This is a genomic window from Sphingomonas sp. BL-S-29 (assembly GCF_055521495.1).
Window position 1 is genome coordinate 169377 of the sequence record NZ_CM145482.1, and the last position, 56608, is coordinate 225984.

Consider the following 56608-nt stretch of genomic DNA (forward strand, 5'->3'; position numbering starts at 1 on the left):
CTATCGGCCTTATTGCAGGTTCACGAACGCGCCGCCGTCGACCAGCAAGGCCGCCCCGGTCACATAGTTCGCGAGATCGGAAGCGAGGAAGACGATCGGTCCGGCAAGGTCGTCGGGCTGGCCGAGCCGGCCCAGCGGGATTCGCCCTTCCATATAGGCCCGCTTGGCCGGATCGGCGAGATCGTCCTTGTTGATGTCAGTGAGGATCGTGCCGGGCAGTACCGAATTGCAGCGGATGCCGTGGCGGCCGAGCGCGATGGCGGCGGACTGCATCAGCGAATGCACGCCAGCCTTGGTCGGCGTGTAATGCGTCTGATACTCGCCGCCGACCAGTGCCGAGATCGACGAGACCGCGACGATCGACCCGCCCGTCCCTTGCGCGACCATCTGGTTCGCCGCTGCCTGGACCATGAAATAGGCGCCGTGGAGATTGACCTTCATGGTCCGTTCGAACGTCTCGACCGGCATGTCGAGAAAGGCGTGGAACGGGCAGATGCCGGCATTGTTGACGAAGATGTCGACCTTGCCCAGCGCGGCCACCGCACCGTCGACAAAGGCGCTGGCCGTCTCCGGATCGGCGACGTCGCCGTGCAGCGCGAAGGCGCGGCGGCCCAGCGCCTCGATCTCGGCGACGCAGCTCGCCGCACCCTCATCGTCGTGCAGATAGTTGATCGCCACATCGGCACCGTGCCGCGCGGCGCCGATCGCCGCGGCGCGGCCGATCCCCGCCGACCCGCCGGTGACGAGCATTGTCTTGCCCTGAAGCAGCACGAAACTCTCCTGTTCGATCTATCGACGCGAGCGCGGCGGGGTGCGGCGGACGGCGCCCTCGGACCAACCGAGATCGCGGCTGACCGCCATCGCCGTGGCGCGGACATCGTCCGACAAGGCCTGCATGCGATCGTCCGCCATATATTGCGCGGCGCTCGACACGCTGATCGCAGCGACGATCTGCCCGCTGACGCCGCGGATCGGCGCCGCCACGCAGCGGATCAGATCCTCATTCTCTTCCAGATCGAAGGCGCGGCCGACGGCGACATAGTCGCGCATCCGCTCTTCCCAGACCGCATAATCGGCGGGCGGGGAGCCGGCGGCCTGATCCTCCTCGAACAGCGTGCGCCAGTGCCGGTCATTGTCGTCGAGCAGCAGCGCCTTGCCGAGGCCGGTCGAGGTGAGCGGCTGGCGATCGCCCACACGGCTGCTGATCTCGACGCGGCGGCGGCCGGGAATCTTGTCGAGATAGAGCGCGCGTTCGCTGTCGAGCACGCCGAGATGCACTGTATCCTCGGTCGCGGCGGCGAGATCCTCCAGATGCGGCCGGGCGACCTGGACGAGATCGGTCTGCTGCTGGGCATGGAAACCGAGTTCGAGCAGCTTCGGCCCGAAATGATAGCCGAGCCGCGGCACGAACGTCAGATAGCGCCGGTCGATCAGCGCGGTCGCGAGCCGGTGCGTGGTCGAGCGGGTGAGGCCAAGCCTGGCGGCGAGATCGGCGAGCGTGATCGGGCCGTCGATGACCGCGTCGATCACGTCCAGGCCGCGCAGCAAGGTCTGGCTGCCCGGCTGGGATTTGGCGTCGCCGGTCGCATCCGATGCCTTTTCGGCCAAATCAGCATTTGACGGAGCGTTTCTCATCTAATAATATTCTTTCCCATATTCTGGAATTTATCAAGCGGTAAAACGCGAGAGAGGAGGCAGGCGTGCAATCTGATCCGCTTCAGGCGGCGTGTTTGCGTACCAAATGCTGGTACGCCGTGCCTATAGCTATCCTCGACACCGGGCGCGCCTGTTTGTCGATGGAGCCCGCATGACGCTGCCCCGTATCAAGCATGTCCGTGCCTTTGTGCTGCGCGGCGGCGGCGCCGATTATCACGACCAGGGCGACGGCCACTGGATCGACGATCACATCGCCACGCCGATGAGCCGCTATCCCGAATATCGCCAGTCGCGGCGCAGCTTCGGCATCAACGTGCTCGGCACGTTGGTGGTCGAGATCGAAGCCGAAGACGGCACGATCGGTTTCGCGGTGACGACCGGCGGCGAGCCCGCGGCCTTCATCGTCGAGAAGCATCTTGCCCGCTTCCTCGAAGGCCGCAGCCCGACCGACTATGAGAAGATCTGGGACCAGATGTACTTCTCGACTCAATATTATGGCCGCAAGGGACTGGTGGTGAACGCCATCTCCGGCGTCGACCTCGCGCTGTGGGACCTGCTCGGCAAGCTGCGGCAGGAGCCCGTCTATCATCTGCTCGGCGGCGCGGTGCGTGACGAGCTGCAATTCTACGCGACCGGCGCGCGGCCCGATCTCGCCAGGGAAATGGGGTTCATCGGCGGCAAGCTGCCGCTCCACCACGGCCCGGCCGAGGGCGAGGAAGGGCTCGACAAGAACATCGCCGCGCTCGCCGACATGCGCGCGAAATGCGGGCCGGATTTCTGGCTGATGCTCGATTGCTGGATGGCGCTCGACGTGAATTACGCGACCCGCCTCGCGATCCGCGCGCACGAGCATGGCCTCAAATGGATCGAGGAAGCGATCAGCCCCGACGATTATTGGGGCTATGCCGAGCTGAAGCGCAACGTGCCCAGGGGCATGCTGGTCACCACCGGCGAGCATGAGGCGACGCGCTGGGGCTTCCGCATGCTGCTCGAGATGGACTGCTGCGACATCATCCAGCCCGATGTCGGCTGGTGCGGCGGCGTGACCGAGCTGCTCAAGATTTCGGCGCTGGCCGATGCGGCGGGCAAGATGGTCGTGCCGCACGGATCCTCGGTCTATTCCTATCACTTCGTCATCACGCGGCATAACAGCCCGTTCGCCGAGTTCCTGATGATGCACCCCGGCCCGACCGAGGTGGTGCCGATGTTCGCCCCGCAGCTGCTCGGCGAACCAATTCCGGAAAAAGGCCGCATGCGCGCCTCGGCGCTCGACAAACCCGGCTTTGGTGTGGAGCTCAACCGCGATATCCCGCTCCACCGCCCTTATACTCACTGAGGAATCCTCCCCATGAAATTGCTGCGTTACGGCCCTATCGGCCAGGAAAAACCCGGTCTGATCGATAGCGACGGACATATCCGCGACCTTTCCGCGCATGTGACCGACATTGCTGCCGCCGAGATCTCGCCCGCCGGCCTGGCCAAGCTCGCAGCGATCGACCCGGCCTCGCTGCCGCTGGTCGAAGGATCGCCGCGTTACGGCGTGCCGGTTGCCGGCACGCGCAAATTCATCGCGATCGGCCTGAACTTCGCCGAGCATGCCGCCGAATCCAACCTGCCCGAGCCGGCCGAGCCCATCTTCTTCACCAAGGCGATCTCCTGCTTGCAGGGCCCGAACGACCCGGTGATGATCCCGCGCGGATCCGAAAAGACCGACTGGGAAGTCGAGCTGGGCGTCGTGATCGGCACCCGCGCTTCCTATGTCACCGAGGACAAGGCGCTTGACCATGTCGCCGGCTATTGCACGATCAACGACGTGTCGGAGCGTGCCTATCAGCTCGAGCGCGGCGGCACCTGGGACAAGGGCAAGGGGTGCGACACCTTCGGTCCGGTCGGCCCCTGGCTGGTGACGAAGGACGAGGTCGGTGACGTGCAGTCGCTCGGCATGTGGCTCGAGGTCAACGGCAAGCGCGTCCAGGATGGCAGCAGCAGCACGATGATTTTCGGCGTCGCGAAGCTCGTCTCCTATGTCAGCGAGTTCATGACCCTGGAGCCCGGCGACATCATCACCACCGGCACGCCCAAGGGCGTCGGCATGGGGCAGAAGCCAACCCCCTGGTTCCTCAAGGCGGGCGACGTGATCGAGCTTGGCATCGAGAAGCTCGGCCAGCAGCGCCAGGACGTGGTTGCATGGAACCCGAACGGAGCCGCCGCGTGACATCGTACCGGGGCCGATTCGACGGAAGGACCGCGATCGTCACCGGCGGCGCGTCGGGGCTCGGCCGTGAGGTCGCGCGCCGCATCGTCGCCGAGGGCGGGCGCGTCGTGCTATGGGATATGCAGGCGGACTGGGCGAACGAAGCGAAGGAGGATGTCGGCGCGGTCGCCGCCATCGCCTTCAGTGTCGCCGACAATGCAGCGGTGGAGCGCGCGGCCGAGGAGAGCATGAGCCTGCTCGGGCGGATCGACATCCTGGTGAACTCGGCCGGCATCACCGGCGCGACCGCGCCGGTCGAGGCCTATCCGATCGACAGCTGGCTGAGCGTGATCGACGTCAACCTCAACGGCCTGTTCTATTGCTGCCGCGCGGTCGTGCCGCACATGGTGGCGAACGGCTATGGCCGGATCGTCAACGTCTCCTCGGTCGCGGGCAAGGAAGGCAATCCCAACGCCTCGGCCTATTCCGCGTCAAAGGCCGCGGTGATCGGCCTGACCAAGTCGCTCGGCAAGGAACTGGCGACGCGCGGGGTGATCGCCAATGCGGTGACACCGGCGACCTTCGAGAGCCCGATCCTCGAGCAGCTCCCCAAGAGCCAGGTCGAATACATGCTGTCGAAGATCCCGATGGGCCGGCTCGGCGAAGTGCAGGAGACCGCGGCGATGGTCTGCTTCATGGCCTCGGAGGAATGCAGCTTCACCACTGCGTCGACCTTCGACACCTCGGGGGGGCGGACCACTTTCTGATCGTTTTCGGCCAGCCCCGCGACCGGCAAAGGCCGGCGCGGCCCATGAGGAATCAGGGAGAGGAATAAAGTGCGCGACCTGCCGTTCATCGACCCGCATGTGCATCTCTGGGACCTGTCCCGGGATCGCTATGCATGGCTGTCGCCGCCCTTCGCGGACAGCGGGCCCAACGGAAATACGCAAGGTATCGCGCGCAACCAGCTGCTCGACGATTATCTGGCCGAGGCCGCAAACTGGAATGTCGTCGGGATGGTGCATCTCGATGCCGGTGCCGCCAATCCGCTCGCCGAGACCGACTGGCTGCAGGACATGGCGGATAAACGCGGCATGCCCAACGGTATCGTCGCCAACGCCGCGCTGGACGATCCGGGCGTCGAAGCGCTGCTGGCCGACCATGCCCGCCGGCGCAATATGCGCGGCATCCGGCATATCGTGAACTGGCACAGCGACCCGGACCGGACCTATACCGCGCGGGACGTGACCGGCGACGAGGCCTGGGCTCGGGGCTTTGCACTATTGTCGAAGTACGGGTTGTCGTTCGACCTCCAGGCCTATCCGGACCAGTTCGCCGGCCTTGCCCGGCTGATCGAGCGGCATCCCGACACGCCGGTGATCGTCAACCACACCGGCATGGGTGTCGATGGCGATGAGAGCTGGCGCGCGGCGATGAAGACGGTCGCGGCGCTGCCGCAGGTGTCGATCAAGATTTCCGGCCTCGGCTTCGTCTATCGGCCCTTCACCGCGGGCGCGGTGCGGGACCGGGTGCGCGAGGCGATCGACATCTTCGGGACCGACCGGGCGATGATCGCGAGCAATTTCCCGACTGACCGGCTGTTCGCCGATTTCGACACGACCCTGGGTGCGCTCGCGGATGCGGTCGCGGATTTCAGCGAGGACGAGCAGCGCGCGCTGTTCGCGCGCAATGCCAACCGGATTTATCGGCTTGGGCTGGATGTTTAGCACCGCCACCACTCCTTCCCCGGCGAAGGCCGGGGTCCAGTTGAGGGACGTTGGTGGCGACGTGCGCCGTCCGTTCCCTTGTGCCTCCCCACTGGACCCCGGCCTTCGCCGGGGAAGGAAGAAGGCTGGAACGACGGCGATTTATGGATCGGCCAGCCAGGCCACCGGGAGAACCACATGAACGCGAACCCGCTCCTCGGCGTCCTGTTCCACTGGCTGGGCGGGCTCTCCTCAGCCAGCTTCTACGTGCCCTATCGCGCGGTGAAGCGCTGGTCGTGGGAAATCTACTGGCTGACCGGCGGCATCTTTTCCTGGCTGCTCGCGCCGTGGTTCTTCGCGAGCATCCAGACCAACGACCTGCTGGGCGTGCTCGGCGCCGCGCCGACCCCGGTGATCGTCTGGCCGATCATCTTCGGGATGCTCTGGGGGTTCGGCGGCCTGACCTATGGTCTCACCATGCGGTATCTCGGCCTGTCGCTCGGCATGGCGGTAGTGCTGGGCCTGTGTACCGTGTTCGGCACCCTGATCCCGCCGCTGTTCCAGGGCGATTTCGCCGCCAAACTGCTCGATACGCCGAGCGGCAACATCGTCCTGCTCGGCCTCGCCATCACCATGGCCGGCATCATCGTCGTCGCCATGGCCGGCGCGCGCAAGGATGCCGCGCTCTCTCCCGAGCAAAAGGCCGCCGCGGTCGCCGAGTTCGATTTCCGCAAGGGCATCGCGGTCGCGGTCTTTTCCGGCATCATGTCCTCCTGCTTCGCCTTCGGCCTCGCCGCGGGCGAGCCGATCAAGGCGCTGTCGGCCGCAGCCGGTACCGGGCCGCTCTGGACCGGCCTGCCGATCCTGTGCCTCGTCATGTTCGGTGGGCTCATCACCAACGCGATCTGGTGCGCCTGGCTGATCGTGAAGAACCGCAGCGCGAACCAATGGGTCGGCGGCGGCGAAGCGGTCGGCGCGCCGCTGCTGGTCAATTTCCTGCTCTGCGCGGTCGCGGGCACGGCCTGGTATTTCCAGTTCTTCTTCTACACCATGGGCGAGAGCCAGATGGGGCGCTTCGGCTTCTCGTCCTGGACCTTGCACATGGCGTCGATCATCATCTTCGGCACGCTCTGGGGCTTTGCGTTTCGCGAATGGAAGGATGCCGCGCCGCGCATTCGGGCGACCGTATGGGGTGGCGTCGGGCTGCTGGTGCTGGCGACGATCGTCATCGGATATGGCAACAGCCTCGCGCTATGAGGCGCCTGCTCTCCTTCGCGGCCGCCGGGCTGCTATCGTCGCTGGCGGGAGCGGCCGCCCCGCGGGCGACCTACACCAACCCGATCCTGTTCGCCGATTATTCGGATCCGGACATGATCCGGGTCGGCCGCGACTATTATCTGATTGCCTCGAGCTTCCATTTCTCGCCGGGCATTCCGATCCTGAAGTCGCGCGATCTCGTCCACTGGACGATCATCGGCCATGTCCTGCCGAAACTGCCCTTCGCACCCGACTATGACATGCCCGGTCCGCACACGCTGACCGACAAGATCTCCAAGCCGGCCGGCGGCACGCGCTATGGCGGTGGCGTCTGGGCGCCCTCGATCCGGCATCATGCCGGCAAATTCTACGTCTATTGGGCGACGATCGACGAGGGCGTGTTCATGGCGACCGCGACGCGCGCGGAAGGGCCGTGGAGCACGCCGGTCAAGGTGATCGACCAGAAGATGCTGGAGGATCCCTGCCCCTTCTGGGACGATGACGGCCAGGCGTGGCTGGTCCATTCGCGCCATGGCGCCGGACCGCTGATCCTTCACCGGATGAGCGCCGACGGCACGCGCGTGCTCGATGCTGGACAGGTGATCGTCGAGGACAAGGTGAACCTGCCGATCCTCGAAGGCCCCAAATTCTACAAACGAAACGGCTATTACTACATCTTCGCGCCGTTCGGCGGGGTGGAGAAAGGGGCTCAGGTCGCACTGCGATCACGCAATATCCGCGGGCCCTATGAACAGCGCGTCGTGCTCGAACAGGGCTCGACCAGACTCGAAGGGCCGCATCAGGGCGGCTGGGTAGAGACGCCGTCGGGCCAAGGCTGGTTCGCCCATTTCAACTCGACCGGCGCGTTCGGGCGCATCGTGCATCTCGAGCCCGTGACTTGGGTCGACGACTGGCCGGTGATGGGCGATCCGATCCCCGGCAAGACCAGCGGCCAGCCAGTCGCGACTCATGCCATGCCCGACACCGGCAGCCCGCCGACCCGCGACCGGCTGCAGGATTCGGACGAATTCGCGGGCGCCAGGCTCGGCCCGCAATGGGAGTGGAACCACAACCCCGACAACAGCGCCTGGAGCCTCACCAAACGCGCTGGCTATCTCCGCCTTGGTGCAGGCCCCGCCGAGCATCTCGTCACGGCGCGCAATACGCTGACCCAGATCCTGCAAGGCCCGAGCCGCATCACCACAGGGATCGACATCACGGGCATGAAGGACGGCCAGCGCGCCGGCCTCGCGCTGTTCGGCGTCCGCCCGAGCTGGATCGGCGTGGTGCGCGACAAAAGCGCGGCGCACGTCACACTCGCCATCGAAGGCGACGAGGTGCCGGGTCCGGCCATCGCAGCAAACGCGATCGAACTGCGCGCCGAGATCGGGATCGAACAGACGGTCCACTACAGCTACAGCCTTGACGGCAAGGCTTTCACTTCGATGGGGGGCGCCATTCCGCTCGCGCGTTTCTCCTGGTGGAAGGGATCGCGCCCGGCGCTGTTCAGCTTCAGCCGGGCCGCGCCGGGAAGCGCGCGCGGCTGGATCGATGCCGACTGGTTCCGGGTCGAGCGGTTGCCCGTAACAGCCCAATAGAGACGCGATCGGAGCCAGATGTCGCCCATCGCTGCCCGGTCCTCTTCCCAATCCTCAGCCGGTGCCGCGCCCCGGATGGCCGTAATAGACCTTGTTCGCGATCCGCCATTCGCCATCGACCTTTAGCAGCACGAAATAGTCAGTGAAGACCATCGCGCCGTGATCGAGCGTCGCCCTGGCCATGGCGGCGTTACCCGATATGTCGATGATATCGATGGTGCGTGTCCGTGCCGCTTCATCGCTCGCCGGACTTCCCTTGAACAGCGCGCAATAGGCGTCGAGCGCCCAGGAGGTGAAGGCGCCGTTCCGGATTCCCTCGATATGCGCGGTCGGCAGGAAGGCCTTGCGGAAATGCGCCGGGTCCCCGGTCGCGTGACCCTGAAAATAGGAACCGATCGCCTGGCTGATCCCGGTGCGCGCGGCCTCGTCCTGCTGGGCGGCCTGACCGGCCTCAGCCGGCGTGGCGACCGCCGCGGGCGTCGACGCGATAAGTCCCCATGCGAGCAATGCGGAAAAGAGACGAGGGGTCATCACAGGTCCTCCCTTGTTGATCACGAAGACTGGCGCGCCGTCGGGCGCGACAGGATCCAGGCCGCGCAGAGCAGAAGCGCGATCGAGACCAGCCCGAGCACGACCAGTCCGGGATGGACGCCGACCACGAACAGCGCGAGTCCGACGGCCATGCCGACACATGCCGCGATCTTGCCCCGCCGGGGAATCGCCCGCTCCGCGCGCCAGGCACGCAGCCCCGGGCCGAACCGGGGATGATCGAGCAGTTTAGCCTCGAGCCGCGGCGACGAACGGGCGAAACAGCCCGCCGCCAGGATCAGGAAGATGGTGGTCGGCATCAACGGCAGGAGCGCGCCGACGATACCGAGCGCGACGAACAGGAATCCGAGCAGCAGCCAGCCGACACGCAGCGCGCCAAAGGTCCGGTGCGATGGTTCCTGTTCGTTCAAAATGCCTGTCCGCCAGCTATTTCCGCCACGCTAAGCGGCTTGCGATTCATTCGCAACAACGGGTGCGATGGATCTCGTCGGGGGGTCCCTTGAGGGGCGTTCAACAGGTCATGCCAAAGGGAAAATGGTGCTGCCGGTGAGGATTGAACTCACGACCTCAGCCTTACCAAGGATGCGCTCTACCACTGAGCTACGGCAGCATTTCCGGTCCGGGAGCCTTCACGGCCATCGGCGGAGCGCGCCTAAGAGACGAGGGCGGCGGGATTGTCAAGGCGAAGCGGGCACAGGATAAGGCGATATGGCCGACAAGGACGAGAAAGCGGTGCGCCTGGCCGCCGCGTTGCGCGAGAATCTGCGGAAGCGGAAGACCCAGGCACGGGCGAGCGATTCGCCGCCCGCGCCGCGCGAGGACGAGCCTAGCCGATAGGGGCGCATTTCGCCTGGAGCCATGCCAGCTCGTCGCCCGTCATCTCAGGCCCCAGAATCTGCAGCACTTTCGCGTGATAGGCGTCCAGCCAGTCGCGCTCGGCCACCGTCAGCAGGCCGGGCACGATCAGCGCGCGCTCGATCGGGCAGAAGGTCAGCGTCTCGAAACCCAGCATCGGCTCGTCGCCGCCCGGGATGAGCCGCTCCTCGACCAGGATGAGATTCTCGATGCGGATGCCGTATTCGCCGGCCTTGTAGTAACCGGGCTCGTTCGAGATGATCATGCCGGCGCGCAAGGGTTCGGACGGACCGCCGCCCGGATAATTGGGCTTGGCGATGCGCTGTGGCCCTTCATGCACCGCCAGATAGGCGCCGACGCCGTGGCCGGTGCCATGCGCGAAATCGAGTCCCGCTTCCCAGAGCGGCCGGCGCGCGAACGAATCGAGCTGGCCGCCATTGGTGCCCGGCGGGAAGACCGCGGTGGCGAGCCCGATATGCCCCTTGAGCACCCGGGTGAAGCGATCGCGCATCTCCGCGCTCGGCGTGCCGATCGGCAGGACGCGTGTCACATCGGTGGTGCCGTCGGCATATTGGCCGCCCGAATCGACCAGATAGAGCTGGCCCGGTTCGAGCGGCGCGTTCGAGTCGGGCGTCGAATGATAATGCGGGCTCGCCCCATGCGCGCCCGTCGCCGAGATGGTGTCGAACGAGGTATCGCGCAGCACGCCGGTTGCCTCGCGGAATGTCTGAAGCTTCGCCACGCAGGACAGTTCGGTCTGCCCGCCCTTGGGCGCTTCCTCCTCGACCCATTTCAGGAAGCGCGCCAGGGCCGCGCCGTCGCGCGCAGAAGCCGCGCGGTGCCCGGCGATCTCGACCGGGTTCTTCATTGCCTTGGCCAGCACCACCGGATCGCGCAGCGGCAACACGGTCGCGCCGCCGGCCTCCAGCCGCGAGAAGATCGCCGACACCGCGCGCTCCGGATCGGCGGCGACGCGTTTGCCGGCATATCCTCCAAGCGCCTCGGCGAACTCGGATCGATCCCGCACCCGCACCGCATTGCCGAGATGCTGCAGCACTGCGTCACCCACCTTTTCCGGCGCGATGAACAGGTCGGCGGTGCCGTCCGCATCGACGATCGCATAGGCCAGCGCGACCGGCGTATGCGCGACGTCCTGCCCGCGCACGTTCAGGGTCCAGGCGATCGAATCGAGCGCCGAGAGCACTACGGCGTCCGCCTTGCGCTCGGCCAGCCAGTCGGCGATTGCCGCGCGCTTCTCGGCCGAGGATTTGCCGGCGCGGTCATCGTCCTGCACCGCGAGCTTCGCATCGGACGGCTGCGGCCGGTCGGGCCACACCGCGTCGACCGGATTGGTGTCGACCGCGACCAGCTCCGCCCCGCGCTCGGCCAGCGCCTTGCGCGCTTCCTCGACCCAGCCGCGCGTGTGCAGCCACGGATCATAACCCACGCGCGCACCGGCCGCGGCATGCGCGCCGAGCCACATCGCGATGCTCGTCGCGGGCACCGAGACATAGTCCCAGTGCCGGCCATCGACCTGCTCGCGCACCTGCAAGGTGTAGCGCCCGTCCGTAAAGATCGCCGCTTCCTCGGGCAGCACCACCGCGCTCCCGGCCGATCCCTGGAAACCAGTCAGCCAGGCGAGCCGCTGCGCATAGGCGCCGACATATTCGCTCATATGCTCGTCGGTCAGCGGCACGACGAACCCGTCGAGCCGATCGCGCTTCAGCTGGTCGCGAAGGGCGGCAAGGCGATCCTGGTAGCTGGACATTGCAGTCTCCGTTCGCCCTGAGCTTGTCGAAGGGCTGTTCTTCCTCTTTAGACGGTTAGAAGAAAGGGCAGGGCTTCGACAAGCTCAGCCCGAACGGAGTTTGACTTGACCGATACGCCCACACCCCCCGTCGCCGAGACCCGTCCGCACAGCGTCACCACGCACGGCATCACGATCGAAGACCCCTATGCCTGGATCAAGGACCCCGGCTATCCCGAGGTCACCGACAAGCAGGTGCTTGCCTATCTCGAGGCGGAGAATGCCTATTTCGAAGCGGTGATGGCGCCGCACAAGCCACTGACCGACCGGCTCTATGAAGAGATGAAGGGCCGCATCAAGGAAGACGATTCCTCGGTCCCGCAGAAGGACGGCGACTGGCTCTACTGGACCGCGTTCGAGACGGGTGGCCAGTATCGCAAATGGTGGCGCAAGCCCGTGGCGGGCGGGCCCGACGAGCTGATCCTCGACGAGCCGGCCCTGGCCGAGGGCAAGGAATATTTCCGTCTCGGCGCCTTTTCGGTCAGCAATGACGCCAGGCTGCTCGCTTATGCGATCGACGATAATGGCTCGGAGCGGTTCGAGGTCCGGGTCAAGGACCTGACCACCGGCGAGCATCTGCCCGACGTCATCCCCGGCATGCTCTCCGAAATCGTCTGGACCGCTGACGACAGCGGCTTCCTCTACGGCCTCGCCAATGAGCAATGGCGCACCGACAATGCCCGGCTGCACAAGCTCGGCACGCCCATCGCCGACGATATCGAGCTGTTCAAGGAAGCGGACGAGGGTTTCCGCGTCGGCGTCAGCGAAACCAGCTCGCGCAAATACATCGTCATCGCCAGCGGCGACCATGTGACGAGCGAAGTCTATCTGCTTCCCGCCGACAATGTCCTCGCCACGCCAATCTGCGTCTCGCCGCGCAAGGCCGGCCGCGAATATGATGTCGACGAGCATGACGGCACGCTGTTCATCCACACCAATGACTTGGATCCGAACTTCCGCCTGTGCACCGCATCGATCGACAATCCAGGCGAATGGTCCGAGCTGATCGGCCCGTCGGCGCATTTCTACATGACCGGCGTCGACTGTTTCCGCGACTTCTTCATCGTCGACGGGCGCGAGGACGGTCTCGATCAGATCGAGATACACCGCTACGATTCGTCGATCGCCCCGCAGCGCATCGTTTTCCCCGAGGCGAGCTATGACGCCGGCCTCGGCAACAACCCCGAATATGCGATGGACGTGCTGCGCGTCGGCTATGAATCCATGGTCACGCCCGGCACCGAATATGATTACGACGTCGCGACCGGCATCCTGACTACGCTCAAGGTGCAGGAAATCCCCTCGGGCTACGACGCCGACAAATATCGCACCGAACGGCTGAAGATCACCGCGCGCGACGGCACCGAGGTGCCGGTGTCGATCGTCTATCCGAAGGATTTCCCGAAGGACGGCTCGGCCCCGCTCTTCCTCTACGCATACGGCGCCTATGGCTATGCCATCCCGCCGGGTTTCTCGACCGGGCGGCTGAGCCTGCTCGATCGCGGCTTTGCCTATGCCATCGCGCATATCCGTGGCGGCGACGATCTCGGCCAGCAATGGTATCTCGACGGCAAGCTGGAGAAGCGCGAGAACAGCTTCAACGATTTCGTCGACGTGGCGAAGGGCCTGATCGCCGGCGGCTGGACCAGCGCGGGCAGGATCGCCATCGCCGGCCGCTCGGCCGGCGGCGAGCTGATGGGCGCGGTGGTCAACAGCGATCCCGAGCTATGGGGGGCGGTGATCGCGGACGTGCCGTTCGTCGACGTGCTCAACACGATGCTCGACGAGTCACTGCCGCTGACGCCGGGCGAATGGCCCGAATGGGGCAACCCGATCGAGGACAAGGCAGCGTTCGAGCTGATCCGTTCCTATTCGCCCTATGACCAGGTAGCCGCCCATGCCTATCCGCCGATGTTCATCTCGGGCGGCCTCAACGATCCGCGCGTGACCTATTGGGAGCCGGCCAAATGGGCGGCGAAGCTCCGCGCGACCAAGACCGACGACAATCTGCTGCTGCTCAAGACCAATATGGGCGCCGGCCATGGCGGCAAATCGGGCCGGTTCGAGAGTCTGCGTGAAGCGGCCGAGGAGCATGCCTTCGTGCTGTGGCAGATGGGGGTCGAGGGATAATGGTCTTCACCCTCGCCAGGACCGCGACCGAGGCCGACATCGACGAGCTCGGCCACGTCAACAATGCGGTATGGGTGAAGTGGATCCAGGACATCGCGGTCGCGCATTGGGCAGCGATCGCGACCGCCGAACAGCAGGATAGCCTTATCTGGGTCGTGACCCGGCACGAGATCGATTACCGCGGCAATGTCGGTCCGGGCGAGACGGTGACGGGCGAAACCTGGGTGCCCGAACCGCCCCGGGGCGCCCGCTTCGACCGCCATGTGCGGTTCACCGGCGCCGACGGCAAGGTGAAGGTGGAGGCGGTATCGACCTGGGCGCTGCTCGACCGGGCGACGGGGCGCTTGCTCAGGGTGCGGCCGGAGCTGGCGGCGCCGTTTCTTTCTTGATCCTCCCCGGAACGGGGAGGGGGACCGCCCGCTTCTTCAGCGGGTGGTGGAGGGGGTTCTCCACAAGCGCACCGTCTGCGGAAGCCCCCCTCCACCAGCTTCGCTGGTCCCCCTCCCCGTTCCAGGGAGGATTGTCAGCCCGAATTCCGCAGCGCCGTCGCGATCGCGTTGATCGACAGGAGAATCCCCTCGGCGATCCGCGCGTCCGTCTCGCCCGCGCGGTGGCGTTTCATTAGCTCGATCTGCAACAGGTTCAGCGGCTCGATATAGGGCAGCCGCAGCCGGATCGACGCATCGAGCGCCGGATGCTTCTCCAGCAGGCGCGACTGACCCGTCACTTCCAGCAGTCCGTCATGCGTCTGCCGCCAACCGCTGCGGATCGCCCCGAACACCGAATCCGCCAGCGCCCGGTCCTCGACCAGCGCGGCATAGCGCTCGGCAATGTCCATGTCGGACTTGGCGATCACCTGCTCCATATTGTCGAGCGTCGCGGCGAAGAACGGCCAGCCCTGCGCCATCTCCGCCAGCAACCCCTTGTCTTCGAACCCGGCGATCGCCTGGCCGACGCCGTACCAGCCCGGCAGCATCACCCGCGCCTGCGCCCAGCTGAACACCCAGGGGATGGCGCGCAGATCCTCGATCCGGTCAGACTTGGTCCGGCTCGCCGGGCGCGATCCGATCTTCAGGCCGGAGATTTCGGCGATCGGGGTCATCTGGCGGAAGAAGGTGCGGAAGCCCTCCGTGCCATAGACCAGATCGCGATACGCCCTGAACGCGTTCCCCGACAGCGCATCCATCGCCGCGCCGAACCGCGCGGCTTCCACCGGTGACAGCGCATCGGGCTCCAGGCTGGCGAGCAAGGTGGCGGAGGCCATCGCCTCCAGATTGGTCATCGCGCTCTCGCGCGTGCCATATTTGCCGGCGATCACTTCGCCTTGCTCGGTGATGCGGATGCGCCCCTGCACCGTGCCGGTCGGCTGGGCGCGGATCGCCGCAAAGGCCGATCCGCCACCGCGCCCCACCGCGCCGCCGCGGCCATGGAACAGCTGCATGCCCACCCTGGCTTTGTCGAACACGGGCTTCAGCGCGGTCGATGCCTTGGACAGCGACCAGGTCGAGGTGATGTACCCCCCGTCCTTGTTCGAATCCGAATAGCCGATCATCACTTCCTGGAAACCGCGCGCCCGGGTGATCGCACCGGCCTCGGGCAAAGCGAACCACTCCGTCATGATGCCCGGCGCCGCCTCCAGATCGCCGATCGTCTCGAACAACGGCACCGCCATGATCGCGGCGGTGGGGACCTTGCCGGGCCGGTACAGGCCGAATTCCTTCAGCATCACATTGACTTCGAGCAGGTCCGAGACGGACTGCGCCATCGAGACGATATGCTGGGTGATGCAGCTCGGCCCATATTTCGCATGCGCGTCGGCCGCGGCGCGAATGATCGCCAGTTCGGAATTGGTCTCGTCCGAATAGGGTTCGAACGGGCTCGACAAAGGCCGTGCGTTGGACAGTTCGTGGCGCAGCAGCGAGACGCGCTCGGACTCGCCGAGAGCGAGATAGTCGGATTCGACCCCCGAGACCTTGAGCAACTCCGCCACGACTCGCTCCAGCACGGCACTGTTCTGGCGCAGATCGAGCGTGGCGAGGTGGAAACCGAAGGTCTCGACCGCGCGGATCAGCCGCCCCAGTGCCCCGCCCGAGGCAAGCGCCCCGCCGCCGCCCTTGCGCAGCGCCCGGGCGATGGTGACCAGATCGGCGCGGAAGGCCTGGGGATCGGGATAAGGCTCGCCGTGCAATGCCCCCGGCCGCGGCGCGGGCTTGCCGGTCAGCGCCAGATGCGTCGCCGCGAGCCGCGCGTAGATGCCCGACAGCGCCCGGCGATAGGGCTCGTCCTCGCGGCTGGGGGCGCTGTCGCCGCTCACCGCGGCCAGCGCCTGCACGCCGTCATCGGCCTCGGTGATGCCGGTCGAGATCGACAGCTCGGCACCGAGCGCGTTCACGGCGTCGAGATAATGGCCGAGCACGGCCTCGCACGCCTTGGCCAGCGCGATCTCGAGCGAGTCGGCGGTGACGAAGGGATTGCCGTCGCGATCCCCGCCGATCCAGCTCCCGGGCCGCAGGAAACTCGGCGCGCGTTCGCCAAGCGCCCGGTCCCAGCGCTGATAGAGCGCCGGCAGCGCGGGCAGGAACACGTCGCGCAGATAGCTCAGCGCCGTTTCCACCTCGTCCGCCACGAACAGCCGCTCCTTGCGCAGCACGCGCGTCTGCCACAGCAAGGCGATCTGGCGCAGGATCGCTTCGTCCACCGCATCGCCCTCGGGCGTCTCGGCGAGGCCGGCATCCTTGAGCGTCATCAGCTCGGAGATGCGGTTGCGATGGTCGATCATGCTCTTGCGCCGTACCTCGGTCGGGTGGGCGGTCAGCACCGGGGCGATCAGCGCATGGTCGAGCAGCGCCATCACCGCGTCGTGATCGATCCCCTCGTCCGCCAGCCGCTTCAGCGCGGATTCGACATCCGCCCCCTTTTCCGCGGCGACGCCCTGCCGGTCCTCGGCGAGATTGGCGAGCATCGAAAACAGCATGAAGCCGCGCACGAAATCGAGCGTCTCGTCCAGGCTCAGCCGGTCGAGCCCGAGATCGACCGCATCCTTGCCCGCCACCCCGCGATGCCGGTCGACCGAGGCCGCGCGGATATATTCGGTGCGCCGGAATAGCGTCTCCCCGCCATAGGCGCGGATCACGTCGCCGAGCAGCTTGCCCAGGAAGCGGATGTCGGGATTGTTCGCGATGGAGGGGAGATCGGCCATGAGCGGATGCTGCATTGCGGTAGAGCCGGGGTCAACCAGAGACGAAGCCAGGGGCCCAAAACATCGGCCCATCCTCCGTCACCCCGGACTTGTTCCGGGGTCCATCGTGCAACCAACACCGTCAGCGCGGGAGGAGAAATGGATGCCGGAACAAGTCCGGCATGACGCTTGTGCCAAATGAAAGCGGAACCGACCTCAGGCCTCCAGCTCGACGTCCCAATAGAGCCAGTCGTGCCAGGTATCGTGCAGATAGTTGGGCGGGAAGCGCCGGCCATGTTCCTGCAGATGCCAGCTGGTCGGCCGGATCGCGCCGATGTGCAGCGGCATGCCTGCCTGTTTCGGCGTGCGCCCGCCCTTTTTCAGATTGCACGGCGCGCAGGCGGTGACGACATTCTCCCAGGTCGTCCGCCCGCCCTGGGCGCGCGGCACGACATGGTCGAAGGTCAGGTCGTTGCCCGCCCCGCAATATTGGCATTCGAACTTGTCGCGCAGGAACAGGTTGAACCGGGTGAAGGCCGGAAAGGCGCTCGGCCGGACATAGGATTTCAGCGCGATGACCGAGGGCAGCTTGATCTTGTGGTTCGGGCTGCGCACCTCGCGCTCATATTCCGCGACGATGTCGACCCGGTCGAGGAACACTGCCTTGATTGCGGTCTGCCACGGCCATACGCTGAGCGGATAATAGCTGAGCGGCGTGTAATCGGCGTTCAACACAAGCGCAGGGCAACTGTCCGGATGACGGATCAGATCGGGATGGTACACGCGAACGACCCCCTTTGCTTCCTGGCGCGGCCATTGCCGACTAGGATGACGCCGTGATGACAGCACAGCCCGCGACTCGCGGTCAAGAGCCGGTTTGAGCGAAATCGTCGCCCGATTCGCGCCCAGCCCTACGGGGCTGTTGCACATCGGCCACGCCTGGTCGGCAATCCTCTCGCACGACCGCGCGAAAGGGGCAGGTGGGCGCTTTCTGCTGCGCATCGAGGATATCGACGGCACCCGCAGCCGGCCCGACTATATCGACGCGATCGAGCGCGATCTTGCCTGGCTCGGGCTCGATTGGGACGGGCCGGTGTTGCTCCAGTCGGGACGGCTCGGTGTCTATGCCGCGGCGCTCGACCGGCTGAAGGCATTGGGGCTGCTCTATCCCTGTTTCTGCACCCGTGCCGAGATCGCCGCGAGCCTGTCCGCCCCGCACGGCGACGCCGGGTCGCTCTATCCCGGCACCTGCCGCCATCTTGCGGAGGATGTGCGCGCGCGGCGGCAGGCGGACGAGCAGCATGCATGGCGGCTGGACATGGCGCGCGCGCTCGACCTGCTCTCCCCGGCGGCGGAGGAAATGCCCGACCAGTTCCGTCACGACGGTCGGTTGGTCTGGCATGACGAGCTCATCGGCGACATGGTCGCGACGCCGGAAATCCATGGCGACGTGATCCTCGCGCGCAAGGACGCGCCGGCCAGCTATCACCTCGCCGTTACCGTCGACGACGCGGCGCAGGGCATCACCCATGTGGTGCGCGGCCGCGACCTGTTCGCTGCCACGCATGTCCACCGGCTGCTCCAAGCGCTGCTCGGCCTGCCGGTGCCCGTCTATCGCCACCACGCCCTGCTCGCCGACGATCGTGGCGAACGGCTGGCCAAGCGCAACAAGGCGCCGACGCTCGAGGCGATGCGGGCGGCGGGGGTGGATGGGCGAGCGCTCGCCGACGACCTGCGCGCCGGGCACCTGCCCATTGGCTTTCGGGTGTCGGAAGCCTAGATAAAGCCGATGAGCACCTTCCTTTTCATCCTGCTGATCGCGGCGATGCTCGCGACCCTCGCCATGCTGGTCCGCGGCCTTGCGGTCTTCCTGCTCAATGCCAGTAATGAAGTGAAGGGTGATGGTGGCCCATCCAAGGCCGCGCTCCAGTCGAACAAGGCGATGCAATATCGCATCTTCTTCCAGGCGATCGCCATCGTGATCGTCGTGCTGATCCTGTTCCTCGCCGGCAAGACCTGACCGTCCGGTCGACCGGCCCATGGTCAAGCTCAACAAGATCTACACCCGCACCGGCGATAACGGCACCACTGGCCTGGTCGATGGATCGCGCGTCGCCAAGAACGATCCGCGCATGGCCGCGATCGGCGATGTCGACGAAACCAACAGCGCGATCGGCGTGGCGATCTCCGCGCTCGGGCTGGGCCGGTACGCGACCGCGCTGACCCGCATCCAGAACGACCTGTTCGATCTCGGCGCCGATCTCGCCACCCCAGGCGAGGATTTCGCGCCGTCCGACATGAGCTTGCGCATCGTCGCGGCGCAGGTCGCGCGGCTGGAGGAGGAGATCGACGCGATGAACGCCGATCTCGCCCCGCTGACCAGCTTCATCCTGCCCGCCGGCACCGCGGGCGCCGCCGCGCTTCACCTCGCCCGCGCCATCGCGCGGCGCGCCGAGCGTACCGCCGTTGCCGCTGGGCAGATTGTCCCTTTGAATCCGCTCGCGCTTTCCTATCTCAATCGCCTGTCTGACTATCTGTTCGTCGCTGCGAGGCGCGTGAACAAAGACGCGGGTGGCGACGTTCTGTGGATTCCGGGTGCGTCCCGCGATCCGAAGGAGCCATAGCCTGGCTTGACTTTGGCCGATGCGTTCTGGAAAAGGGAACAGAATGCGAACAAACTCGGAGCCCAAGGCCGAAACGGACGCCCTCGCGACGCGCTTCGCGAAGGTCCGCGCGCTGACCGAGGCGCTGGTCGCCCCGCTTTCCGACGCAGATGCCACGGTCCAGTCGATGGACGATGCGTCCCCCGCGAAATGGCATCTCGCGCACACCACCTGGTTCCTCGAAACCTTCATCCTGCGCGATTTCGTCGCCGGCTATGGGCTGCACGACGAGCGTTTCCCCTTCCTGTTCAACAGCTATTACGAGGCCGAGGGCCAGCGCCACAGCCGCGCGCGCCGCGGCATGATCACCCGGCCGAGCCTCGCCGAAGTGCTGGCCTATCGCGCCCATGTCGATGCCGCGATCCGTGTCGCGCTGCCCGGTCTGCCCGATGCCGCGCTCGATCTGCTGACGCTCGGCTGCCATCATGAAGAGCAGCATCAGGAGCTGCTGGTCACCGACATGCTCCATCTGATGGCACAGAACCCGCTCGAACCGGCGATCTGGCCCGCCGGGCGCAAGGTACCGGTCGCGATGCCCGGCCCGATCGGCTGGCTTGAGGGCAAGGCCGGGATCGTCGAGGTCGGCCATGGCGGCGACGGTTTCGCCTTCGATTGCGAAGGGCCGCGCCACGAGGCGCTGCTCACCCTGCACGCCATCGCCGACCGCACCGTCACCAATGGCGAATGGGCCAGTTTCATCGCCGATGGCGGTTATGCCGATCCGCGCCACTGGCTGTCCGACGGCTGGGCCTGGGTGAAGGCGCAGGGAATTACGGCGCCGCTCTATTGGGAACAGCAGGACGGCGTATGGACGCGGTTCGGCCTTGATGGCCGCCGCCCGATCGACCCCGCCGCGCCGGTCACGCATGTCAGCTTCTACGAGGCGGATGCCTATGCGAGCTGGGCCGGCGCCCGCCTGCCGACCGAATTCGAATGGGAAGCAGCCGCTGCCGCCTTCGATCCATCGGGCGGCAACCAGCTCGACGGCGCGGGCCCGATCGAACCGCGTCCGGCCACCGAAGGCCCGGCCTTTTTCGGCGATGTCTGGCAATGGACCGGCAGCGCCTTTCGTCCCTATCCCGGCTTCAGACCCGCCGATGGCGCGGTCGGCGAATATAATGGCAAGTTCATGAGCGGGCAGTTCGTCCTGCGCGGCAGCTCCTGCGCCACGCCGCGCGGCCATGGCCGCGCGAGCTACCGCAACTTCTTCTATCCCCACCAGCGCTGGCAATTCACCGGCGTGCGTCTGGCCAAGGATCTCTGACATGCTGAAACAGGAAATCGAGGACGGCGACGTCACCCTTGCCGACCCCGCCTTTCGCGCCGACGTCTTGCGCGGCTTCGAGACTCGGCCCCGCGCCATCCCTGCGCGCTGGTTCTACGACCGGCGCGGCTCGGAGCTGTTCGAGGCGATCACCGAACTCCCCGAATATTATCCGACGCGGACCGAGACCGAGATCCTGCGCCGCGCCTGCCCGGAAGTCGCGACGCTTGCCGGCGAAGGCCGCGCCGTGGTCGAGTTCGGCTCGGGCTCCTCGACCAAAACACCGATCCTGCTGCGTAGCGTGAACCCCGCCGCCTATGTGCCGATCGACATTTCGGGCGATTTCCTGCGCGAATCCTCGGCGGGGCTTGCCGCCGCCTTTCCCGGCCTGCCGGTGCTGCCGGTCGAGGCGGACTTCCTCCGTCCGATCGCCCTGCCCGCCTCGGTCGCCGACCTGCCCAAGCTCGGCTTCTTCCCCGGCTCGACCATCGGCAACATGATCCCGCACAGCTCGGTCGACCTGCTCCGCGCGATGAAGGCGTCGCTCGGCACCGGATCGATGCTGCTGATCGGCATGGACCGGATCAAGGACGAGCAGCTTCTGGTCTCGGCCTATGACGACGCCCAGGGCGTGACCGCGGCGTTCAACCTGAACCTGATCGAGCGGATCAACCGCGAGCTCGACGGCACCCTGCCGATCGAGGCCTTTCGCCACCGCGCGATCTGGAACGACGATCGCGCCCGGATCGAGATGCATCTCGAAGCGACGCGCGACATCAGCTTCACCATCGAAGGCCGCCCCTTCTCCATGGCGGCGGGCGAGACGATCCACACCGAGAACAGCCACAAATACGGCCAGCGCGACGGCCGCATCCTGCTCCGCGCGGGCGGCTGGACGCCGATCGCCGAATGGACTGACCCGGACGGCCTGTTCGCGGTGATCCTCGCCGAAGCCCAGCCGGCCCGCTTCGCGCCCTGACTCTCCCCTCCCGCTTGCGGGAGGGGTCGGGGGAGGGCCTGTCCCCGATCGATAAACCTGGCTGGGAGGACAGGCCCTCCCCTAGCCCCTCCCGCAAGCGGGAGGGGTGTGCGTGCTGCGTCGTTCTCTCGTCGATTCAACTGCCTCGAAAATCCGCTAGCATCCTGATCCAGCCGGCCGGTCCCAACCGATCGGTGCTGGATCTTTCTCATCGTCGGTATGCGTAACAGAGCCTGTGCCGGCACCTGTTATCCACCTGTTCTTCACCTGTTATGCCGGTAACAGGTGAAGCAGGTTAGAGCCTTGAATCAGCAACGAAAATCCGGACCCCGAGTCCAACATAACAGATGAAGAAAAATCCGCCCGATGAATCAGGTGAAACGGGTCAGCGAACGGGCGTGGCCCGCCAGATCGTCAGCCAGTTGATCGACCCGCGGCACTCGCCCATCTGCGTCGCCTCGATCAGCCGGAACATCGTCCCGTCCCAGACATAGGTCTCGCTCGACCCGCAATCGCCCAGGCCTCGCGCCTTGGTGTAGCTGCCGAGCCGGCCGAGCTTCGCGTCCCAATCGGCATTGACCAGAGTCGGCGTGCCCTCGGCCAGCGTCCATCCGGGCGGCGAATCGAAGCGCGCGATCACCGGCTTGCCCGCGGCGACGACGAACGGCACGGTCGAGAAATTATACGCCCCCGCCCCGCATGGCAGCAGCACCAGCGTCTTGCCCCCGCCGATCGCATTGCCGATGATCGGATCGTTGCTCTGCCCGTCCTCGGTCTCGCACCCCGACAACGACCGCATCGTCCTGATCAGGGCCGGCGTGACCTTTGTCGCGACGCCCGACGGTGCGATCGAGCGCACTTTCGGCAACGCTGCGACGGGCGGCACGGCGCTGGCCGGCTTCGTGCCCTTGGCGACCGCCGCCGTCACCGTTCCCGCACGGCCCTGTTCGGCATCGATGAACCGCAGCGCGGCGGCGGAGCCCGCGAGGGAGGCATGTGCCACTTCCTTGCCCGCCTTCCTGTTCAGGGTCAGTCTCTTGCCATTGGCCATTGCCGCGACGATCCGCTCCGCGGCGTCGCCGGCCAGCGTCATGCCATCGTTCGCGACGATGCCGTCGACGATCCGCTTGCCGTCGATCCGCACCGATACCGGCCCGGCGACCCCGCCATTGGTCGATAGCTCGAAGAAGAACCCGCCGCCGGGGCCCGCCGCGCGCGCAATCGAGAAGGAAGCGCCCGAATCGCTGCCGTCGGACTCTTCGTTCTCGGGTATCAGCGATGTCATCTCGCACACCCGGACATTGTCGCAGGCGACGGCCCAGTCACCGAAGCTGTTGATGGGCCCGGCGCGCGGTGTCGCGGCATCGGCCGCGGCGAAGAGGAAGAACAATCCGATCATCCCATCATCCTAGCGGCACGGCGCGCGAGTCGATAGGAGCGGGGCAAATTCGGTATTCGGAGAGCAGGCAATGCAGACGGTGGGCGTGATCGGAGCGGGGCAGATGGGCGCGGGCATCGCGCAGGTCTCGGCGCAGGCAGGCTTCCATGTCCTGCTCACCGACGTCTCGAAGGAGCGCGCGGAGGCCGGCAAGGCGGGCATCGCCAAGGCGTTCGATCGGCTGGTGACCAAGGAGAAGATCGATGCCGCCGCGCGGGACCAGGCGCTGGCCCGGATCGAGCCGATCGACGGCGTGCACGGCATGTCCTCCTGCGGGCTGGTGATCGAGGCCGCGACCGAGCGCGAGGAGATCAAGCGCTCGATCTTCGCCGAGGTCGGCAAGGTGCTCGGCCATCAGGCAGTGCTCGCCTCGAACACCTCGTCGATCCCGATCACGCGCCTCGCCCAGGCCTCGCCCGACCCGAAGCGCTTCGTCGGCGTGCATTTCTTCAATCCCGTGCCGGTGATGGGCCTGATCGAGCTGATCCGCGGCCTCGCCACCTCGGACGAGACCGTCAATCTCGTCGAAGAGTACGCCAGGGCGCTCGGCAAGAAAGTGGTGCGCGCCAACGACGCGCCTGGCTTCATCGTCAACCGCGTGCTGATGCCGATGCTCAACGAAGCCTGCTTCGCGCTGGGCGAGGGCGTCGCGACCATTCCCGATATCGATATCGCCTGCCAGCTCGGCCTCAACCACCCGATGGGCCCGCTGACGCTCGCTGATTTCATCGGCCTCGATACCTGCCTGGAGATCACCCGGGTGCTGTTCGAAGGCACCGGCGACCCGAAGTTCCGCCCCGCGCCGCTGCTGGTGAAATATGTCGAAGCTGGCTGGTTCGGCCGCAAGACGGGCCGGGGGTTCTACGACTATTCGGGCGAGGAGCCCGTGCCGACGCGGTGACTTCTCAAGCCCCTCCCTTCAGGGGAGGGCTTTAAGAGGCCAGCGCCTCCAGCCACCGCTGGTGCCAGCGCTCCATCCGCGTCGGGAACAGCAGCCGCCCGACCCGCGAGACCAGCCCATATTGAGTCTCCTCGGTCAGGATCGAACACCCCGTCCCGGACGGCGTGATCAGCCAGGCGTGATAGGCCGTCACGCCGATCCCCTCCGCCACCCAGGCGATCCGCGTCTCCGGCTCGAATTCCTTCACTTCGCTGCGCAGCGCCACGCCGAAGGTCTTCCAACTGAACCGAGCGCCCGCGAACAGGTCCGCGCCGCCGCCCTCGATCGCCACGTCGCTCGCATTGGCATAGATCGCCGGCCAGCCTGCCGCATGGATCAGCCGCCGCCAGACGATCTCCGGCGCGGTCTCCGTCTCGATGCGGTTGACGACATGGATCGGCGCCTCGGCTGGCGCGAAGCCTTTCGGCCAGTGGATGCCCTCAGCCACCCACCCTCAGCCGTTTTGGGCGATCGGCGCGAAGCGCGCGACCTGGCGACCGACCAGGCAGAGCTGCTCGAACACCGCGGGGTCGCTGCTCCCGCCGTCATCGTCGAACTTGGTCAGTTGGGTGTTGATCGCCGCGGCGAACGGCGTCGGCCAGCCGCGCAGCGCATGGACGATCGAGCGCAGCGCCGCGATCGTGCTGCCCGTCGCCTGCCAGCCATAAGCGGTCGCGATCAGCCCGACCGGCATGTCCGCCAGATAGGGCCGTTCGTCCTTGGCCGTCTCTTCGAGCAGGTCGAGCGCGTTCTTGACCACGCCCGAGATGCTGCCGTGATAGCCCGGGCTGGCGATGATCAGCGCCGAGGCCTGGCGCACGGTATCGACGAACTCGCGCTCCTGCTCGGTCCGTTCGGTCGCGCGCGGATCGTAGAGCGGCAACCGCGCCATGTCGGCGCCACCGAACATGCGGGTACGAAACCCCTCCTTGCACGCCGCGTCGAGGGCGATGCGCAACGCCCGCTCGGTCGAGGAGGTGCCGCCGATCGTGCCGCCGATCCCCACGACGAGCGGCGATGCGGCGGTGGCGATATCGGTCATTCGGCATCCTTGTCGGTGCGGCGCTGCACCGCATCCAGATAGCCGCTGCACGGTACGGCCTCAATGCCCCTATGGTCGACGCTCGCATGACCGGGCCGCGCCTGCTAGGATGCGCATCATGTCGAACGCTTGCGGCAACTGTCATATTACGCTAACACACCTCCGGGCGGCGTAACCGGGAACGGACTGACAGGAGCCATGCGTCCTTATCCTTTCGAACCCGCGTCGTCGCAGGGCAATTCCTCGCTGGACCTGACCGAGGACCTGCCCCCGCCCGCCTATTCCGGCCGGTTCGACTATCCCGAGCAGCCCGAGCCTCGCCCGACCGACCTGCCGGGGGCGCCGCGACGCAATTACTGGCGCTGGTTCACCCGCGGCATCGGCGCGCTCATCATCCTGTTCGTGCTGGCGGTCGGCTGGCTCGCGGTCACCGCGCCGCTGTCGCAGTCGCTGAAGCCCCTGACGCCGCCGAGCATCACCCTGCTCGCCGATGACGGATCGCCGATCGCGCGGCGCGGCGCGATCATCGGCGCCCCGGTCGACGCGGCGAAACTGCCCAGGAACGTCACCAACGCCTTTCTCGCGATCGAGGACCGGCGCTTCCGCTCGCATTGGGGCATCGACCCCAAGGGCATCATCCGCGCCTTCGTCCACAATATGAGCCGGGGCCGGGTGCGCGAGGGCGGCAGCACCATCACGCAGCAGCTCGCCAAGAACGCCTTTCTCGATTCGGACCGGACGGCGGCGCGCAAGGTGCGAGAGGTAATGATCGCCTTCTGGCTCGAAGCATGGCTGTCGAAGGACGAAATCCTCTCGCGCTATCTGTCGAACGTCTATTTCGGCGACAACGTCTATGGCCTGAGCGCCGCGGCGAAGCATTATTTCAACCGTGATCCGCGCGCGCTGTCTATCGGCCAGGCGGCGATGCTTGCCGGGCTGGTCAAGGCGCCGTCAAAGCTTGCCCCGACCGTCAACCTCAAGGGCGCGCGCGACCGGCAGAAGCTCGTGGTCGGCGCCATGGCCGCGGCCGGCTTCATCGACAAGGCGACCGCCGCGGATGTCCGCCCGGCGCGCCTCGCCGTCGACCGGATCAAGCCGCTGCCCGATGGCACCTATTTTGCCGACTGGGTCCTGCCCGAGGCACGCGACCGCGCCGGCGAGATCGTCACCGAGACGACGGTGAAGACCACGCTCGACCGCCGCCTGCAGAATGCGGCCGAGCGCGCGGTCAGGCGTGCCGGCCTGCGCCAGGCCCAGATCGCCCTGGTGGCGATGCGCCCCGACGGCCGGGTGGTCGCGATGGTCGGCGGCAAATCCTATGCCGACAGCCCGTTCAACCGCGCCACCCAGGCGCGGCGCCAGCCCGGATCCGCCTTCAAGCTGTTCGTCTATCTGGCGGCGCTGCGCAGCGGCATGACCCCGGATTCGATGATCGACGATTCGCCGATCACCATCGCCGACTGGTCCCCCAAGAACAGCGACGGCCGCTATCTCGGCCCGATCACGCTGCGCCAGGCCTTTGCCAGGTCGAGCAACGTCGCGGCGGCCCGCCTGATCCAGAAGGTCGGCGTGGCGAACGTCATCAAGGCCGCGCGCGACCTCGGCATCACCACCCCGATTCCCAGCGAGGCGACGATCGCGCTCGGCACCTCGAGCATGTCGCTGCTCGAACTGACCTCCGCCTATGCGGCGTTCGCGGCCGAATCCTATCCGGTCGCTGCCCGCGGCCTGGAGGAAGTGCGCGACCAGAGCTGGTATGCGGCGCTGACCACGAGGTCGCGTCCGCTGACCGGCCGCATCCGCGACGACATGCTCGACCTGCTCTCGGCCTCGGCCGAATCGGGCACCGGGCGCCAGGCGGCGCTGTCGGTCGATACCTTCGGCAAGACCGGCACCACCCAGGACAATCGCGACGCGCTGTTCCTCGGCTTTGCCGGCGGGCTCATCACGGGCGTGTGGGTCGGCAATGACGACAACACGCCCAATCCCGGCCTGTCGGGCGGCGGCATCCCCGCACGGGTATGGCGCGACTTCATGCAGCAGGCGCTCGGCGTCGGCCCGGCCCAGGCCGCCGAACCGGCCGCCGACGAGGTCGATCCGGACGCGGAGAATGTCATCGATCCCGACGCGATCCTGTCTCCCGTAGAGGGGCAGCTGCAGGGGCTTGGGCTCGACCTGCATATCGGCCGCGACGGCAATATCGAGATTAATCGCTCGAACCGCGACAATGGCGATCCCCGCCCGCGCCGCGACGACCGCGCCCCGCCCCGCGATCCCGAGGACGAGGAGCCGCAATGAGCCTTGATCCGTCGGATGAACGATGGTCGTCACTAAAGGGCGGCTATCGTGTCCCGTATGACCCGCGCCCTGCCCTGCGGCGCATTGAAACGGGCGAGCCACCGGGTCCGGCCTGGGACGAATTGTGGGAAGAGCTATTCCATCAGGAAGATGTCGGCGAGGCATCCTATGCCGCGGTGCCCGAGATCGCCCGGTTGATCATGGACGGCCGGACCGCGGACTGGAACGGCTTTGCCCTGGTCGCGACGATCGAGGAACGGCGCGGCGTGGACGGCAACCCACCGCTTCCGGCATGGCTGATCGAAGACTATGAGGCGGCCTGGCAGTCGATCTTCGCGGCCGCCGTCAGCATGCTCGCGACGGCAACGGACGAGACCCTGCTGAATGCACTGCTTGGGGTGATCGCGATCCGCAAGAAACTACCGACACTGGGCCGTCTTGCACTTCGCCTCAGCGAAAATGAACGGCGCGCCCTGCTCGACGAAGTCGGCTGGGTCTAAGGTGAGTTGACGCGTCGCCCGACGCGCAGCAAGGCACCGGGCATGCGCTTCTTTTCCGATAACGCCGCTCCCGTCCATCCGGCCGTCATCGCCGCGCTGGCCGAGGCCAATGTGCTCGACACCGCCTATGACGGCGATGCCTGGAGCAAGCAACTCGACGGGCTGTTCTCCGACCTGTTCGAGGCTGATGTCCGTGCGCTCTGGGTGCCGTCGGGCACCTCGGCCAATTGCCTCGCGCTCGCCGCGTTGTGCCCGCCGCACGGCGCGATCGTCTGCCACCGTGACGCACATATCCAGAATGACGAATGCGGCGCGCCGGAATTCTATACCCACGGCGCCAAGCTGCTGCTCGCCGAGGGGCCAGGCGCGAAGCTCGATCCCGTCGCGATCCGGGCCGTGCTCGATGCCACCCGCGACGACGTGCACCAGGTCCAGCCGCACGCCATCTCGATCACCAACGCGACTGAATATGGTCTGGTCTATTCGCCCGACGACGTCGCCGCGATCGGCGATCTGGCGAAAGCCCGTGGTCTCGGCCTGCACATGGACGGCGCGCGTTTCGCCAATGCCGTCGCCCATCTCGGCTGCTCGCCCGCCGACCTGACCTGGCGGGCAGGCGTGGATGCGCTGAGCTTCGGCTTCGTCAAGAATGGCGGGATGAGCGCCGAGGCGCTGATCTTCTTCAAGCCCGATCTCGCCGCCGCCACCCTGTATCGCCGCAAGCGCGCCGGGCTGCTGCTGTCCAAGGGCCGCTATCTCGCCGCGCAGATCCTCGCGCTGCTCGCCGACGATCTGTGGCTCGACAATGCCCGCACCTCCAATGCCGGCGCGGCGCTGCTGGCGCGCGCCGCCGGCGACCGGCTGGTCAATCCGGTCGAGGCGAACGAGGTCTTCCTGCGCGTCTCGCCCGAGGAAGCGGCGAGTCTCCGCGCGCTGGGCTTCGATTTCTACGACTGGGGTCCCGGCGAGGCACGGCTGGTCATTTCGTGGAACCAGCGCGAAGAGGATATCCGGCCGCTCGCCGACGCGATCGCGGCGCTTTGATAGACGCAGCTTATCATCCGACAAGGAAATCGCCGGTGCCGCCCATATCGCGCCGGCGCTAGGGCAGGCGTATGTCCGATCAGCCCGCCCCGCAATCGACGCGCCTCGCGGTGCTGATCCCGTTCGGCATCGTCACCCTGATCTGGGGTTCGACCTGGATCGTGATCAACGACCAGCTCGGCGTTGTGCCGCTCAACTGGTCGGTCGCCTATCGCTTCACCGTGGGCGGGCTGACCATGCTGGCCTATGCGGCATGGAAGCGCGAGACGGTGCGCCTCGACGGACGCGGCTGGCTGTTCGTCACGGCACTGGCCTTCACCCAGTTCTGTCTCAACTTCAACTTCGTCTATCGTGCTGAGACCTATATCACTTCCGGCCTCGTCGCCGTGGTGTTCGCCCTGCTGCTCGTCCCCAACGCCGTGCTCGGCCGCGTCTTCCTGGGCCAGCGGCTGGGTCGGCAGCTCATCATCGGATCGATCATCGCAATGGCGGGAGTCGCGCTGTTGTTCGTGCATGAGGCCCGATTCGATCCGCATGGACCGCGCGCGGCGCTGACCGGCATCGGCGTCGCCCTGCTGGCGGTGCTCTCGGCCTCGACGGCCAATGTCCTGCAGGGCACCGAGACCGCCCGGCGCTATCCCATGGCGCCGACGCTCGGCATCGCCATGCTGCTCGGCGCAGCGATGGAGGCCGTCATCGCTTGGGCGGTCGCGGGCCCGCCGGTGATCGAGCCGCGCCTCTTCTATCTGCTGGGGCTGCTCTATCTCGGCATCGTCGCCTCGGCTCTGGCCTTCACGCTCTATTACGGGGTGCTGCGCGTGATCGGCCCGGCCAAGGCCGCCTATTCGAGCGTGATCATCCCGGTGATCGCCATGTTCTTTTCGACCCTTTTCGAGGGCTATCGCTGGTCGCTGCTCGCCGGAGGCGGCGCGGCGCTGACCGGTGCCGGGCTGGTTATCGCATTGAGGGCGCGCAGGCCTGCCCGGTAATCCGGGTAAAGCGGGCGCCAGCCGAGTACCCGCTTCGCCTTGCCGTTCGCCACCCGGCGGTTCTCGTCGTAAAAGGCGCGCGCCGGGGGCGACAGGGTCTCGATCGCCACAAAGGGTGGCGGATCGCGCCCGAGCAACCGCGCCGCGCACGCCATCACGTCATTCTGACTCGCCGGCAGATCGTCCGCGAGATTATACGCGCCCGCAGGCGCGTCGAACCCGGCGATCACGCCCGAGACGAGATCGTCGACATGAATGCGGCTGAACACCTGTCCCGGCAGGTCGATGCGGTGCGCCCGCCCTTCGGCGATCCGGTCGAGCGGCGACCGGCCCGGGCCATAGATGCCGGGCAGGCGAAACACGCGAGCGCCCATCGCCAGCCACGCCGCATCCGCCGTCGCCCGGGCGCCGCGCCGCCCGCCGCCGATCGGCGAACCCTCGTCCACCCAGGCGCCGCCGGCATCGCCATAGACGCCGGTCGAGGAGAGATAGCCGAGCCATGCGTCGGCTCCGGCAAGCGCCGGCCCATAGGCAACCAGCACCGGATCGGCCTCACCCTCGGGCGGCACCGAGGACAGGATATAATCCGCCCTGGCGATCGCCGCCGTCACCGCCGCCCGGTCGCCGAACGCGATCGTTCCGGGCTGGCCGTCGCGGCTGGTGCCGGTCACGTGCCAGCCCCTGGCGCCCAGCCGGGCGGCCAGCGCCCGGGCCGAATAGCCGAGGCCGAAGACGAGCAACGCGGTTATTTCGCGCCGTACCCGTCATAGAGCAGGCCGAAGAAATCGCCCTTGTTCCAGCGCGGCCGCTGGTCGCCATCGGCGATTTCCCGCGCGATCGCATAGTTCGCATCGACGAAGCGGATGCCCTGGCTCCAGTCGATCGGCTGCGACACCTCGTCCGAGGGCTGGTGATAGCGTTTGGCGAAGAACTCGGCCGTCGCGGCCTTGCCTGGCCCGGCCTGGCCCGGCCACAGGAACACCGAGGGCACGCCCTGCTGGACGAAGCGATAATGGTCCGACCGGACGAAGATGCCCTGCGCCGGATCGGGGTCCGGCGACATGGTCACGCCCACCGAAGCGACTGCCTTGCTGACGATCGGGCCGAGCGTCGACCGATCGGCACCGAACACCGTCATGTCCTCGAACCGATAGGTCAGGATCGGCATGTCGAGATTCACGTCGGCGACGATACGGTTCATCGGCACCGTCGGGTGCTTCGAGAAATAGTCGGAACCGACCAGCCCCTTTTCCTCGCCAGTGACGGCCAGGAACATCACGCTGCGCCGCGGCGGCTTACCGCTCGCCTTGAAGCGCCTGGCTTCCTCGATCAGCGACGCGATGCCGACGGCGTTGTCCTCGGCACCGTTGAAGATGTTGTCGCCCTTCATGTCCGGGCGCACGCCGAGATGGTCGAGATGCGCGGACAGCACCACCACTTCCGACCCGAGTTTCGGGTCGCTGCCGGGGATCATGCCGGCGATATTGCTGCTCATGCCCTGCTGGAACGCCGTCTTCACCGCGATCGCCAGGCTGCCGGGCAGCTGCTCCGCCTTGAACTTCGTCTCGGCATTGGCAGCGCGCTTCACGATGGCGTCCCAGGGCGTCTTCGCGCCCGCGAACAGCTTGGCCGCACCCATGTCGCTGATCGTCGCCAGCTGCGGCGCGCCCGGCGCATCGCCGGTGCCATCGGGCTTGCCCCAGGTCACGCGCGGGCGGTCAAGATTCTGCGCCGCCGCGCCGAGCGGGCGCGGCTGGATCAGGATCGTGCCGATCGCCCCGCGCGACTGGGCGTATATCGCCTTGGTCGTGCCGCCGGAGAAATGCGCGCGCTCCTCGCTCTGGAAGCTCGAGGGCGCGCCGCCGAGATAGGCGACGATCTTGCCCTTCACATCGACACCGGCATAGTCGTTGCGCTTATATTGCGGCGCGACGATGCCGAAGCCGACAAACACCACCGGCGCGTCGATCACGGTCGACGCGGCGCCGGCATAGGCGCTGGGCACATAATCGTCGCCGAACACCAGCCGTAGCGGCTCGGCATCCTTGCGGGTCAGCACGAGATCGCCCTTGTCGGCGGCGCGATAGGTGACGAGCGGCACCTTTTGCAGATAACCCCCATTGTCGCCCGCCGGGCGCAGGCCCGCCGCGTAGAATTGCGCCGCGACATATTCGGCCGCGATGTCGAATTCCGGGCTGCCCGCCTCGCGCCCGCGCATCGCGTCGGAGGCGAGGAACATGACATGCGCCTTCATCGCCGCCTGGTCGTCGGGGAGCACCGCGTTGACGATATCGTTGATGGCCTTCGCATCCTTCACCGGGGCGGTGGGAGGCGTCGGTGCCGGGGTCGTCTGGGCCGGCGCAGCGCCCGCAAAACTCATCAGCGCGATCGCGCCAACCGAACGAAACATGCCTTTTCCTTGTACCGTCAGGATCATGAACGACGGCCTAGCACCGCCATGCGCCTGCGCAAGTGCGGCAGGCCGGCCGGCGATTTCGGTGGCACGAGCGAAGGCGCGCCCCTACATCCAGCGACATGCTCGACGTCCAGACCGCCACCGCCCTGCCCCATGTCACGCGCCGCGAGGATTATCAGGCGCCCGACTGGCTGGTGCCGGAGATTTCGCTCGATTTCGACCTCGCGCCCGAGAAGACGCGAGTCCAGGCCGTACTGCACATCATCCGCAACGGCGCGCACGACGCGCCGCTCCGCCTCGATGGCGGCGGCCAGACCCCCTTGTCGGTCAAGGTCGACGGCAAGACGATCAACGACTGGACGCTGGAGGACGACACGCTCGTCATCCCGCTCTCCGGCTCGGCGCATATGATCGAGACCGAGGTCGAGATCGCGCCCGACCGCAACACCCAGCTGATGGGACTCTATGCGTCGGGCGGCAATCTCTGCACCCAGTGCGAGGCGGAAGGCTTCCGCCGCATCACGTTCTTCCCCGACCGGCCCGACGTGCTCAGCCGCTACAAGGTGCGCATGGCGGCGGAGAAGGCACGCTTCCCGGTCCTGCTCGCCAATGGCGATCCGGTCGGTGAGGGGGATCTCGGCGACGGACGCCATTGGGCCGAATGGCACGATCCCTTCCCCAAGCCTTGCTATCTCTTCGCGATGGTCGCGGGCGACCTCGTCGCCAATCGCGGCAGCTTCGTCACAGGGTCGGGCCGCGAGGTCGCGCTCGGCATCTGGGTGCGCGCCGCCGACGTCGCCAAGACCGGCCATGCGCTGGAAGCGCTCAAGACCGCCATGGCTTGGGACGAGCGGGTCTATGGCCGCGAATATGATCTCGACGTGTTCAACATCGTCGCGGTCGACGACTTCAACTTCGGCGCGATGGAGAACAAGGGTCTCAACATCTTCAATTCGCGCTACATCCTGGCCGATCCCGATACCGCGACCGATTATGATTTCGACGCGATCGCCGCGGTCGTCGCACATGAATATTTCCACAACTGGTCGGGCAACCGCGTCACCTGCCGCGACTGGTTCCAGCTCTCGCTGAAGGAAGGCTTCACCGTCTTTCGCGACCAGAGCTTCTCCGCCGACCAGGGTTCCGCCGCGGTCAAGCGCATCGAGGACGTACGCGGCCTGCGCGCCGCGCAATTTCCCGAGGATGCCGGCCCGCTCGCGCACCCGATCCGGCCGGACGAATATCTCGAAATCTCGAACTTCTACACCGCGACGATCTATAACAAGGGCGCCGAAGTCATCCGCATGATGGCGACCCTGCTCGGGCCCCAGCGTTTCCGGACCGCCACCGACCTTTATTTCGATCGCTTCGACGGCACCGCCGCGACCTGCGAGGATTTCGTCGCGTGCATGGAGGAAGGCGGCGAGATCGACCTGACTCAGTTCCGCCGCTGGTACAGCCAGGCCGGCACGCCGCGCGTGACGGCGTCGTTGGCGCATGAGGCCGGTAGCGGCCGCGCCACCCTGACCCTGTCGCAGCGCGTCCTCCCGACCCCGGGCCAGCCCGACAAGCTGCCGATGGTCCTCCCGCTCAAGCTCAAGCTGTTCGGTGCCGACAGTGCGCGCCCGATCGGTCCGGAGCAGCTCATCCAGCTGACCGATGCCGAGGAGCGCATCACCTTCGAGACCGTCGCGGAACGCCCGGTCCTGTCGATCAACCGCGGCTTTACCGCGCCGGTCGTCATCGAGACCGATCGCTCCGCCGCCGATCTCGCCTTTCTCTCGGCACATGACGACGATCCTTTCGCGCGCTACGAGGCGATGCAGCAGCTGATGCTCGACACCCTGGTCAGCTCGGTCAGCCAGGGTCGCGCCGATCATGCGCCGGTCATCGCCGCCATCGCCAATACGCTCGATGACCCCCATCTCGACCGCGCCTTTGTGGCCGAGGCAGTGCTGCTGCCGTCGGAAAGCTTCATCGGCGACCAGATGAAGCTGGTCGATCCCGAGGCGATCTATGCCGCGCGCGAAGCGCTGCGCCGCGACATCGGCCGTACGCTCGAGGCGAAATGGCGCGCCGAATATGAGCGCGCCCGGGCAACGAAGTTCGAATATTCGCCGCTCGCCAAGGGCCTGCGCCGGCTGCGCACCGTCGCACTCGGCTATATCGCGGCGGGTGGCGGCGACGAGGCCGCCGCGCTCGCCTTTGCCCAGTTCGAGGCAGCCGACAACATGACCGATCGCCAGGGCGCGCTGACCACGCTCGTCAACGGCAATTCGGACCGGCGGATCGCCGCGCTCGACATCTTCTACAATCGCTATTCGGACAATGGTCTGGTTCTCGACAAATGGTTCTCGACTCAGGCGCTGTCGTCACGCGACGACACGCTGGCGAGCGTCAGGGAACTGGCGCGGCACCGCGACTTCACCCTCGCCAACCCGAACCGCGCCCGTTCCCTGGTCGGGGCGTTCAGTGTCAACCAGCGGGCGTTCAACGCCGTTTCGGGCGAGGGTTATCGTTTCGTCGCCGACCAGCTCATCGCGCTCGACAAGCTCAACCCGCAGACCGCGGCGAAGCTGATCCCGCCGCTCGGCCGCTGGCGCCGTTTCGACGAGGCACGCGGCACCTTGATGCGCGCGGAACTCGAGCGGATCGTGGCGACGCCGGGGCTGTCGAAGGACATGTTCGAACAGGCCTCGCGCAGCCTCGACGGCTAACTGGTCACGAGATCGCGCATCGCCAGCGCATTGCCGAGCGCAGCGCCTGACGCGGTATTGTCGTAGATCGTCCAGCTCTCGACGTCCGCCGCGCAGGCTGCCGCCGCCTGCCGCTCGACCGCCGCGAGGTCATAGGCCGACCGATAGATGCGCGGCGCGCCGTGCAGCCGCGTGTAGCGGAGGCCAGTCCATCCGCCCGGCTCGCCCGCCCCGGCTACCGGCGCGGGATCGGCGGCGACTCGCGCCACCCGGTGCTTGACGAGCAGCGCATCGGCCTCGGGCGTGAACCAGCCGGCATGGCGCGGCTCGCACGCCATCGTTCCGCCCAGCAGGTCATGGGCCAGGCTGAAGAACCGATCCGCGACCATGGCGTCGAAGGCGAGCGTGGGCGGCAATTGGACAAGGAGCGGCCCACGCTTCTCCCCGAGCCCAGCAACCTCTCCGGCGAAACGTGCAAGCAGGTCGTCGCAATCGATCAGCCGCCGCTCGTGCGTGATCGCCTTGGGCAGCTTCACGGCGAACCGAAAGCCCGCCGGCACGCTCGCCGCCCAGCGCGCATAGGTCTCCGGCTTGTGCTGCCGGTAGAAGCTCGAATTGATCTCGACGGCGTCGAAGATCGCGGCATAGCGTTCGAGATGACTGCCCGTGTCCGGGAAGCGCCCGGCAGGCGGCTTGTACAGCGACCAGCCCGCCGTGCCGATGCGAATCCGCTGCCTGGAAGAGCCTGCCGCCATTGAGGAAGAGAACGCTCGGGCTGAGCAGAACGACCCCGCTCCCGGCCGGATCAGACCTAGAAGTCGAAATCCACGTCGTCATATTCCTTGGGCGGGTTGATCCCCGTCATCCGCTCGGACAGCAATGGACGAAAGCTCGGCCGGCTCTTGAAGCCGCGATACCAGCGCGCGGTCTGCTCATGCCCCTTCCAGTCGATCCCGCCGAGATAATCGGCGACCGAGATCTGCGCGGCGGCGGCGAGATCGGCGAGGCTCATCGTCGCGCCGGCCACCCAATTGTGATGGTCGAGCAAATAATCGGTATAGTCGAGATGCCGCTCGGCCGCCTTCATCGCTTCGCGCAGCACGCGCGCGTCGGGGGCGTCCCTGGTCACGATCCGCTTCATCATCCGCTCGCCGAGCAGCGGCGCGGTCACGTCCTGGAAGAATTGCGTATCGAACCATGCGGCCAGCCGGCGGATCTCGGCCCGGTTGACCGCGGTGCCGTTGATCATCGCCGCCTTGTCGACCGTCTCCTCGAGATATTCGCAGATCGCCATCGAATCCATGAGCAGGATATTGCGCTTGGGATCGACCATGACCGGCACTTGGCCGGCCGGATTCATGTCGAGGAATTCGTCGCGCCGGTCCCACGGGTTCTCCAGGACGAGATCGTACCCGACGCCTTTTTCACCGAGCAGGAGCCGGACCTTGCGCGAGAAGGGGCACAGGGGGAATTGATAAAGCTGCCACATATGGCTCTGTTAGGCCGACAGGCCGGGCGGGGGAAGGCATGATGACGGACGATTTGGTCGAGGCGGTGGCGATCGTCTAAACCCATCCCGAAACCGCAATCCTTCCGTCGATACTGGCTATCGACGAAAACCGAGCCCGGCCACGTGAGCACAAGTTGGGCGTCCCGGCGCCTATTCCGCCGCCACCATCTCCGACCGGTCGTCGAGCGGGTGTGCCAGGCGGGTCAGCATTTCCTTCGGCACGACCTGCCAGAAGCGGTCGATCGCCCGGCCCCAATCGTCGAGCAGCGCCGCCGACCATTTGCTGTCGGTCGCCGCATGGTGCGCGCGCACCAGGTTGAGCAGCACTGCCTCCCAATGCATCGACGACAGGCGCTGCCACACGATGTTCTCCGGGTTGGCGCGACGTTCGAAGCTGCCGTCGGCGTCATAGACAAAGGCCATACCGCCGGTCATGCCGGCACCGAAGTTCGCGCCGACCGGCCCCAGCACCACCGCGGTGCCGCCCGTCATATATTCGCACCCGTTCGCGCCGCAGCCCTCGACCACCACGGTCGCGCCCGAATTGCGCACCGCGAAGCGCTCGCCTGCCTGGCCCGCCGCGAACAGGCTGCCCGAGGTCGCGCCGTACAGCACGGTGTTGCCGATGATCGTATTGTCCTGGCTGGCCAGCGGTGAGCTCACCACCGGGCGCACCGCGATGATGCCGCCCGACAGGCCCTTGCCGACATAGTCGTTGGCGTCGCCGAACACTTCGAGCGTGATGCCCTTGCACAGGAACGCGCCCAATGACTGGCCGGCGGCGCCGCGCAGCCGGACATGGACATGCCCGTCGGCCAGCTTCGACATTCCGAAGGTGCGCGTGATCTCGCTCGACAGCCGCGTGCCGACAGCGCGGTGCGTGTTGCGCACCGAATAGGTCAGCTGCATCTTCTCGCCGCGCGAGAACACCGCCGCCGCATCCTTGATCATCTGCGCATCGAGGCTGTCGGGCACTTCGTTGCGCCACGCCGACAGGCTGAAGCGCCGCTGGTCGTCATCCGCATCGACCTTGGCGAGGATCGGGTTGAGATCGAGATCGTCGAGATGCTCGGCGCCGCGACTGACCTGCCGCAGCAGCTCGGTGCGGCCGATCACCTCATCCAGGCTCTTGAAGCCCAGCCGGGCCAGAATGTCGCGCACTTCCTCGGCGATGAAGGTCATCAGGTTGATGACCTTTTCCGGCGTACCGGTGAACTTGGCACGCAGCCGCTCGTCCTGGACGCACACGCCGACCGGGCAGGTATTGGAATGGCATTGCCGCACCATGATGCAGCCCATCGCGACCAGGCTGAGCGTGCCGATGCCGAATTCCTCGGCGCCCAGAATCGCGGCGATCACGATGTCGCGTCCGGTCTTCAGCCCGCCATCGGTCCGCAGCTTGATCCGCCCGCGCAGCCCGTTGAGCGTCAGAGTCTGGTTGACCTCGCTCAGGCCCATTTCCCACGGCGTGCCGGCATATTTGATGCTGGTCTGGGGGGAAGCGCCGGTGCCGCCGACATGGCCGGACACCAGGATCACGTCCGCATGCGCCTTGGCGACGCCCGCCGCGACGGTGCCGATACCGGCCGACGAGACCAGCTTCACGCAGACGCGCGCGACCGGATTGATCTGCTTCAGGTCGTAGATGAGCTGCGCCAGATCCTCGATCGAATAGATGTCGTGATGCGGCGGCGGGGAGATGAGCATAACCCCCGGCGTCGCATGGCGGAGCTTGGCGATGAACTCGGTCACCTTGAAGCCGGGCAACTGCCCGCCCTCGCCGGGCTTGGCACCCTGCGCGACCTTGATCTCGATCTCGTCGCAGGCGTTGAGATATTCAGCCGTCACGCCGAACCGGCCCGACGCGATCTGTTTCACACCCGAATTGGCATTGTCGCCGTTCGGATAAGGCGCGTAGCGCGCCTTGTCCTCGCCGCCCTCGCCCGACACGGCCTTGGCGCCGATGCGGTTCATCGCGATTGCCAGGGTCTCGTGCGCCTCGGGGCTGAGCGCGCCGAGCGACATGCCCGGCGTGACGAAGCGCTTGCGAATCTCGGTGATCGCCTCGACCTGGTCGATGGCCACACCCTCATTGGGGTAGTTGAACTGGAACAGGTCGCGCAGATAGACCGGGGGCAGCGCCTCCACCCCGCGCGAGAATTGCAGATAGGTCGAATAGCTGTCGGTCGCGACCGCGGTCTGCAGCAAATGCATCAGCTGCGCCGAATAGGCATGAGTCTCGCCGGTATGCCGCTGGCGGTAGAAGCCGCCGATCGGCAGATTCACCACCACTTCGTCATAGGCGGCTTCGTGCCTGAGCGCCGCGTTGAGATGCAGCGAGGCATAGCCTTCGCCCGAGATCTTCGCGGGCATGCCCGGGAAGAGATCGTTGACCAGGCTGCGCGACAGCCCGACCGCCTCGAAATTATAGCCGCCGCGATAGCTGGAGATCACCGCGATCCCCATTTTCGACATGATCTTGAGCAGCCCCTCGTCGACCGCATGGCGATGGTTGGCGAGGCACTTTTCGATGCTCAGGTCGCCGAACAGCCCGCGCTGGTGCCGGTCGACGATCGACGCTTCGGACAGATAGGCATGCACCGTCGTCGCGCCGACGCCGATCAGCACTGCATAATAATGCGTGTCGAGGCATTCCGCGGTCTGGATGTTGATGCTGGCATAGGAGCGCAGGCCGCGGCGCACGAGATGCGTGTGCACCGCCGCCGCCGCGAGCACGCCGGCGATGCCGACCCGGTCCGGCCCGATGTTCATGTCGCTCAGGAAGATCTCGCTCTTGCCTTCGCGCACGGCCTGTTCGGCCTCGGCACGAATGCGCGCGATCGCGGCACGCAGCGTCTCGGGCCCCCCGCCGCTTTCGAAGGTGCAGTCGATATCGGCGACCTTCGGCCCGAAAAAGCTCTTCAGCCGCGCCCAGTCGGCCCCGGTCAGCACCGGCGAATCGAGCACCAGCACACCGTCGCGCCGGTCCTCGGTGTCTAGGATGTTGGCGAGATTGCCGAAACGGGTCTTGAGCGACATCACGTGCCGCTCGCGCAGCGAATCGATCGGCGGGTTGGTGACCTGGCTGAAATTCTGCCGGAAGAACTGGCTGATCAGCCGGGGCTTGTCCGAGATGACCGCGAGCGGCGTATCGTCGCCCATCGACCCGATCGCTTCCTTGGCGCCCTCGACCATCGGCGACAGGATCAGCTCCATGTCCTCGAGTGTCTGCCCCGCCGCGACCTGGCGGCGGGTGAGGTCGGCGCGCTCGAACCGCACGGTCGAATCGCTCGGTGCCGGCGGCAGATCGTTCACGCCCAGGAAATTGCCGATCATCGTCGCGTAATCGGCCTCGCCGGCGATCTGGTCCTTGATCTCCCGGTCCTTGAACAGGACGCCCCGGTCCAGGTCGACCGCGATCATCTGGCCCGGCCCGAGCCGGCCCTTCTCGATGATGGTCGATTCGGGCACGACGACCATGCCGCTCTCCGAACCCACGATCAGCAGGCCGTCCGAGGTGCGGGTGTAGCGCAACGGGCGCAGCGCGTTGCGGTCCATGCCCGCCACTGCCCAGCGGCCATCCGTCATCGCCAGCGCAGCCGGGCCGTCCCACGGCTCCATCACGCTCGCCAGATATTTGTACATGTCGAGATGCGCCCTGGGCATCTCGCCCTTCGGGCCCCAGGCCTCGGGCACCAGCATCAGCTTCGCGGTCGGCGCGTCGCGGCCGGAGCGGCAGATCGCCTCGAAGGTGGCGTCGAGCGCGGCGGTGTCGGACGCACCGGCCGGGATCACCGGCTTGATGTCCTCTGAATATTCGCCGAACGCGAGGCTCGCCATCTTGATCTCGTGGCTGAGCATCCAGTTCTTGTTGCCACGGATCGTGTTGATCTCGCCGTTGTGCGCAAGACAGCGGAACGGCTGCGCCAGCCACCATTGCGGGAAGGTGTTGGTCGAATAGCGCTGGTGGAAGATCGCGACGCGGCTTTCGAAGCGCTGGTCGGTCAGGTCGGGATAGAAGACCGAAAGGCTCTCCGCGAGGAACAGGCCCTTGTAGATGATTGATCGGCAGCTCAGCGAGCAGATGTAGAAGCCCTGGATCTGCGCGGCGATCACGCGCTTCTCGATCCGGCGGCGGACGAGATAGAGATTCTTCTCGAACTCGGCGGCGCTCTGCTCCTCCGGCAGCGGCCCGGCGATCATGATCTGCTCGATCTCGGGGCGGGTCGCCTGCGCCTTTTGGCCGATCACCGACACGTCGACCGGCACCTGGCGCCAGCCATAGATGGTATAGCCTTCCTCGATGATCGCGCTCTCGACGATCGTCCGACAATCCTCCTGCGCGCCGAGATCGGTGCGCGGCAGGAAGATCATGCCGACCGCGAGCCGGTTGGACATGGTCTTGTGGCCCGAGGCGCTGATCGCGTCGTCGAAGAACTTGACCGGCAGGTCGACATGCAGCCCGGCGCCGTCGCCGGTCTTGCCGTCGGCATCCACCGCGCCGCGGTGCCACACGGCCTTCAGCGCATCGATCGCCGACTGGACGACGCGGCGTGACGGCGTGCCGTCGGTCGCGGCGACCAGGCCGACGCCGCAGGCATCCGATTCGAATTCGGGGCGGTACATGCCGACCTCGGCGAGGCGGGCGCGTTCGGAATCCATCTTGGTCATGCGGCCTTCTTCCCTGCCTTGGCCTTCGCCTTCAGCCAGCTGTGCATCGTCGTCGCGACATCGCGACCGTCGCGGATCGCCCAGACCACCAGGCTCGCGCCGCGCACGATGTCGCCCGCCGCGAAGACGCCGTCCAGCGAGGTCATCAAGGTCTTGTTGTCGACCAGCAACGTGCCCCAGCGCGTCACGCCGAGTTCCGGCGCACCGAACAGCGCCGGCAGTTCCTCGGCGTCGAAGCCGAGCGCCTTGATCACCAGGTCGGCCGGGAGGGTGAAGCCGCTCTCGGGCTCCGCCTCGGGCGCGCGGCGGCCGCTCGCGTCGGGGGCGCCGAGCCGCATCTTCGTCGCGTGCACGCCCGTCACCGCCTCGCCCGCGTCGAATGCCTGGGGTGCGGAGAGCCAGACGAATTCGACGCCTTCCTCCTCGGCATTGGCGACCTCGCGCTGCGACCCCGGCATGTTGGCGCGGTCGCGGCGGTACAGGCACTTCACCGACGTCGCGCCCTGGCGGATCGCCGTGCGGACGCAGTCCATCGCGGTGTCGCCGCCGCCGATCACCACGACATTCTTGCCGGCGGCATCGAGCTTGCCATTGTCGAAGTCCGGCACCGCGTCGCCGAAGCCCTTGCGGTTGGATGCGGTGAGATAGTCGAGCGCCTCGACCACGCCCGCGCTGCCGACGCCCGGTGCCTTGATCGCGCGGGGCTTGTAGACGCCGGTCGCGATCAGGATCGCATCGTGGCGCTGGCGCAGCTGGTCCAGCGTCGCGTCGCGCCCGACCTCGAAGCTTTCATGGAATATGATGCCGCCCGCCTTCAGCCGATCGACCCGACGCGTGACGACATGCTTCTCCAGCTTGAAGCCGGGGATGCCATAGGTCAGCAGACCGCCCGCCCGGTCGTGCCGGTCATAGACATGCACATCATAGCCCATCACCCGGCAATATTCCGCGGCGGAGAGCCCGGCCGGCCCGGCACCGATCACGCCGACCGACTGGCCGCGCGACGGACCCGACACCAGCGGCTCGACCCAGCCTTCTTCCCAGGCGGTGTCCGTGATGAACTTTTCGACTGACCCGATCGTCACCGCGCCGTGGCCGGAGAATTCGATCACGCAATTACCCTCGCACAGCCTGTCCTGCGGGCAGATGCGGCCGCAGATTTCGGGCATGGTCGAGGTTGCGTTGCTCAGCTCATAAGCCTCGCGCAGCCGGCCGTCGGCGGTGAGGCGCAGCCAGTCGGGGATATGGTTGTGCAACGGGCAGTGCACCGAACAATAGGGCACGCCGCATTGCGAGCAGCGCCCGGCCTGTTCCTCGGCGGCGATCGGCGCATAGCGATCGGCGATCTCGCGGAAATCCTCCGCGCGCGGCTTGGCCGGGCGCTTGCCCGGATAGGCCTGTGCCCGGTCCACGAACTTCAATGTGTTGCCGTCAGCCATGCTCGCCCGCCTCGTAAAATCGAGGTGGCGCTAGCGTTTCTCCAGGCGAATGTCACGTAGAATCCGCCATATAGGTAAGCTATACTGTCCTATTTTGCCGCATTTATTGCTGTGGTGACTCCGCTCTAAACTGTAATTGCAAATATTTGTTCCGTATCGGCCTTATATCAACAACCATGCCAGCGCCGCAGCGCCAACGATGATTCGGTACCAGGCAAAGGGCGCGAAGCCATGCCTGCCGACAAAGGAGACGAACCAGCGGATCACCAATAGCGCGACGATGAACGACACGACGAAGCCGATCGCGATCGCGGTGAGGTGTGCGTCGCCCAGTTCATGCCGCCCCTTGTAGAGCGCGAGCGTGGTCGCCCCCAGCATGGTCGGGATCGCCAGGAAGAAACTATATTCCGCCGCCGTCTCGCGATCGACGCCGAGCATCAGCGCGCCCATGATCGTCGCCCCCGAACGGCTGACGCCGGGGATCATCGAGACGCACTGGATGACGCCGATGCCGAGCGCGGTCCGCCAGGTCATCGCCTCGACCGACGCGGCGGTGACGCGCTTCGACAGCCGTTCGATGATCAGGATCAGCACGCCGCCGACGATCAGCGCGACGCACACCACGATCGGCGCAATCACCGGCGCCTCGAGCACTGCCTTGATCGAGCCATAAGCCAGCGCACCGACCACCGCGGACGGCAGGAAACCGAGCAGGACGTTGCGGGTGAAATGGATCGCACCCGGATCGCGCTTCAGCAGCCCCTGCAACACGCCCATGAAGCGCCCCCAGAACAGCACCACGACCGCCAGGATCGCGCCGAGCTGGATGACGATGTCGAAGGTCGCATCCGCCTGGGGCAGGCCGAACAGCCGCCCGGCGAGGATGAGATGCCCGGTCGAGGAGACGGGGAGGAATTCGGTCACCCCCTCGACGATACCGAGCAGGATGATGATGATCAGGTCCACGCGCATTCCCCCTTTTGCGGCGGCCTGCCGCGACTGATTACCCGGCCAGAATCAGGTCACGCGGCGGCGCGCGTTCCGAATCGTCCATGACGGCGATATTGCACGAGCCAGGCCGGCGCGACCGCATCCATCGGCGTTGGCGACACGCCGAGCGCGGCAAGCCCTTCGGTGCCCGCCGCGACGACATTGTCCTGCTGCAGCATCTGCCATTGGTCGCGCGTGATCGGCGCGCCGGGCAGGAAGCCCCCCATCGCGATCAGGCCGCCGACGACATCCGGCACCTCGACGATCGACGGCTCGCGGCCGACCGCGCCGGCGATCCAGCGAATCAGCGCACCCATGGTCAGAACGTCCGGCCCGCCCAGCTCGAAGGTCTTGCTCTGCGCGCCCTCGCCGCCGAGCGCGTTGACCACGGCCCGCGCCACATCGGCGACATAGACCGGCTGGAGCTTCACGCCCGCGCGCAGCACCGGCACCACCGGCAAGGCGATCATGCTGGCGAATCGGTTCACGAACTGGTCCTCGCGGCCGAATATCAGCGACGGCCGCAGAATCGCCGCCGCCGGGAAGGCAGCACGCACCGCCGCCTCGCCCTCGCCCTTGGAGCGGCCATAGGCCGACGGGCTCGCGGGATCGGCACCGATCGCGGAGACGTGCACCAGCGCCGGCACGCCCGCCGCGGCTGCGGCTGCGGCGACGGCCTGTGCGCCGTCGACATGCACCGCCTGGAAATTGCCCTTGAGCACGCCCACCAGGTTCACCACAGCATCGGCACCCTGCACCGCCCGCGCGATGCTGGCGGGCTTGCGCACGTCGACTGCGGCGAACTGGGTCTGACCGAGGCCGCCCAGCGGCTTCAGGAACAGCGCCTCGCGCGGATCGCGCTGCGCGATTCGCAGGCGCGCGCCGGCGGCGAGCAGTTCCTGCGCGACATAGCGGCCGAGAAAACCCCCGCCGCCGATCAGCGTAACCAGCCTGTTCTTCATGCCTCAGTGCCTTGCCATCCGTGAGCCGCCCCCATGCCGCGCGACACCCGAGTTGACAAGCCGCACAAGCGTCCCCTAAGGCCCGCGCCCTACCCCGTGCCCAGATGGCGGAATTGGTAGACGCACCAGCTTCAGGTGCTGGCGGTCGCAAGGCCGTGGAGGTTCGAGTCCTCTTCTGGGCACCAGTTTCTGCCTCTGGATTCGTCCAGAGGCGTCCAGCAAGCGGCTGGTTTCAAAGCACAATTTCATCGACGATCGCTGGCAACCATCCGGGTTGATCCAGCTGATTCCAGCAAAAGAGCCACAAAAAGAGGCTCATTTTGTGTCTGCTAGGTGGACCCGGAGAAAACCGGGATCACGACGATGCTGACACAACTCCAGATCACCTCCGCCAAGCCGAAGGCGAAGCCATACAGACTCGCTGATGGACAGGGCCTCGTGCTCGTCATTCAGCCCAGTGGCTCGAAGCTCTGGCGCTTCCGCTATCGATATGGCGGCCACCAGAAAACGCTCCACCTCGGTCCCTGGCCGGCTACGTCGCTCGCCGACGCTCGCGAGAAATGTCGCGAGGCGAGAAAGGCTATCGCCGCCGGGCTCGACCCGGCGCTCGAGAAGAAGCGCGCGAAGGTCACCGCGCGGTTCGCCGTCGCAACCTCGTTCAAGGAAGTGGCGCTCGAGTGGATCGCGAAGTGCGAGCGGGAAGGTCGCGCCGAGGTCACATTGGACAAGATTCGCTGGCTGCTCGGCATGGCCTATCCTTTGATCGGCTCTCACCCGATCAACTCGATCACGCCCACCGAAGCGCTGTCCGTCCTGCGCAAGGTCGAGGTCAAGGGTCGATACGAGAGCGCACGGCGCATGCGCAGCGTGCTCAGCCGCGTGTTTCGCTACGGCATCGCGACCGCGCGCTGCGATCGCGACGTGGCGGCCGACCTGCGTGGCGCGCTGACGACCCCCAGGACCACGCACCACGCTGCCATTACCGATCCCGAAGAGGTCGGCATCCTGCTGAAGACGATGGACGGCTATACCGGGCAGGCGGTCACGCGGATGGCGCTTCGCCTGTCACCGCACCTGTTCGTCCGGCCGGGAGAGTTGCGCCAAGCCGAATGGACCGAGATCGATGTCGAGAAGGCCGTCTGGTCAATTCCCGCCGAGCGGATGAAGATGCGGCGACCGCACCGGGTTCCACTGTCCCGGCAGGTCCTCGCGATGATCGCGGAGTTGCGCGAGATCACCGGGCATCGCCGGCACCTGTTCCCCTGCATGGGCAGTCCGAGGAAGCCCATGTCCGAGAATGGCGTCAACCAGGCGCTGCGCCGGCTCGGATATGAGCATGGCGAGATGACCGCGCATGGCTTCCGGGCGATGGCGGCAACGCTTCTGAACGAGATGGGCCAGTGGAACCCGGATGCGATCGAACGGCAGCTCGCCCACCAGGAAGCCTCGTCGGTCCGCCGCGCCTATGCACGCGGCGAATATTGGGACGAGCGCGTCGCCATGATGCAACACTGGTCAGATTATCTGGACGGCCTGCGCGACGCGGCCGAGGCTCCCAGGGTTGCGAAACCAGTCTCTCGCAAGCCCAAGGCGGGCAAATCCAAGGCCGGGCGTCCGCGAGGCCGACCGAGACGGTAAGCCGCCATCCCCGCGGGACATCATCTCGGTGATGCCCCGCCGGGATGTGATTGCCTTCAGAACAGTCAGCCCTGCGCTGCCCCGGGTGCCCCGGTGAGCGCCTTCAGACTTCCATATTGGATGAGAGTGGCACGTCCGACTTTCACGGCCTCTAGATCGCCGGATTGGATCAACTCGTAGATGCGGGATCGGCTGAGACCGGTTATCCGGACAGCGGTGGAGATACGCACCGTGAGCGGCTCAATCTTCTGCTCCCAGGCCCGCTCGATCATTTCTGCCACCGAAATACAGCTTGCGCTCCATCAACCGCGAGCCAGCCCCCCTCGCGAACAATCGCAAACATGAAAATAATCTGTTCGGTCAGGAACGTCGCCGGCGTCATTCGTGTCTCCGGCCCACGTGCGATTTAGTCGCTCTCCGGGGCCCGGCGAAAACTAACAAGGGCGAGATGGGAGGGTCAGACCATTTCGAGGGACGTACCGGCACCATCTGGTGAACCCAGGATTGGCCGCTGAGGGAGCCGCTCCAAATGACGCGAAGGTTGGACACGCCATACTGATTCCCTATCCGTGGTTCCGGATAGGGCGGGAGGGATTCGAACTCAGGCGCTAAGCGATTGATTCATCGCGATCCTGTTTCGGTCTTTCTCGCCGCGTACCATGAAAAGTACCATGCCGACTTTTCCGTCCGAAATCAGAGCTTTGCAGGCTCAGCTCGACGGACGGCCTGCCTATCGTAGCCACGATCCATAATCAAGACTTCAGGGCAAATTGCCATGCTGCCCGACACTGAGGACACCTCCGTTCATTTCCGACACAGAGGTTGGAAACGATTCATTCCCCAAGCAGGCTGCTTGATCGGATTAAGCTTAGCGTTCATGATGGTTAGCGGATCGCGCCGGGCCAAGATTAACACTGAGGTTCAATTTGACGCTTTCGCGATCTCGGAAAAAGGCTGTCCGAGCAGCGCTAGAACTGAAGTTGCGGAGGGCGAAAGGGACGCGGCTCCAAGAGTTTTTCGCCGAGCTGATGACGACGATCCACGGCGACAAATTCCAGCCAACAGGAACCGATTATTCCCGCGGTGACCTTCAGTGCGACGGAATTCTACAGGACCCCCTGACCATCTTTGCTTGCTATGGCCCCGTCAATGCGGGCGCGAACGCGACCGACGCGGCGATGAAGACGGCGATCGCTAAGGTGGGTACCGACTTTGCTGGCGCCCTTGAGCATTGGCCCAAGCTCAAGGTGTGGAAATTCGTTCATAACTATGTCGAGCAACCCCCCGCACAAATCGTCCAAAAGATCTTGGAACTGCGCGAACAACATAGCACGATCACGATTGAACTTTTCGGCAAGGAGCAGTTCGAAAATTTGCTTCTTTCGCTCGATGCCGAGGAGATCGAGGCGCTCGTCGGCGATGCTGCGACCGACGAGGATTTTCGCGCCCTCCAGCCGACTGTCGTACTATCGGTCGTCGAAGGCATCATGGCCGTCGTCGATCATCGCTACGCCCCCGACGATGCGCCCGTTGTGGTCCCGCAGCAGAAACTGCATTTCAACGGCCTGTCCGCCCACTCGCAGGACCGGATCGTGAAGGGCATGCAGAATGCACCTCGCGTGGCCAAGCTCGTACAGGATCATCAGGATCCGCTGCTCGAGAGCAATCTCGCCGGCGCATTCAAAGCCAAATACCTCGACTTCAAGGCGCAGAGCCTCGATCCGGATGACATCCTTTTCCATCTTTATGATTTCGCCGCTGGCGGGGGAAAGACGTCAGCTGCGCTCGATGTGTCGGTGTGGAGCCTCCTGGCCTACCTGTTCGAGAAATGCATGATTTTCGAGGATAAGCCGGTAACGACGAGAGCGGCATGATCCTTCCCGGCAAGAACCTTCGGCCCGACAGGGCTCTTCTGACGATCGGCGGCGAGATCCTCGCCGTTCTCGATCAGGAAAGCTCGGTATCCGCTGTCTGGGAATCCGTGCGGGCGCGCAGGTCGAAAGACCAGGACGCCTCGCCGTTGCCGTTCGACTGGTTCGTACTGGCCCTGTCGCTGCTGTTCGCAATCCGGGCGATCGAACTGAAAGACGATCTGCTTAGCAAAAGGTCGGCCGCATGATCCGGTCGATCAGCAGCACGCTGCCATCGTTCAAGGCGCTCGGGTTTAACCCCGGCCTTAACATCATCTTGGCCGATGTCGCCGAAAACTCGACCGATCGGCACACCCGCAACTCGGCAGGCAAGACCAGCCTCGTCGAGATCCTTCACTTCCTGCTCGGCAGCGACGTTGGCAAGACGTCGCTGTTCAAGCATCCCGCCCTGGTCGACCATAGTTTCACGGTCGAGTTTCTTCTTGGCGATCGCTGGGTGTGCGCCACCCGCTCCGGCGCCAGCGAAGACCAGATCATCCTGTCGTCCGCAGATGCCGAAGCCCTCGGCTTCGCGCAACCGCGGGATCTGTTCGAGACCGGCGACGAGCCGACAAGCATCTCGCTCGATGCCTGGAAGGGAATCTTGGGCGCCCGATGGTTCGCCCTGCCGACGGACCGGTCCGAGACCGACTTTGATGGCAAGGGTGCGCCGAGCTTCCGGCAGCTGGCCGGCTATTTCGCGCGCCGGCGGAAAGTCGGCGGCCTCAACAGCATCGAGAAGAACAGCAGCGATCAGCAACCCAGCAGTTGGCAGGTGTCCTTGTCCTATCTGCTGGGCCTCGACTGGCGCGTGGCCCGCAAGTTCCAAAACATGCGGGATCGCAAGAAGGTGATTAGCGCGCTGAGCAAGGCGATTAAGGACGGAGATCTCGGACAGATTTTCGGTACGACTGCGGAAATCCGGCCGGAACTGGCGCGGGCCGAGGAGCAGATCGAAAAGCTCCGTGCACAGGTCGACAGATTTCAAGTGCATGACAGCTACCGCGAACTCGCCACTCAGGCCTCGACGCTGAAGGACCGCGCTACCGAGCTCACCTTCGCGCTCGCAGAAGCCGATTCGGCAGTCGACTATATGGCGAAGGCGCTCAAACAGGAGGCTCCACCTGCCTATGCCGACGTCGAGCGGCTCTATGCCGCCGCAGGTGTCGAGCTTCCAGATGTCGCTCTGCGCCGTTTTGACGAGGTAAAAGCATTTCAGGCATCAGTCGCGGCCAATCGGCGCCTCTATTTGCAGGAACAGATCGACGAGATTATCACGCAGCGTGACAGTCTGAGACAGCAGCTTGAGGATGTAAGCGGCAAACGGACAGACATCCTGCAAACGCTCGACGGCAAGGGCGCGTTCGAGGATCTGATCCGCCTTCGCGAGCTGTTTGGCGAACTTGTCAGCCGCGCCGAAACCTTACGCAGCAAGCTCCAGCATGCCGCTACCCTCGAAAACAACAAGGCTCAGCTTAAGGCCGAAGCTGCGGATCTGGAGCTGATGCTTCAGCGCAGCCATGAGCAGGCGGAGGACAGCATCAAGCGAGCAACCGTGCTAGTCGATCATGCGATTACGAAGCTCTATGACGATCGCACCGGAAACCTCATCGTCGAGGCGTCGCGCACTGGCCCGAAGTTCCGCATCGAAATTCAAGGCGGCGGCAACAAGGGCGGCATCGACATGATGAAGCTCTTCTGTTTCGACACCGCGCTGCTGCGTATTGCGTTCGATCGCTTCGCACCGGGGCCGCGGATGCTCGTGCATGACAGTCATCTGTTCGACGGGGTGGATTCCCGGCAGGTCGCGCAGGCGCTGGTCTACGGCATGGGCATCGCTGGCGAGGTCGGCGGCCAGTACATCGTGGCACTCAACAGCGATGAGTTCGACAAGGCCGAGCTCGCCAGCGACGTTCGGCTCAAGCCATTCGTTAATCCGGTTAAGCTGACCGACGACGAAACCGGAGGGCTTTTTGGTTTCCGCTTTGATCTAGAATAGCGCCCCACGACGGGAGCGATAACGACATCGCAGCGTCGGCGTTTCTGCGCCCTCAACTCGGCTTTTGTCACGCCGCCAGATTGTTGGCTGACGAGTGCTTGTTAGACCTTCCTCTTCTTGCCCTCGAATCCATCCTTCACAGCATCGATCCAAGCGATGATCTCCCGGTCACTCCACCGCGAGGCGAAGGGCGAAAGTTTGTATGGCGCTGGAAACTTTCCTTCCTGGATCAGACGATAGATCATGGTCTTGCCAAGTCCGACGCGGCGCTTGACCTCGTCGAGCTTGACGAACCGATCCGAGATCTCTGTCTCGCTCATTTTCCGGCCAGGCGGCTGCGAACGAAGTTTCGGTCGCTCTCGAGGAACGCCGCCAACATGGCAGGCACGAGTTCGGTGACAGACTCTTCACGCCCGTACGCCGCCGCGTAAAGCGCAGCGTATTGCTGCAGCATCAGGTGCAGATCGGGCGTGACGGTGATCGCCAGCTTGACCGGAGTCCTGTCCGGCAACCTTGCCAGTTTTAGTTCGGGCATGACGTGCTCCTAGCCGCGCCAAGGCGCGAGAATGAGATCCTTGTGAACGACCAGCCGGACGATCGCTCCGGGCCGGATCGTGATCGTCGGCTGAATGTTGAGATTGCGCGACGTGAGCTGATCGCCGGCCCGCGATACATTCTGCTGAGCCGACTCCCTGATCGCCTGGACGAGGTCGCTCTCACCGGTAACCGTCAGTTGCGAACCCACTCCAAGCAGCGTGGAAAGCGCGACCGCTTTGAGCAAGGCCCAGGTGTGGAAATCGACCTTGTCCTGAAGCCCAGCGTATCCGGACGCATCGGTCGCCGGCACATTGTCGATCCTCATCGAACTGCCGTCCGGCAGCATGATCCGCTGCCAGACGATCAGCGCGCGCTTCTGGCCGAACGCCACGACACTGTCATAACTGCCGATCAACCGCGACCCCTGCGGAATGAGCAAGATGCGACCCGTCGGGCTGTCGAACACTTGGCTAGTTACCTGCGCCGTCACCAGCCCCGGAAGGTCGGACCTGAGCCCAGTGATCAGGCTCGCCGAAATGACGCTGCCCGCCGAAAGCAGGTAGGGCGACGGTGCCGCCATCAGCGCGTGTGGATTGATGTCCCCGGAGCGATCGAGCGTAGCGACGAACTGGGCCTTACGTCCCTGAGCGTTAGGGTCCCGGTCCGGATCGAGAGCCGGACCTGATACCTCCGGCGTTGGAGCCGCCGGCGCTGCGGCGTCGGCTGCTACTGTCGGCGACGTTGCGGTGCGGCCTTGCACCAACACTCCGGATTGGCGAGCGGCCCTTAACTCCGACAACCGCCGCTCCCTTTCCTGCGCCTCCGACTGGCCCGAAGGATCATTGCCGACGCCGGTTTCCATTGCCATGCGGCGCTGGCTTTCGAGGATCGGCCTGCCCAAGTCGCCGGGGAGGGGTGGGCCGAGCTTCGGGGTATCGCCATATGTCGCCGGCAAGCCATTCAGAGCGTCAGTCGATGGACGATTGCTCGGCTCCGACAATTCCTGACGGTCGGCGACCGCGCTGAAGACGCGCGGTTTCAGCGCGATCCATGCGACGACAACCAGGCTGACGGATCCGAGTGCGGCAACGGCGATGATCACGCCGCGACGGAAGCGTATCGCGCGCGCCGGCTTCGTCCGGATCGCCAACGTCTCGGGATCGAGCTTCGCGGTTGGAGAGATGGATGGCTCGCTCATGAGCGCTTCCCCTTTCGCGAGGGAGTGCCGTCACCGACACGTGCGATCCGGACAACCTGCTGCTTCCTGGTGCCGAGCCTAAGCTCGGCCGCGTCGAAAATCCGGTCGACGACATAGAACCGGCCGCGGACACGATAGTTGACCAGCTCGGCCTCGCCGGTCGGCCCGACAACGAATAGTGGGGGCGCCTCGCCTACGGCAATGCTGGCGGGGAACTCGACAAAGGTCTGCCGGCCATCGTCGAACGCACGAAGCGGGCGCCATGCAGGTGCGTCGCCACTGATCACATAGTTGAAGTGGAGGCTGTCGATCGCCAGTCCTTCGGAGACCGGGGCCGCAGCCGCAGCCTGGTCAGCTGCCCGGCGCAGGGCGATCAACTGGTCGGCTGGGTATGTCCACGACAAGGCGGCCATCGCGGTGCGCGACGTTGCGGTGAGCTGGAGGTGGTAGCTCCGCCGATCCGTCGTCACGACAAGGTTGGTCGCAAGGCCGGAGGTGAACGGCTTCACCAGGATGTGCGTTCGCTTGTCTGCACCGGCGCCGCTTGTCGTGTCGCCAATGACCCACCGGACTGTATCGCCGGCTGCCACCGCCACAAGATTTTCGCTGGGCTGCAAGGCAATGTCGGTCACGGCACCGGGCGCCGTGTAGACTTGGTAGATCGTGCCGTCGCTGAACGGGAAGACCTGGACCGCATTCACGAAGCCCTGTGCCTGCGGCTCCAGTGTTGCTGCACGATTGGCCGCAGCGACACGCGCCACCATCGGGTTTACCCGTTTGCGGGCGATAGCTCGCCGAGCTGGCTGCCTCGGCGCTGGCGACGCCTTCGCTGCGGCAATGGGTCCCGGCGCTGGCTGAGGCGTCGTGGTCTGGGCCTGCACTGACGTCGCAATGATCGCGAGGGCAGACGCTGCGAGAACGAACTTCATGGGCGTGACTCCTGGGCGGGCTGCGTGGGAGCAGCGAGATTGGGATCGAGGGGAGAACCGAGCGGCAGGCCTGCCGGGACAGGCGGTGGGGGAGCGGGCGGCGGTGTCGGACGCGACTGCGCTGGAGGATCGAGTTCCCGACTCCAGTCGACCGCGTCGACGTAGACGCCAAGCGGGTTCTTCCGGAGCGTGTCCGCATCGGTAGGCGCCCGCATCACGACGGTCAGGATCGCCGTCCAGCGCTGTGTTCCGGCCTGCGCGCCGCGCTCGTAGGCGGTCTCGGTCCATTTGACCTGGAAGGACCGATCTGACGCGCGCACCACGCTCGTCACCTGAACCGACACCGTCCGCTCGCCGATACTGGCAAAGGGATCGGCGGTCCGAGCATAGTCGCCGAGAAACTGGGCGCCGCGCTTGGTGGTGAAGTCATAGGCTTCGAGCCAGTCCTGGCGAACCAGCACCGGATCGAGCGATCGGCCGCGGACGTTCGCGATGAATCGCGACAGGTGCCACGCGATCTGCGGATCAGTGGGGTGATAGCCTGCCTCCGCTTCCGAGACGGCGCGCGCCTCGCCCAGCCGGTCGACCTCCACGACATAGGGGGTGATGCGGCTTTGCACCGACTGCCAGATGAGAGCTGACGAGAGACCGCCGGTGAGGGCAAGGCACCCGAACGCCATCAGGCGCCAGTTACGCGCTTGCACGCGGGCGGAGCCGATCCGCTCATCCCAGACCTGGCCGGCACGCTGGTAGGGCGTCTCCGGCTCCGGGGTTTGTCCGTAACGCTGGACGGCGCGTTTGAAGATCATCAGTCGTCCCTTTCCTTGATGTCGGGGGTGGCGGAGGCTCCGCCACGATCGCCTTGCTGCAAGGTGTGAAGCGCGATCTGGCGGTGATGTCGGGCGGTCTGCTGGCCGCGCATGGCTCGTGCCCAGGCCGGGGTGCCGTCGGCGCCGGCGGATAATCCTGCTTCGGCCCGGCGGCCGCGGTTGAGTGCGTTCCAGGCCGCAGCCCGACCCTGCGAAGCGGCTTCGCCCAGGCCGAGCGCGCTCGAAGCCCGCTCGCGGGCGGCATTGCCGGCGGCGCGCGCCACGCCGCCGAGGCCAGCCGACATCGTCGGTGACGACGCGGTCTCCTTGCCCAGCGTGTAGGCGGTCGAAGCTGCCGATCCCATCGAGGTGCCGGCCCGCACTGCGCCGAGTGCCGCGCCGCCAAGGGCACGAGCACCGCCAACGGCTACGCCGCCCGCAAGCATCGTGATACCGGCCGCCCCGACGGTCGTGCCGAGCGCGGCACCAGCACCAAGTTGCGGAGCTCCCGCAACGAGGCCCGAGGCAACGCTTGGACCAAAGATGCCGAGACCGAACATGGTCAGGCTGGCGAGCATCAGGCTCAGCGCCTGGCCGATGTCGGGCTCCTGGCCCTGAAGTGCGGCGGTGAACTCGGTGAAGAAGTTGGAGCCGATACCGACGATGACGGCGAGCACCATCACCTTGATGCCCGACGAGACCACGTTGCCGAGGACGCGTTCGGCCAGGAAGCTGGTCCGGTTCCAGAGCGCGAATGGTACTAGGATGAAGCCGGCCAGCGAAGTCAGCTTGAATTCGATGATCGTGACGAACATCTGCACCGCGAGAATGAAGAAGGTGATGATGATGATCGCCCAGGCGAACAGCAGCACAGCGATGGTCAGGAAATTGTCGAAGAAGCTGACGAACCCCGTCAGCTCGGACACCTGCTGAAGTAGAGGCCACGCGGCCGAGAAACCTGTCCCCGCGAGGCGGCCGGGTTTGAGAAGATCGGCCGCTGACATGCCGCCGCCGCCCGCAGTGAGGCCGGCCTGCGCGAACGAGCGGAAGATGATGTCGGCAAGGGTCGAAAAGCTGTTCAGGATGAACGCGAACGCGCCGATGTAGAGGATCTTCTTGAGGAAGCGACCGATCACATTGTCGTCGCCGCCCATCGCCCAGAACAGTCCGGCCAACGTGATGTCGATGCCGATCAACGTCACGGTCAAGAAGTGGACGTCGCCGCCGAGCAAACCGAAGCCAGCGTCGATGTAGGTGATGAACGCCTGCATGAAGCGGTCAATGACATTGAGATCGTTCACGTCTGTTGGTTCCTCGGCGAAGTGAAAGAGGCCGCGGGGCGAGGCCGGGGGAGCAAGACCCCACCCCGCGGCGGACGACGGGAGGCGGACCGTCGCCGCCCTCCGGCGCGCCTATTGGGGGGTGTAGGCGGTGCCGGAACCGAGGAACTTCTTGGTCGCCGCCTGCGCATCGATCTGCGCTTGCGCCTGCCGCGCGCGCTCGATCGTCTCAGCGCGATACTGGGCGGCCATCATGTTCTGGATCTGGAACTGCTGCTTGGCGCTGAGCGCCAGCAGCTGGTTGGTTGCCTGCTGCGCCTGCAAGGACCCTTCGGCGCCCTGGCTCTTCGCGACCAGTGACGACAAGGTCTGGGCATCGGCCGCCACGTTTTCGGCGACCTGCGCCTGCACGGTCATCGTGTGCTGGTAGGCGGTCATGGCGGTGTCGAGGCGAGAGCGCGCAGCAACGACCTGATCGTTCATCCGCAAAGCCTGGCCGAAGCTCTGCGGGAAGAGCTGGTGGAATTGCTGGTCGAGGCCGGAGACCTGGAGCCGGATGCCCTGGGCTTGCCCCATCAGGCGGTCGACCTGCTGCAGCGTCTGGGTCAGCGCCTGCAGCTCGGGGAAATCGATCGTCGTCAGGTTCTTCGCCTGGTTGAGCAGGCTTCGCGCCTGGTTTTGGAGCGACTGGATCTGGTTGTTGATCTGGGTGAGCGTCCGGGCGGCCGTCAGGATATTCTGGCTGTAGTTGCTCGGGTCGAACACCGTCAGCTGGGCGTGGGCAGGCGTGCTTGTCATGGCCAGGCCCATGGCGAGCGAGCCGGCTGTCGCGAGACCTAGCGCGCTCGCGATCAGATATTTTCGGGTGAGGAAACGCATCACATTACTCCTTTGCTTGGGGGGCGGGAAAATCGGCGAGCAGGTCGGCGGCCCAGTCGAGGCCGGCCGACGCGAGGAAGCGGGCCGCGAAATCGGAGAGGCCGTCGTCGGCGATCATCGCGTCGATCCGCGATTGCGTGGCGGGGTCGGACGCGCCGCACAGGGCTAGCGCGACAGGGCCAAGCCCCAGTTCAAACAGCCGATTGCCGCGCGCCGACTGCAGGTAATATTGCCGCTTCGGCGTGGCGCGGCTGACCAGCTCGATCTGGCGGTCGTTCAGTCCGAACCGCTCGTAGGCCTCGCGGCTCTGCGGCTCGATCGCGCGATCATTGGGAAGCAGGATGCGCTGCGGGCAACTCTCGATGATGGCCGGAGCGATGCTGCTCGACGCGATGTCGGCGAGACTCTGCGTCGCGAACAGCACCGCGACGTTCTTCTTGCGCAGCACCTTGAGCCATTCGCGAATGCGCGCGGCGAACAGGGGATGGTCAAGGAATATCCAGGCCTCGTCGAGCACCAGCAGGGTCGGCCGACCATCAAACCGCTCTTCCAGCCGGTGGAAGAGATAGGTCAGTACAGGCGCCACCACGCCGGCCTGGCCCATAAGCTCCTCGGTCTCGAAGCACTGGACATCGGCGAAGGCGAGATGCTGCTCGGC

General features: G+C 65.9%; 51 protein-coding genes and 2 tRNA genes (1 of these 53 running past the window's edge). 25 read left to right on the forward strand and 28 right to left on the reverse strand.

Going from position 1 to position 56608, the window contains the following annotated elements; genetic code table 11:
• Positions 1-9 precede the first annotated feature (9 nt).
• A complete protein-coding gene (locus ACZ1I2_RS00780) occupies positions 10-750 on the reverse strand; it encodes an SDR family NAD(P)-dependent oxidoreductase (protein ID WP_465181675.1) in 741 nt (246 codons plus the stop codon).
• 39 nt (positions 751-789) lie between these two features.
• Positions 790-1635, reverse strand: coding sequence for an IclR family transcriptional regulator (locus tag ACZ1I2_RS00785; RefSeq protein ID WP_465171486.1), 846 nt, complete (start codon positions 1633-1635; stop codon positions 790-792).
• 172 nt (positions 1636-1807) lie between these two features.
• Between ACZ1I2_RS00785 and rhmD the strand changes: the two genes are divergently transcribed.
• The 6 genes from rhmD to ACZ1I2_RS00815 all read left to right on the forward strand — a co-directional run bounded on the left by rhmD (position 1808) and on the right by ACZ1I2_RS00815 (position 8411).
• A complete protein-coding gene (gene rhmD, locus ACZ1I2_RS00790) occupies positions 1808-2992 on the forward strand; it encodes an L-rhamnonate dehydratase (RefSeq protein WP_465171485.1) in 1185 nt (394 codons plus the stop codon).
• 12 nt (positions 2993-3004) lie between these two features.
• A complete protein-coding gene (locus ACZ1I2_RS00795; protein WP_465171484.1) occupies positions 3005-3871 on the forward strand; it encodes a fumarylacetoacetate hydrolase family protein in 867 nt (288 codons plus the stop codon).
• Positions 3844-4617, forward strand: a complete 774-nt coding sequence (locus ACZ1I2_RS00800) for an SDR family NAD(P)-dependent oxidoreductase (RefSeq protein WP_465171483.1) — start codon at positions 3844-3846, stop codon at positions 4615-4617. The genes ACZ1I2_RS00795 and ACZ1I2_RS00800 overlap by 28 nt, the downstream gene beginning before the upstream one ends.
• 69 nt (positions 4618-4686) lie before the next feature.
• Entirely contained in the window at positions 4687-5577 is an 891-nt protein-coding gene (locus ACZ1I2_RS00805) for an amidohydrolase family protein (protein WP_465175451.1), read from the forward strand.
• A gap of 177 nt (positions 5578-5754) precedes the next feature.
• Positions 5755-6813: an L-rhamnose/proton symporter RhaT gene (rhaT, locus tag ACZ1I2_RS00810; protein WP_465175450.1), complete on the forward strand. Its 1059-nt coding sequence runs from the start codon at positions 5755-5757 to the stop codon at positions 6811-6813.
• A complete protein-coding gene (locus ACZ1I2_RS00815) occupies positions 6810-8411 on the forward strand; it encodes a glycoside hydrolase family 43 protein (protein WP_465175449.1) in 1602 nt (533 codons plus the stop codon). The genes rhaT and ACZ1I2_RS00815 overlap by 4 nt, the downstream gene beginning before the upstream one ends.
• Positions 8412-8465: 54 nt before the next feature.
• Here the strand turns inward: ACZ1I2_RS00815 and ACZ1I2_RS00820 are convergent, their stop codons facing one another.
• The 3 genes from ACZ1I2_RS00820 to ACZ1I2_RS00830 all read right to left on the reverse strand — a co-directional run bounded on the left by ACZ1I2_RS00820 (position 8466) and on the right by ACZ1I2_RS00830 (position 9570).
• Complete coding sequence (locus ACZ1I2_RS00820) at positions 8466-8942, reverse strand: nuclear transport factor 2 family protein (protein WP_465175448.1); 477 nt, start codon at positions 8940-8942, stop codon at positions 8466-8468.
• Between the two features lie 20 nt (positions 8943-8962).
• Positions 8963-9370 carry a YbaN family protein gene (locus ACZ1I2_RS00825; protein ID WP_465175447.1) on the reverse strand — a complete coding sequence of 136 codons (408 nt, stop codon included), beginning with the start codon at positions 9368-9370 and terminating at the stop codon, positions 8963-8965.
• Between the two features lie 125 nt (positions 9371-9495).
• Positions 9496-9570, reverse strand: a tRNA-Thr gene (locus tag ACZ1I2_RS00830).
• A gap of 98 nt (positions 9571-9668) precedes the next feature.
• Between ACZ1I2_RS00830 and ACZ1I2_RS00835 the strand changes: the two genes are divergently transcribed.
• Positions 9669-9797 carry a hypothetical protein gene (locus tag ACZ1I2_RS00835; RefSeq protein WP_465175446.1) on the forward strand — a complete coding sequence of 43 codons (129 nt, stop codon included), beginning with the start codon at positions 9669-9671 and terminating at the stop codon, positions 9795-9797.
• Here ACZ1I2_RS00835 and ACZ1I2_RS00840 read toward each other — a convergent pair.
• A complete protein-coding gene (locus tag ACZ1I2_RS00840; protein WP_465175445.1) occupies positions 9787-11583 on the reverse strand; it encodes an aminopeptidase P family protein in 1797 nt (598 codons plus the stop codon). The two genes, ACZ1I2_RS00835 and ACZ1I2_RS00840, sit on opposite strands and share 11 nt — an antisense overlap.
• Positions 11584-11688: 105 nt before the next feature.
• Between ACZ1I2_RS00840 and ACZ1I2_RS00845 the strand changes: the two genes are divergently transcribed.
• Positions 11689-13752 carry a S9 family peptidase gene (locus tag ACZ1I2_RS00845; protein WP_465175444.1) on the forward strand — a complete coding sequence of 688 codons (2064 nt, stop codon included), beginning with the start codon at positions 11689-11691 and terminating at the stop codon, positions 13750-13752.
• The gene (locus ACZ1I2_RS00850) at positions 13752-14141 is read left to right on the forward strand and encodes an acyl-CoA thioesterase (protein ID WP_465171474.1); all 390 of its coding nucleotides are present in this window, start codon (positions 13752-13754) and stop codon (positions 14139-14141) included. Before ACZ1I2_RS00845 ends, ACZ1I2_RS00850 begins: the two co-directional genes overlap by 1 nt.
• A 134-nt stretch (positions 14142-14275) precedes the next feature.
• Here ACZ1I2_RS00850 and ppc read toward each other — a convergent pair whose 3' ends face one another.
• The gene (gene ppc / locus ACZ1I2_RS00855) at positions 14276-16951 is read right to left on the reverse strand and encodes a phosphoenolpyruvate carboxylase (protein WP_465171473.1); all 2676 of its coding nucleotides are present in this window, start codon (positions 16949-16951) and stop codon (positions 14276-14278) included.
• 195 nt (positions 16952-17146) lie between these two features.
• Positions 17147-17713 (reverse strand): HNH endonuclease, encoded by a 567-nt coding sequence (locus ACZ1I2_RS00860; protein ID WP_465171472.1) that lies wholly within the window; start codon positions 17711-17713, stop codon positions 17147-17149.
• A 94-nt stretch (positions 17714-17807) separates the two neighbouring features.
• Here ACZ1I2_RS00860 and gluQRS point away from each other — a divergent pair, with 94 nt between their 5' ends.
• Genes gluQRS through egtD form a run of 5 tightly spaced genes read left to right on the forward strand, consistent with a single transcriptional unit; the run spans position 17808 to position 21836 of the window.
• Positions 17808-18710 (forward strand): tRNA glutamyl-Q(34) synthetase GluQRS, encoded by a 903-nt coding sequence (gene gluQRS, locus ACZ1I2_RS00865; protein ID WP_465171471.1) that lies wholly within the window; start codon positions 17808-17810, stop codon positions 18708-18710.
• Positions 18711-18719: 9 nt separating this feature from the next.
• Positions 18720-18950 carry a twin transmembrane helix small protein gene (locus tag ACZ1I2_RS00870; protein WP_465171470.1) on the forward strand — a complete coding sequence of 77 codons (231 nt, stop codon included), beginning with the start codon at positions 18720-18722 and terminating at the stop codon, positions 18948-18950.
• Positions 18951-18969: 19 nt separating this feature from the next.
• Positions 18970-19554, forward strand: a complete 585-nt coding sequence (locus tag ACZ1I2_RS00875) for a cob(I)yrinic acid a,c-diamide adenosyltransferase (protein WP_465175443.1) — start codon at positions 18970-18972, stop codon at positions 19552-19554.
• 43 nt (positions 19555-19597) lie between these two features.
• Complete coding sequence (gene egtB, locus ACZ1I2_RS00880) at positions 19598-20857, forward strand: ergothioneine biosynthesis protein EgtB (protein ID WP_465175442.1); 1260 nt, start codon at positions 19598-19600, stop codon at positions 20855-20857.
• 1 nt (position 20858) lies between these two features.
• A complete protein-coding gene (gene egtD / locus ACZ1I2_RS00885; protein WP_465175441.1) occupies positions 20859-21836 on the forward strand; it encodes an L-histidine N(alpha)-methyltransferase in 978 nt (325 codons plus the stop codon).
• A 385-nt stretch (positions 21837-22221) separates the two neighbouring features.
• On the opposite strand, the gene ACZ1I2_RS00890 is transcribed toward egtD, so the two are convergent.
• Complete coding sequence (locus tag ACZ1I2_RS00890; RefSeq protein WP_465175440.1) at positions 22222-23235, reverse strand: DUF1176 domain-containing protein; 1014 nt, start codon at positions 23233-23235, stop codon at positions 22222-22224.
• A gap of 70 nt (positions 23236-23305) precedes the next feature.
• On the opposite strand from ACZ1I2_RS00890, the gene ACZ1I2_RS00895 reads away from it, so the two are divergent.
• A complete protein-coding gene (locus ACZ1I2_RS00895) occupies positions 23306-24175 on the forward strand; it encodes a 3-hydroxybutyryl-CoA dehydrogenase (RefSeq protein WP_465175439.1) in 870 nt (289 codons plus the stop codon).
• A 31-nt stretch (positions 24176-24206) separates the two neighbouring features.
• Here the strand turns inward: ACZ1I2_RS00895 and ACZ1I2_RS00900 are convergent, their stop codons facing one another.
• Both ACZ1I2_RS00900 and ACZ1I2_RS00905 read right to left on the reverse strand, forming a co-directional pair.
• The gene (locus ACZ1I2_RS00900) at positions 24207-24662 is read right to left on the reverse strand and encodes an SRPBCC family protein (protein WP_465171464.1); all 456 of its coding nucleotides are present in this window, start codon (positions 24660-24662) and stop codon (positions 24207-24209) included.
• A gap of 6 nt (positions 24663-24668) precedes the next feature.
• The gene (locus tag ACZ1I2_RS00905) at positions 24669-25256 is read right to left on the reverse strand and encodes an NADPH-dependent FMN reductase (RefSeq protein ID WP_465171463.1); all 588 of its coding nucleotides are present in this window, start codon (positions 25254-25256) and stop codon (positions 24669-24671) included.
• 198 nt (positions 25257-25454) lie between these two features.
• Between ACZ1I2_RS00905 and ACZ1I2_RS00910 the strand changes: the two genes are divergently transcribed.
• The 4 genes from ACZ1I2_RS00910 to ACZ1I2_RS00925 all read left to right on the forward strand — a co-directional run bounded on the left by ACZ1I2_RS00910 (position 25455) and on the right by ACZ1I2_RS00925 (position 30087).
• Positions 25455-27554, forward strand: coding sequence for a transglycosylase domain-containing protein (locus ACZ1I2_RS00910; protein ID WP_465171462.1), 2100 nt, complete (start codon positions 25455-25457; stop codon positions 27552-27554).
• A complete protein-coding gene (locus ACZ1I2_RS00915; protein WP_465175438.1) occupies positions 27551-28054 on the forward strand; it encodes a hypothetical protein in 504 nt (167 codons plus the stop codon). Before ACZ1I2_RS00910 ends, ACZ1I2_RS00915 begins: the two co-directional genes overlap by 4 nt.
• A 42-nt stretch (positions 28055-28096) precedes the next feature.
• Positions 28097-29098 carry a threonine aldolase family protein gene (locus ACZ1I2_RS00920; protein WP_465171460.1) on the forward strand — a complete coding sequence of 334 codons (1002 nt, stop codon included), beginning with the start codon at positions 28097-28099 and terminating at the stop codon, positions 29096-29098.
• A gap of 71 nt (positions 29099-29169) precedes the next feature.
• A complete protein-coding gene (locus tag ACZ1I2_RS00925) occupies positions 29170-30087 on the forward strand; it encodes a DMT family transporter (protein ID WP_465171459.1) in 918 nt (305 codons plus the stop codon).
• Here ACZ1I2_RS00925 and ACZ1I2_RS00930 read toward each other — a convergent pair.
• Both ACZ1I2_RS00930 and ACZ1I2_RS00935 read right to left on the reverse strand, forming a co-directional pair.
• Positions 29997-30827, reverse strand: a complete 831-nt coding sequence (locus tag ACZ1I2_RS00930) for a Rossmann-fold NAD(P)-binding domain-containing protein (protein WP_465175437.1) — start codon at positions 30825-30827, stop codon at positions 29997-29999. The genes ACZ1I2_RS00925 and ACZ1I2_RS00930 overlap by 91 nt on opposite strands.
• Before the next feature lie 5 nt (positions 30828-30832).
• Complete coding sequence (locus ACZ1I2_RS00935) at positions 30833-32497, reverse strand: M28 family metallopeptidase (RefSeq protein ID WP_465175436.1); 1665 nt, start codon at positions 32495-32497, stop codon at positions 30833-30835.
• A 125-nt stretch (positions 32498-32622) separates the two neighbouring features.
• On the opposite strand from ACZ1I2_RS00935, the gene pepN reads away from it, so the two are divergent.
• Positions 32623-35220, forward strand: coding sequence for an aminopeptidase N (pepN, locus tag ACZ1I2_RS00940; RefSeq protein ID WP_465175435.1), 2598 nt, complete (start codon positions 32623-32625; stop codon positions 35218-35220).
• Here pepN and ACZ1I2_RS00945 read toward each other — a convergent pair.
• The 6 genes from ACZ1I2_RS00945 to ACZ1I2_RS00970 all read right to left on the reverse strand — a co-directional run bounded on the left by ACZ1I2_RS00945 (position 35217) and on the right by ACZ1I2_RS00970 (position 44771).
• Positions 35217-35954 (reverse strand): DUF72 domain-containing protein, encoded by a 738-nt coding sequence (locus tag ACZ1I2_RS00945; RefSeq protein WP_465175434.1) that lies wholly within the window; start codon positions 35952-35954, stop codon positions 35217-35219. The two genes, pepN and ACZ1I2_RS00945, sit on opposite strands and share 4 nt — an antisense overlap.
• A 56-nt stretch (positions 35955-36010) precedes the next feature.
• Complete coding sequence (locus tag ACZ1I2_RS00950; RefSeq protein ID WP_465171455.1) at positions 36011-36688, reverse strand: glutathione S-transferase family protein; 678 nt, start codon at positions 36686-36688, stop codon at positions 36011-36013.
• A 171-nt stretch (positions 36689-36859) separates the two neighbouring features.
• Positions 36860-41380 carry a glutamate synthase large subunit gene (gltB, locus tag ACZ1I2_RS00955; protein ID WP_465175433.1) on the reverse strand — a complete coding sequence of 1507 codons (4521 nt, stop codon included), beginning with the start codon at positions 41378-41380 and terminating at the stop codon, positions 36860-36862.
• The gene (locus ACZ1I2_RS00960) at positions 41377-42819 is read right to left on the reverse strand and encodes an NAD(P)-dependent oxidoreductase (protein WP_465175432.1); all 1443 of its coding nucleotides are present in this window, start codon (positions 42817-42819) and stop codon (positions 41377-41379) included. Before ACZ1I2_RS00960 ends, gltB begins: the two co-directional genes overlap by 4 nt.
• A gap of 162 nt (positions 42820-42981) precedes the next feature.
• Positions 42982-43785 (reverse strand): undecaprenyl-diphosphate phosphatase, encoded by an 804-nt coding sequence (locus tag ACZ1I2_RS00965; protein ID WP_465175431.1) that lies wholly within the window; start codon positions 43783-43785, stop codon positions 42982-42984.
• A gap of 56 nt (positions 43786-43841) precedes the next feature.
• Positions 43842-44771, reverse strand: coding sequence for a complex I NDUFA9 subunit family protein (locus ACZ1I2_RS00970; protein ID WP_465175430.1), 930 nt, complete (start codon positions 44769-44771; stop codon positions 43842-43844).
• 98 nt (positions 44772-44869) lie between these two features.
• On the opposite strand from ACZ1I2_RS00970, the gene ACZ1I2_RS00975 reads away from it, so the two are divergent.
• Both ACZ1I2_RS00975 and ACZ1I2_RS00980 read left to right on the forward strand, forming a co-directional pair.
• A tRNA-Leu gene (locus tag ACZ1I2_RS00975) sits at positions 44870-44956 on the forward strand.
• A 178-nt stretch (positions 44957-45134) separates the two neighbouring features.
• Entirely contained in the window at positions 45135-46409 is a 1275-nt protein-coding gene (locus tag ACZ1I2_RS00980; RefSeq protein ID WP_465175429.1) for a tyrosine-type recombinase/integrase, read from the forward strand.
• 65 nt (positions 46410-46474) lie between these two features.
• On the opposite strand, the gene ACZ1I2_RS00985 is transcribed toward ACZ1I2_RS00980, so the two are convergent.
• Complete coding sequence (locus tag ACZ1I2_RS00985) at positions 46475-46681, reverse strand: excisionase family DNA-binding protein (RefSeq protein WP_465175428.1); 207 nt, start codon at positions 46679-46681, stop codon at positions 46475-46477.
• A 756-nt stretch (positions 46682-47437) separates the two neighbouring features.
• Here ACZ1I2_RS00985 and ACZ1I2_RS00990 point away from each other — a divergent pair.
• The 3 genes from ACZ1I2_RS00990 to ACZ1I2_RS01000 are packed head-to-tail and all read left to right on the forward strand — an operon-like array spanning position 47438 to position 50318.
• Positions 47438-48283, forward strand: coding sequence for an ABC-three component system protein (locus ACZ1I2_RS00990; RefSeq protein WP_465175427.1), 846 nt, complete (start codon positions 47438-47440; stop codon positions 48281-48283).
• Positions 48280-48528: an ABC-three component system middle component 6 gene (locus ACZ1I2_RS00995; RefSeq protein ID WP_465175426.1), complete on the forward strand. Its 249-nt coding sequence runs from the start codon at positions 48280-48282 to the stop codon at positions 48526-48528. The genes ACZ1I2_RS00990 and ACZ1I2_RS00995 overlap by 4 nt, the downstream gene beginning before the upstream one ends.
• A complete protein-coding gene (locus tag ACZ1I2_RS01000; protein WP_465175425.1) occupies positions 48525-50318 on the forward strand; it encodes an ABC-three component system protein in 1794 nt (597 codons plus the stop codon). Before ACZ1I2_RS00995 ends, ACZ1I2_RS01000 begins: the two co-directional genes overlap by 4 nt.
• A gap of 101 nt (positions 50319-50419) precedes the next feature.
• Here the strand turns inward: ACZ1I2_RS01000 and ACZ1I2_RS01005 are convergent, their stop codons facing one another.
• The 8 genes from ACZ1I2_RS01005 to trbE all read right to left on the reverse strand — a co-directional run.
• Positions 50420-50638: a helix-turn-helix transcriptional regulator gene (locus ACZ1I2_RS01005; protein ID WP_465175424.1), complete on the reverse strand. Its 219-nt coding sequence runs from the start codon at positions 50636-50638 to the stop codon at positions 50420-50422.
• Positions 50635-50853, reverse strand: a complete 219-nt coding sequence (locus tag ACZ1I2_RS01010) for a DUF2274 domain-containing protein (protein ID WP_465175423.1) — start codon at positions 50851-50853, stop codon at positions 50635-50637. The genes ACZ1I2_RS01005 and ACZ1I2_RS01010 overlap by 4 nt, the downstream gene beginning before the upstream one ends.
• 9 nt (positions 50854-50862) lie before the next feature.
• A complete protein-coding gene (locus tag ACZ1I2_RS01015) occupies positions 50863-52053 on the reverse strand; it encodes a TraB/TrbI/VirB10 family type IV secretion system protein (RefSeq protein WP_465175422.1) in 1191 nt (396 codons plus the stop codon).
• Entirely contained in the window at positions 52050-52982 is a 933-nt protein-coding gene (gene trbG, locus ACZ1I2_RS01020; protein ID WP_465175421.1) for a P-type conjugative transfer protein TrbG, read from the reverse strand. Before trbG ends, ACZ1I2_RS01015 begins: the two co-directional genes overlap by 4 nt.
• Entirely contained in the window at positions 52979-53791 is an 813-nt protein-coding gene (gene trbF, locus ACZ1I2_RS01025; protein ID WP_465175420.1) for a conjugal transfer protein TrbF, read from the reverse strand. The genes trbG and trbF overlap by 4 nt, the downstream gene beginning before the upstream one ends.
• Positions 53791-55092, reverse strand: a complete 1302-nt coding sequence (trbL, locus tag ACZ1I2_RS01030; RefSeq protein WP_465175419.1) for a P-type conjugative transfer protein TrbL — start codon at positions 55090-55092, stop codon at positions 53791-53793. Before trbL ends, trbF begins: the two co-directional genes overlap by 1 nt.
• 111 nt (positions 55093-55203) lie before the next feature.
• Positions 55204-55950: a P-type conjugative transfer protein TrbJ gene (gene trbJ / locus ACZ1I2_RS01035; RefSeq protein ID WP_465175418.1), complete on the reverse strand. Its 747-nt coding sequence runs from the start codon at positions 55948-55950 to the stop codon at positions 55204-55206.
• A 4-nt stretch (positions 55951-55954) separates the two neighbouring features.
• A protein-coding gene (gene trbE / locus ACZ1I2_RS01040) for a conjugal transfer protein TrbE (RefSeq protein WP_465175417.1) crosses the window boundary here: on the reverse strand, positions 55955-56608 show its 3' end. 1785 nt of this gene lie beyond the right edge of the window; only the last 654 of its 2439 coding nucleotides appear in the window; the start codon falls outside the window, past its right edge; its stop codon occupies positions 55955-55957.

What these genes read in the sequence shown, in the direction of transcription:
- ACZ1I2_RS00780 (WP_465181675.1), bottom strand. Translation starts at nt 750, where the DNA reads ATGCTCGTCACCGGCGGGTCGGCGGGGATCGGCCGCGCCGCGGCGATC.
- ACZ1I2_RS00785 (WP_465171486.1), bottom strand. Translation starts at nt 1,635, where the DNA reads ATGAGAAACGCTCCGTCAAATGCTGATTTGGCCGAAAAGGCATCGGAT.
- rhmD (WP_465171485.1), top strand. Translation starts at nt 1,808, where the DNA reads ATGACGCTGCCCCGTATCAAGCATGTCCGTGCCTTTGTGCTGCGCGGC.
- ACZ1I2_RS00795 (WP_465171484.1), top strand. Translation starts at nt 3,005, where the DNA reads ATGAAATTGCTGCGTTACGGCCCTATCGGCCAGGAAAAACCCGGTCTG.
- ACZ1I2_RS00800 (WP_465171483.1), top strand. Translation starts at nt 3,844, where the DNA reads ATGGAACCCGAACGGAGCCGCCGCGTGACATCGTACCGGGGCCGATTC.
- rhaT (WP_465175450.1), top strand. Translation starts at nt 5,755, where the DNA reads ATGAACGCGAACCCGCTCCTCGGCGTCCTGTTCCACTGGCTGGGCGGG.
- ACZ1I2_RS00815 (WP_465175449.1), top strand. Translation starts at nt 6,810, where the DNA reads ATGAGGCGCCTGCTCTCCTTCGCGGCCGCCGGGCTGCTATCGTCGCTG.
- ACZ1I2_RS00820 (WP_465175448.1), bottom strand. Translation starts at nt 8,942, where the DNA reads ATGACCCCTCGTCTCTTTTCCGCATTGCTCGCATGGGGACTTATCGCG.
- ACZ1I2_RS00835 (WP_465175446.1), top strand. Translation starts at nt 9,669, where the DNA reads ATGGCCGACAAGGACGAGAAAGCGGTGCGCCTGGCCGCCGCGTTGCGC.
- ACZ1I2_RS00840 (WP_465175445.1), bottom strand. Translation starts at nt 11,583, where the DNA reads ATGTCCAGCTACCAGGATCGCCTTGCCGCCCTTCGCGACCAGCTGAAG.
- ACZ1I2_RS00850 (WP_465171474.1), top strand. Translation starts at nt 13,752, where the DNA reads ATGGTCTTCACCCTCGCCAGGACCGCGACCGAGGCCGACATCGACGAG.
- ppc (WP_465171473.1), bottom strand. Translation starts at nt 16,951, where the DNA reads ATGGCCGATCTCCCCTCCATCGCGAACAATCCCGACATCCGCTTCCTG.
- ACZ1I2_RS00870 (WP_465171470.1), top strand. Translation starts at nt 18,720, where the DNA reads ATGAGCACCTTCCTTTTCATCCTGCTGATCGCGGCGATGCTCGCGACC.
- ACZ1I2_RS00875 (WP_465175443.1), top strand. Translation starts at nt 18,970, where the DNA reads ATGGTCAAGCTCAACAAGATCTACACCCGCACCGGCGATAACGGCACC.
- egtB (WP_465175442.1), top strand. Translation starts at nt 19,598, where the DNA reads ATGCGAACAAACTCGGAGCCCAAGGCCGAAACGGACGCCCTCGCGACG.
- egtD (WP_465175441.1), top strand. Translation starts at nt 20,859, where the DNA reads ATGCTGAAACAGGAAATCGAGGACGGCGACGTCACCCTTGCCGACCCC.
- ACZ1I2_RS00890 (WP_465175440.1), bottom strand. Translation starts at nt 23,235, where the DNA reads ATGATCGGATTGTTCTTCCTCTTCGCCGCGGCCGATGCCGCGACACCG.
- ACZ1I2_RS00895 (WP_465175439.1), top strand. Translation starts at nt 23,306, where the DNA reads ATGCAGACGGTGGGCGTGATCGGAGCGGGGCAGATGGGCGCGGGCATC.
- ACZ1I2_RS00905 (WP_465171463.1), bottom strand. Translation starts at nt 25,256, where the DNA reads ATGACCGATATCGCCACCGCCGCATCGCCGCTCGTCGTGGGGATCGGC.
- ACZ1I2_RS00910 (WP_465171462.1), top strand. Translation starts at nt 25,455, where the DNA reads ATGCGTCCTTATCCTTTCGAACCCGCGTCGTCGCAGGGCAATTCCTCG.
- ACZ1I2_RS00915 (WP_465175438.1), top strand. Translation starts at nt 27,551, where the DNA reads ATGAGCCTTGATCCGTCGGATGAACGATGGTCGTCACTAAAGGGCGGC.
- ACZ1I2_RS00920 (WP_465171460.1), top strand. Translation starts at nt 28,097, where the DNA reads ATGCGCTTCTTTTCCGATAACGCCGCTCCCGTCCATCCGGCCGTCATC.
- ACZ1I2_RS00925 (WP_465171459.1), top strand. Translation starts at nt 29,170, where the DNA reads ATGTCCGATCAGCCCGCCCCGCAATCGACGCGCCTCGCGGTGCTGATC.
- ACZ1I2_RS00935 (WP_465175436.1), bottom strand. Translation starts at nt 32,497, where the DNA reads ATGTTTCGTTCGGTTGGCGCGATCGCGCTGATGAGTTTTGCGGGCGCT.
- pepN (WP_465175435.1), top strand. Translation starts at nt 32,623, where the DNA reads ATGCTCGACGTCCAGACCGCCACCGCCCTGCCCCATGTCACGCGCCGC.
- ACZ1I2_RS00945 (WP_465175434.1), bottom strand. Translation starts at nt 35,954, where the DNA reads ATGGCGGCAGGCTCTTCCAGGCAGCGGATTCGCATCGGCACGGCGGGC.
- ACZ1I2_RS00950 (WP_465171455.1), bottom strand. Translation starts at nt 36,688, where the DNA reads ATGTGGCAGCTTTATCAATTCCCCCTGTGCCCCTTCTCGCGCAAGGTC.
- gltB (WP_465175433.1), bottom strand. Translation starts at nt 41,380, where the DNA reads ATGACCAAGATGGATTCCGAACGCGCCCGCCTCGCCGAGGTCGGCATG.
- ACZ1I2_RS00960 (WP_465175432.1), bottom strand. Translation starts at nt 42,819, where the DNA reads ATGGCTGACGGCAACACATTGAAGTTCGTGGACCGGGCACAGGCCTAT.
- ACZ1I2_RS00970 (WP_465175430.1), bottom strand. Translation starts at nt 44,771, where the DNA reads ATGAAGAACAGGCTGGTTACGCTGATCGGCGGCGGGGGTTTTCTCGGC.
- ACZ1I2_RS00980 (WP_465175429.1), top strand. Translation starts at nt 45,135, where the DNA reads ATGCTGACACAACTCCAGATCACCTCCGCCAAGCCGAAGGCGAAGCCA.
- ACZ1I2_RS00985 (WP_465175428.1), bottom strand. Translation starts at nt 46,681, where the DNA reads ATGATCGAGCGGGCCTGGGAGCAGAAGATTGAGCCGCTCACGGTGCGT.
- ACZ1I2_RS00990 (WP_465175427.1), top strand. Translation starts at nt 47,438, where the DNA reads ATGACGACGATCCACGGCGACAAATTCCAGCCAACAGGAACCGATTAT.
- ACZ1I2_RS00995 (WP_465175426.1), top strand. Translation starts at nt 48,280, where the DNA reads ATGATCCTTCCCGGCAAGAACCTTCGGCCCGACAGGGCTCTTCTGACG.
- ACZ1I2_RS01000 (WP_465175425.1), top strand. Translation starts at nt 48,525, where the DNA reads ATGATCCGGTCGATCAGCAGCACGCTGCCATCGTTCAAGGCGCTCGGG.
- ACZ1I2_RS01005 (WP_465175424.1), bottom strand. Translation starts at nt 50,638, where the DNA reads ATGAGCGAGACAGAGATCTCGGATCGGTTCGTCAAGCTCGACGAGGTC.
- ACZ1I2_RS01010 (WP_465175423.1), bottom strand. Translation starts at nt 50,853, where the DNA reads ATGCCCGAACTAAAACTGGCAAGGTTGCCGGACAGGACTCCGGTCAAG.
- ACZ1I2_RS01015 (WP_465175422.1), bottom strand. Translation starts at nt 52,053, where the DNA reads ATGAGCGAGCCATCCATCTCTCCAACCGCGAAGCTCGATCCCGAGACG.
- trbG (WP_465175421.1), bottom strand. Translation starts at nt 52,982, where the DNA reads ATGAAGTTCGTTCTCGCAGCGTCTGCCCTCGCGATCATTGCGACGTCA.
- trbF (WP_465175420.1), bottom strand. Translation starts at nt 53,791, where the DNA reads ATGATCTTCAAACGCGCCGTCCAGCGTTACGGACAAACCCCGGAGCCG.
- trbJ (WP_465175418.1), bottom strand. Translation starts at nt 55,950, where the DNA reads ATGCGTTTCCTCACCCGAAAATATCTGATCGCGAGCGCGCTAGGTCTC.